Origin of the sequence: Flavobacterium succinicans LMG 10402, from assembly GCF_000611675.1 — a bacterium.
GTDB lineage: Bacteria > Bacteroidota > Bacteroidia > Flavobacteriales > Flavobacteriaceae > Flavobacterium > Flavobacterium succinicans.
Genome location: NZ_JATV01000009.1, coordinates 1 through 57,671, shown reverse-complemented (window position 1 = coordinate 57,671; position 57,671 = coordinate 1). Strand labels below are relative to the sequence as shown.

Annotated in this window: 39 protein-coding genes (1 of these 39 running past the window's edge); 10 read left to right on the top strand and 29 right to left on the bottom strand. The window is 35.3% G+C overall.

Features of this window, described 5'->3' with window-relative positions:
* The 3 genes from AO58_RS0110385 to AO58_RS0110375 form a co-directional block, all read left to right on the top strand.
* Positions 1 to 891: the 3' portion of a hypothetical protein gene (locus AO58_RS0110385; protein ID WP_024981646.1), read on the top strand. Its footprint begins 78 nt before the window's first position; only the last 891 of its 969 coding nucleotides appear in the window; its start codon lies off the left edge, out of view; the stop codon is at positions 889 to 891.
* A gap of 187 nt (positions 892 to 1,078) precedes the next feature.
* On the top strand, positions 1,079 to 1,486 hold the full coding sequence (locus AO58_RS0110380; RefSeq protein ID WP_035717655.1) for a hypothetical protein: 408 nt from the start codon (positions 1,079 to 1,081) through the stop codon (positions 1,484 to 1,486).
* A gap of 94 nt (positions 1,487 to 1,580) precedes the next feature.
* The gene (locus tag AO58_RS0110375; protein WP_024981644.1) at positions 1,581 to 2,387 is read left to right on the top strand and encodes an endonuclease/exonuclease/phosphatase family protein; all 807 of its coding nucleotides are present in this window, start codon (positions 1,581 to 1,583) and stop codon (positions 2,385 to 2,387) included.
* 171 nt (positions 2,388 to 2,558) lie between these two features.
* Here AO58_RS0110375 and AO58_RS0110370 read toward each other — a convergent pair whose 3' ends face one another.
* A complete protein-coding gene (locus AO58_RS0110370; RefSeq protein ID WP_024981643.1) occupies positions 2,559 to 3,257 on the bottom strand; it encodes a hypothetical protein in 699 nt (232 codons plus the stop codon).
* 267 nt (positions 3,258 to 3,524) lie between these two features.
* Positions 3,525 to 4,370 carry a universal stress protein gene (locus AO58_RS0110365; protein ID WP_024981642.1) on the bottom strand — a complete coding sequence of 282 codons (846 nt, stop codon included), beginning with the start codon at positions 4,368 to 4,370 and terminating at the stop codon, positions 3,525 to 3,527.
* Between the two features lie 212 nt (positions 4,371 to 4,582).
* On the opposite strand from AO58_RS0110365, the gene mnmE reads away from it, so the two are divergent.
* A complete protein-coding gene (gene mnmE, locus AO58_RS0110360) occupies positions 4,583 to 5,983 on the top strand; it encodes a tRNA uridine-5-carboxymethylaminomethyl(34) synthesis GTPase MnmE (protein ID WP_024981641.1) in 1,401 nt (466 codons plus the stop codon).
* A gap of 74 nt (positions 5,984 to 6,057) precedes the next feature.
* On the opposite strand, the gene AO58_RS0110355 is transcribed toward mnmE, so the two are convergent.
* The 4 genes from AO58_RS0110355 to AO58_RS0110335 all read right to left on the bottom strand — a co-directional run bounded on the left by AO58_RS0110355 (position 6,058) and on the right by AO58_RS0110335 (position 10,115).
* On the bottom strand, positions 6,058 to 6,315 hold the full coding sequence (locus AO58_RS0110355) for a hypothetical protein (protein WP_024981640.1): 258 nt from the start codon (positions 6,313 to 6,315) through the stop codon (positions 6,058 to 6,060).
* Positions 6,316 to 6,496: 181 nt separating this feature from the next.
* Complete coding sequence (locus tag AO58_RS17990) at positions 6,497 to 6,658, bottom strand: hypothetical protein (protein ID WP_155959414.1); 162 nt, start codon at positions 6,656 to 6,658, stop codon at positions 6,497 to 6,499.
* A 41-nt stretch (positions 6,659 to 6,699) separates the two neighbouring features.
* Entirely contained in the window at positions 6,700 to 8,706 is a 2,007-nt protein-coding gene (locus AO58_RS0110340) for an MGH1-like glycoside hydrolase domain-containing protein (protein ID WP_024981639.1), read from the bottom strand.
* A 113-nt stretch (positions 8,707 to 8,819) separates the two neighbouring features.
* Positions 8,820 to 10,115 (bottom strand): S28 family serine protease, encoded by a 1,296-nt coding sequence (locus AO58_RS0110335; RefSeq protein WP_035717681.1) that lies wholly within the window; start codon positions 10,113 to 10,115, stop codon positions 8,820 to 8,822.
* Positions 10,116 to 10,270: 155 nt separating this feature from the next.
* On the opposite strand from AO58_RS0110335, the gene lhpI reads away from it, so the two are divergent.
* Together lhpI and AO58_RS0110325 are read left to right on the top strand one after the other, a co-directional pair.
* Entirely contained in the window at positions 10,271 to 11,239 is a 969-nt protein-coding gene (lhpI, locus tag AO58_RS0110330) for a bifunctional Delta(1)-pyrroline-2-carboxylate/Delta(1)-piperideine-2-carboxylate reductase (RefSeq protein WP_024981637.1), read from the top strand.
* A 109-nt stretch (positions 11,240 to 11,348) separates the two neighbouring features.
* Positions 11,349 to 12,560, top strand: coding sequence for a M24 family metallopeptidase (locus AO58_RS0110325; RefSeq protein WP_024981636.1), 1,212 nt, complete (start codon positions 11,349 to 11,351; stop codon positions 12,558 to 12,560).
* A 99-nt stretch (positions 12,561 to 12,659) separates the two neighbouring features.
* On the opposite strand, the gene AO58_RS17625 is transcribed toward AO58_RS0110325, so the two are convergent.
* The 8 genes from AO58_RS17625 to AO58_RS0110285 form a co-directional block, all read right to left on the bottom strand.
* Positions 12,660 to 16,514, bottom strand: coding sequence for a M43 family zinc metalloprotease (locus AO58_RS17625; RefSeq protein ID WP_024981635.1), 3,855 nt, complete (start codon positions 16,512 to 16,514; stop codon positions 12,660 to 12,662).
* A 270-nt stretch (positions 16,515 to 16,784) separates the two neighbouring features.
* Entirely contained in the window at positions 16,785 to 18,242 is a 1,458-nt protein-coding gene (locus AO58_RS0110315) for a SusD/RagB family nutrient-binding outer membrane lipoprotein (RefSeq protein ID WP_024981634.1), read from the bottom strand.
* A gap of 11 nt (positions 18,243 to 18,253) precedes the next feature.
* Positions 18,254 to 21,448: a SusC/RagA family TonB-linked outer membrane protein gene (locus AO58_RS0110310; protein WP_024981633.1), complete on the bottom strand. Its 3,195-nt coding sequence runs from the start codon at positions 21,446 to 21,448 to the stop codon at positions 18,254 to 18,256.
* A gap of 380 nt (positions 21,449 to 21,828) precedes the next feature.
* On the bottom strand, positions 21,829 to 23,124 hold the full coding sequence (locus AO58_RS0110305) for an aminopeptidase P family protein (protein ID WP_024981632.1): 1,296 nt from the start codon (positions 23,122 to 23,124) through the stop codon (positions 21,829 to 21,831).
* A gap of 4 nt (positions 23,125 to 23,128) precedes the next feature.
* A complete protein-coding gene (locus tag AO58_RS0110300; RefSeq protein ID WP_024981631.1) occupies positions 23,129 to 24,364 on the bottom strand; it encodes an NAD(P)/FAD-dependent oxidoreductase in 1,236 nt (411 codons plus the stop codon).
* 78 nt (positions 24,365 to 24,442) lie between these two features.
* Positions 24,443 to 25,453 carry a 4-hydroxyproline epimerase gene (locus AO58_RS0110295; RefSeq protein ID WP_024981630.1) on the bottom strand — a complete coding sequence of 337 codons (1,011 nt, stop codon included), beginning with the start codon at positions 25,451 to 25,453 and terminating at the stop codon, positions 24,443 to 24,445.
* A gap of 3 nt (positions 25,454 to 25,456) precedes the next feature.
* On the bottom strand, positions 25,457 to 27,040 hold the full coding sequence (locus AO58_RS0110290; protein WP_024981629.1) for an aldehyde dehydrogenase (NADP(+)): 1,584 nt from the start codon (positions 27,038 to 27,040) through the stop codon (positions 25,457 to 25,459).
* Positions 27,041 to 27,138: 98 nt separating this feature from the next.
* Positions 27,139 to 28,059 carry a dihydrodipicolinate synthase family protein gene (locus AO58_RS0110285; protein WP_024981628.1) on the bottom strand — a complete coding sequence of 307 codons (921 nt, stop codon included), beginning with the start codon at positions 28,057 to 28,059 and terminating at the stop codon, positions 27,139 to 27,141.
* 164 nt (positions 28,060 to 28,223) lie between these two features.
* Here AO58_RS0110285 and AO58_RS0110280 point away from each other — a divergent pair, with 164 nt between their 5' ends.
* Positions 28,224 to 29,075: an AraC family transcriptional regulator gene (locus tag AO58_RS0110280; RefSeq protein ID WP_024981627.1), complete on the top strand. Its 852-nt coding sequence runs from the start codon at positions 28,224 to 28,226 to the stop codon at positions 29,073 to 29,075.
* Positions 29,076 to 29,473: 398 nt separating this feature from the next.
* Here the strand turns inward: AO58_RS0110280 and AO58_RS0110275 are convergent, their stop codons facing one another.
* The 7 genes from AO58_RS0110275 to AO58_RS0110245 all read right to left on the bottom strand — a co-directional run bounded on the left by AO58_RS0110275 (position 29,474) and on the right by AO58_RS0110245 (position 42,378).
* Complete coding sequence (locus AO58_RS0110275) at positions 29,474 to 31,513, bottom strand: kojibiose hydrolase (RefSeq protein WP_244530704.1); 2,040 nt, start codon at positions 31,511 to 31,513, stop codon at positions 29,474 to 29,476.
* A 72-nt stretch (positions 31,514 to 31,585) separates the two neighbouring features.
* Entirely contained in the window at positions 31,586 to 33,712 is a 2,127-nt protein-coding gene (locus AO58_RS0110270) for a glycoside hydrolase family 97 protein (RefSeq protein WP_024981625.1), read from the bottom strand.
* Positions 33,713 to 33,965: 253 nt separating this feature from the next.
* Positions 33,966 to 35,465 (bottom strand): SusD/RagB family nutrient-binding outer membrane lipoprotein, encoded by a 1,500-nt coding sequence (locus AO58_RS0110265; RefSeq protein WP_024981624.1) that lies wholly within the window; start codon positions 35,463 to 35,465, stop codon positions 33,966 to 33,968.
* A 2-nt stretch (positions 35,466 to 35,467) separates the two neighbouring features.
* The gene (locus AO58_RS0110260) at positions 35,468 to 39,013 is read right to left on the bottom strand and encodes a SusC/RagA family TonB-linked outer membrane protein (protein ID WP_162150402.1); all 3,546 of its coding nucleotides are present in this window, start codon (positions 39,011 to 39,013) and stop codon (positions 35,468 to 35,470) included.
* 382 nt (positions 39,014 to 39,395) lie between these two features.
* Entirely contained in the window at positions 39,396 to 40,568 is a 1,173-nt protein-coding gene (locus tag AO58_RS17180; RefSeq protein WP_074917697.1) for a FecR family protein, read from the bottom strand.
* Positions 40,569 to 40,782: 214 nt separating this feature from the next.
* A complete protein-coding gene (locus AO58_RS17175; protein ID WP_051536678.1) occupies positions 40,783 to 41,334 on the bottom strand; it encodes a sigma-70 family RNA polymerase sigma factor in 552 nt (183 codons plus the stop codon).
* Between the two features lie 282 nt (positions 41,335 to 41,616).
* The gene (locus AO58_RS0110245; protein WP_024981621.1) at positions 41,617 to 42,378 is read right to left on the bottom strand and encodes a S1/P1 nuclease; all 762 of its coding nucleotides are present in this window, start codon (positions 42,376 to 42,378) and stop codon (positions 41,617 to 41,619) included.
* Positions 42,379 to 42,538: 160 nt separating this feature from the next.
* On the opposite strand from AO58_RS0110245, the gene AO58_RS0110240 reads away from it, so the two are divergent.
* Positions 42,539 to 42,997, top strand: a complete 459-nt coding sequence (locus AO58_RS0110240; RefSeq protein WP_024981620.1) for an RNA methyltransferase — start codon at positions 42,539 to 42,541, stop codon at positions 42,995 to 42,997.
* Positions 42,998 to 43,497: 500 nt separating this feature from the next.
* On the opposite strand, the gene AO58_RS0110235 is transcribed toward AO58_RS0110240, so the two are convergent.
* The 8 genes from AO58_RS0110235 to AO58_RS0110200 all read right to left on the bottom strand — a co-directional run bounded on the left by AO58_RS0110235 (position 43,498) and on the right by AO58_RS0110200 (position 55,994).
* A complete protein-coding gene (locus tag AO58_RS0110235) occupies positions 43,498 to 44,769 on the bottom strand; it encodes an acyltransferase family protein (protein ID WP_024981619.1) in 1,272 nt (423 codons plus the stop codon).
* A gap of 69 nt (positions 44,770 to 44,838) precedes the next feature.
* Complete coding sequence (locus AO58_RS0110230; RefSeq protein WP_024981618.1) at positions 44,839 to 46,347, bottom strand: sodium:solute symporter; 1,509 nt, start codon at positions 46,345 to 46,347, stop codon at positions 44,839 to 44,841.
* Between the two features lie 26 nt (positions 46,348 to 46,373).
* Positions 46,374 to 47,192, bottom strand: coding sequence for an N-acetylmuramic acid 6-phosphate etherase (gene murQ, locus AO58_RS0110225; RefSeq protein ID WP_024981617.1), 819 nt, complete (start codon positions 47,190 to 47,192; stop codon positions 46,374 to 46,376).
* An 8-nt stretch (positions 47,193 to 47,200) separates the two neighbouring features.
* A complete protein-coding gene (locus tag AO58_RS0110220; RefSeq protein WP_035717650.1) occupies positions 47,201 to 48,400 on the bottom strand; it encodes an exo-beta-N-acetylmuramidase NamZ family protein in 1,200 nt (399 codons plus the stop codon).
* A gap of 12 nt (positions 48,401 to 48,412) precedes the next feature.
* A complete protein-coding gene (locus AO58_RS17620) occupies positions 48,413 to 50,233 on the bottom strand; it encodes a family 10 glycosylhydrolase (protein WP_024981615.1) in 1,821 nt (606 codons plus the stop codon).
* A gap of 139 nt (positions 50,234 to 50,372) precedes the next feature.
* Positions 50,373 to 51,293 carry a DUF4397 domain-containing protein gene (locus AO58_RS0110210; protein ID WP_024981614.1) on the bottom strand — a complete coding sequence of 307 codons (921 nt, stop codon included), beginning with the start codon at positions 51,291 to 51,293 and terminating at the stop codon, positions 50,373 to 50,375.
* 22 nt (positions 51,294 to 51,315) lie between these two features.
* Positions 51,316 to 52,911 (bottom strand): SusD/RagB family nutrient-binding outer membrane lipoprotein, encoded by a 1,596-nt coding sequence (locus AO58_RS0110205; RefSeq protein WP_024981613.1) that lies wholly within the window; start codon positions 52,909 to 52,911, stop codon positions 51,316 to 51,318.
* A gap of 11 nt (positions 52,912 to 52,922) precedes the next feature.
* A complete protein-coding gene (locus AO58_RS0110200; RefSeq protein ID WP_024981612.1) occupies positions 52,923 to 55,994 on the bottom strand; it encodes a SusC/RagA family TonB-linked outer membrane protein in 3,072 nt (1,023 codons plus the stop codon).
* Between the two features lie 218 nt (positions 55,995 to 56,212).
* Here AO58_RS0110200 and AO58_RS0110195 point away from each other — a divergent pair, with 218 nt between their 5' ends.
* Positions 56,213 to 56,962, top strand: a complete 750-nt coding sequence (locus AO58_RS0110195) for a DeoR/GlpR family DNA-binding transcription regulator (RefSeq protein ID WP_024981611.1) — start codon at positions 56,213 to 56,215, stop codon at positions 56,960 to 56,962.
* Between the two features lie 140 nt (positions 56,963 to 57,102).
* The coding region (locus AO58_RS17165; RefSeq protein ID WP_174382910.1) for a 6-phosphogluconolactonase at positions 57,103 to 57,671 on the top strand (569 nt) is incomplete at its 3' end.

Genomic DNA, 57,671 nt, shown 5'->3' with positions numbered 1-57,671 from the left:
TTAGAATTTCAAGAAGTGATAAAAAGTTTTACAGCTTTTCTGGATTCTAATAAAAAATTAAAAAAACTGAAAGATAAATTATTCTTGAAACAGAATGATATTTCTAATGACCAGTTGAATCAATATATTCAAACTGCGGTTGAGTTTACTGTTGTTAGGTATTTTGCTGATAATTACCCTGAAAACTTCAAATATGAACCAAATTTAATTGCAGAAAATAATACTGATGTTGAGTGTCAATTTAAAATAAATAACTTAACATTCAATATAGAAGTAAAAGCAACTTCTTATATTAATAATGATTGGGAAAATAATGACAATTTAAAACTTCAAACAATCGGTCGTTTAGAAAATTATACTGAATTGCATAATTTTTTTAAAACACTAATACCAAATATTGGATCAGAAAAAAGATATGACAATAATTTAAAATCTCATTTAACATCAGCTCAATCTAAATTACCAAAAAATAATAATAACCAATTTTGTAATGTGCTAATTATTTGTTGTAACGATTCAGATGACATTCAAAAACAATATCATTATTTATATGCAAAAAATGGTTTTTTTACAGAAAACCCAATCATTGAACATAATGAATTTGATTTAGTAGATATTGTTTTTTTTAGTAATTTATTTTTTAAACATAATCCTAAATTAGACAAACCTAAATTAAACAAGGAGTCTTGGCAGTTTGAGAAATCATTTATAGTTAGTTTTAGAAATCCATATAGAAAAGACCCTAAACTAGAACATTTGACCTTAATTGAGGTAATTATTCCTAATTACACCAAAAGTTTTATAGAATATAAAGGTGGTCCAGAATTTTATAGATTAAAGCATTTTATACACACAGAATTAGGTGAAAACAGGAAAATATATCATTACTAAAAAAAACAAACGCATAACAAACTATAAAAAGGAATAGCGTATCAAGTTCAATTTAATTTTTTTTTAAGTATATCAAATTTTTAAAATCTTTCCATTCAAACACCTTCTAAAAGGTGTTTTTTTATTCTCTTTACGGTTTCCCGTAAGGAACTCGACTACAAGGCTTCTACTTTTGAAATAAAAAGCTATGAGCCGATCCTTCCTTCTTTTGTTGCTTTTCCTTGGGTGTATGCTGTCCTGCAAAAAAGAGCCCACACAGCCTAAAGCCCAATCTTTCTATCAAGAGAAAATCACTCCAGATGACGTCAAAACCCTTATGCCAGAGGAAGCAAAAACATACCATCGGGACACGGTATATGACTACGAATACCGCACAGGAACTTCTGGGCATTATGAGTACCAATACCAAGTATACGGGCGTAATGAGGCCAAAGATTCCATCAACGGTTTGATCAACATCAAAGGAAAATATGGCGCTGGAATTCTTATCGACAACAACCAAGATACTCTTGCCGTGGTGGTAGAATGGGTAGCTTATGGCGTGCTAAAAGGGAAAGACCAACAAGGCCGTTATTATGAGTTGAGAGTCCATTAATGATTAGTAAAGAATTTTGGTCTTTCGCTCTGTGGCTGGGAAGACTGATGTTTCTTTTACAATCTTTATCTTTGGCGACCAAATTCCCCCATTCATGAACAAGACCTACAGCCTGTTTCTTTTCCTTTTATGTACTTCCTTTTATGCTCAAACTCGGCTTTTGTCTTGGAATATCGAAAACTTAGGCCGTTCTAAATCGAATCTTGAACTGGAGTTTATTGCCAATACCCTAAAGGACTACGATATCGTAGCGCTGCAAGAAGTCGTAGCTGGTGATGGAGGTGCGCAAACTGTGGCTAAATTAGCAGACGAATTGAACCGAAAAGGAGCGAAATGGGATTATGCTATCAGCAATCCCACCAGCAGCAGTGCCTACAAAACGGAGCGCTATGCTTATTTATGGAAAACGAATCGCGCTCGCCTGAAAGGAAAAGCGTGGTTGGAGTCGAAATTCCAACTCGAAATTGACCGTGAACCGTATTTGGCTACTTTTATCGTCAACCAAAAAGAAGTTACGCTCGTGAACTTTCACGCCATTACCAAAAGCAAACAACCCGAAAAGGAAATCAAATATTTTAAGTTGTTACCTGCTCAATACCCACAATTGAACCTCTTGTTTTTGGGTGATTTCAACTGTCCTCAATCGCATACTGTTTTTACTCCTTTGAAGAAAATGGGCTATGACTCCGCTTTGAAAGGACAAAAAACCTCCTTAAAGAGAAACAGTAAGAACGGAGCAGCATTGGCCTCTGAATTTGACAACCTATTTTACCATAAAAAAGTCAAAAAAATCGAAGGTGGAGTAATCCATTTTTATAAAGCGTTTAGTTCCTTACAAGAAGCCAGAAAAATTTCGGACCATATTCCGGTATGGATGGCATTTTCTCTAGATGAAAACTAAAATACCCATTCAAAACCTAGCAAAACTATTTCAAAATCAATCTTTATTCCCCTTGCTCAGAAAACTCGTGAGCTGTCCTATTTTGAATACTACTGAAAATAGAATTCGCATAAATAGAAACGAATCAATTACATTTTAAACAGTAATTTGGAATCTTAACACTCCTTTTGATCAACAAATCAACAACAAACGATATTCTCCATCATTTTCTTTTGGCGCTCTGTGAATGCAAGGCAGTACCTTTTGTTCAGGATGATCGACCGCTAGGCGCCAAAGATGACCAATCCCTAAATTAGTCGGCTCAGCATGAGGCTTGGCTTGATAATGCAAGTCAAAATAATTTTCTTTTAAAAAGTCATCAAATTCATTGGATGGCCCTTCGTGTAAAGCTTCAAGTTTGCTTCTTATTTCTGGAATTAGAATTTTTTGTTCCGCTTGTTCATTTGGAATAATATCACTAGCCGCTCCGTGATACGTACATAAAAAAGTATCTGTTGCAATGGGTGAACGATCTACATGATACGAATACACATCCGTAGAGATAAAATCAAATTCATCATCTCGGCCATAGCATTTCAATAAATTTAGAGAGGGAGAAGCCCCAAAATCAGTCAATAATCGTAAATCGTTTAAGATAATTTCTCTTGCCTTTTGTCCCTCTTCTGATAACTGAAGCGCTAATAAGTCCTCAGGGGAAATTTCTGTTATATCTTCTTTAAGTTGCAGTTGAGCTACAATTGCTGCAAAATCGCCTTCCAATGTTCTATGCCAGCACAAAGCATTCTTTTCGCCCTTAAAATCAGTGTGTATCAGCTCAGTAAAGTTGGACACTACTTGAATTTGAGTGCTAGAAGAAATTGTTGCTTTCATTGTGTTTTTATATTAAAATTCTGCTCCTAAAATAGGGTGCAAAATTATAAAATTGTACGACATCTTTTCTTTTAGTTACACACGCTTAGCATCTAAGTAATGGTAAAAATTTGATGTCGTGTTTTAAAGCTATAAATTTCTTTGCCACAGCTTTCATAGCTTAGCACAGATTAATTCGTGGCGTAGCAAAAACTCTTTTAAATAATTATGACAATATAAAGTTCTTGCTACTTAAACGAAAACTACTAGATTTTTTTTCTGACAATACTACTCTACAATAGTATCACTTTGAAGCGCTAAAATAGGTATTTCGGAATAATCTGAAAATTTTCGGGTCAGACTTGGGCTAAACAATTCGACAAAAAAGTTACGCTTGTAAGTGACCATCGCCAAAACATCAATGCTTTTTTGCGATACAAAATCTAGGATCGTGCCTTGTACATCTTCAAGTGGAAGAATGGTAAACTGAACCGGATATTGGGCAAAATGAGTTTCCCACTCTTTGATGGTTTCAGGTTTCACATTAGATTGGCTTGTTTTTACGTACAAACATTTCACTTGGGCTTTTGTTTTTTGGGCTACAGCACAAACCAATTCTAGGGCTTTTTTATCTTTTTCTTTAAACTTGGTGGTAAAACCAATGGTGTTAATTTTTTGATACTTAGCATTGATCGGAACGCTCAACACAGGAACAGTAACTGCAGAAAGTACGGAACCTGTATTGGTACCCACAAAGAAGGTTTCCCAGCCTGTAGCGCCCGCTGTTCCCATGACTACAAAATTGATGTTTTCTTCCTTGATCGCTTCACGAATGGTAGTTACCAAGTCACCATCCATTAATCGATGGGTAATTTTTATATGCTCCATCCTTTCTTTTTCGGCAATGGCTCTCAGTTTGGGAATTTCGTCTTTGAACGCATCAAATTCTGCCAATTGCAATGACTCATAAATCATATAATAATTGTCAGGCGTAAACTGACTGTCGATAATTGGAAGCTGAAACGTGTGCAATAAAATCAATTCCGCTTCAACAACATCGGCCAAATGTAAGGCATGCACAAAAGCATTCGTAGCAACATCTGAGAAATCGGTTGGAAATAAAATTCTTTTCATGATTAAAAAGTTTAAAGGATTGGTTTTAATGGTTCTTAAAATTAAGAAATGTTTCTTCTATGTTGACTGATAATTATCAGTTTACCATATTTTTAACTATAATATACTTGACTTTAAACTCTCCAACTTTTACTTAATAGCACAGCCCCTTGCTCTCAACAATTGCAAAGCCAATACTTTTACTTACTTTTGCATACAAATAGACATTCCACATGATTCCAAACGATTCTATAGTTGCTTTAGCCACCGCTTCGGGTGCTGGAGCCATTGCCATCATTCGTATTTCTGGTCAAGATGCCATTCAAATTGGTCATTCTGTTTTTCGTTCCATTAAAAACAAAGACTTGACTACCCAAAAAACGCATACTTTGCATTTGGGACATATCGTTGATGGTGAAAAAACCTTGGATCAGGTATTGGTTTCGATTTTTAAAGGTCCAAATTCTTATACTGGAGAAAATACAATTGAGATTTCCTGTCACGGTTCTACTTATATTCAACAACAAATTATTCAATTGTTGTTGCGTAAAGGCTGTAGAATGGCCGATGCTGGTGAATTTACGCTAAGAGCCTTTTTGAATGGAAAATTGGATTTATCCCAAGCTGAAGCTGTTGCTGATTTGATTTCGTCAGACAACGAAGCGAGTCACCAAATTGCCATGCAGCAAATGCGAGGTGGTTTTTCGAACGAGATTGCCAAACTACGTGAAGAACTCTTGAATTTTGCTTCCCTTATCGAACTTGAATTGGATTTTGCCGAAGAAGATGTCGAATTTGCCGATAGAACTCAATTTCACGAGTTGATTAACCGAATTGAGTTTGTATTAAAGCGTTTGATTGATTCTTTCGCAGTGGGCAATGTAATCAAAAACGGAATTCCAGTAGCTATTGTAGGCGAACCCAATGTGGGGAAATCCACCTTATTGAATGCTTTACTCAACGAAGAACGCGCTATCGTTTCGGAAATTGCGGGTACTACGCGTGATACGATTGAAGACGAATTGGTGATTGGCGGTATAGGTTTCCGATTTATTGATACCGCTGGTATCCGCGAGACCAAAGATTATGTAGAAAGCATTGGTATCCAAAAGACGTTTGAAAAAATTGAACAAGCGCAGGTCGTTATCTTTTTGTTTGATGGTTTAAAGTTCAAAGTTTCAGGTTTTGACTATATCACCGAAATTGAAAAAGTAAAAAACAAATATCCATTAAAACCAATTCTTGTTGTCGTAAATAAAATTGATTTGTTAGCTGAAAATGAAATGGTAAGTATCAACAACCAACTTGAAACTTTAAACCTTAAACTTTTAAAAATTTCCGCCAAAAACAAAGAAGGCATCGAGGATTTGAAGAATCAATTGCTTTCCTTCGTCAACACTGGCGCGCTTCGCAACAACGAAACGATTGTAACCAATACAAGACATTACGATTCTTTATTGAAAGCCCTAGAAGAAATTCAAAAAGTGAAGTTTGGACTAGAAACCAATCTGTCCAGTGATTTAATGGCATTAGATATTCGGGAAGCCTTGTACCAATTCGGATTGATTACAGGACAAGTTACGAATGACGAATTGTTGGGGAATATATTTGCTAATTTCTGTATCGGGAAGTAAAATCAAAATTCGTCAAATAGTGGTTTTGTACTTAAATCGTGTACCCAATCACTGATTTCATAGCTGAACCATGCTCAAAAAGCTTCGAAATCTCTTTTTTGTGGCCAATCCTGTTCGACTGTCCAAATGCCTTCGAGTTCTTCTTCAAAAATTTGCTTGAAATATTTTTTTATGTGTTTTTGGGCATCGTCAAAGTCAGGATTGGTGAGATAGGTGTGGGATTCTCCTATCACACTTATTTCCATTGGAAATTCTGAGGAAAGCGCATTCGCCCAATCAACAAAAGGTTGTTTGGGCGTAATGGTAATAGCACTTCTATTTAGTATTTCCATATTTTACATTTTATAATTTTCTCCATCCTCCGAAATCATCCCCAAAATAGCTTCGTTTTCTGGATACTTCTTCACTTTTTTAGATGCGACTTTTTTAGGTTTTACCCCACTGTTTTTCAACACCTGCATTTGTTGCAACAACTCTCGCGCATCCCCATCACTCTCGAACTGCTCTGTAAGCTCACCTTTTGAACGCTTTGTGCAACAAGGCTTGGGGTAAATTGTCTATTTTTTCCCTTACTGATTGGTATTTCTTCTCAATCACATCGGCTTTGGCAAACAAACTTTCTACGCGAGAAACGATTTCTTGTTGTTCTTCAATATTAACATTATGTAAGTTCAATTAATAAGTGTAGCAAATAAATTACTTTTTTCATTGATTCACTATTCATCTTCTAAAAGTAGCATTAAATAATGCGCTGCTGACCAGCTAAAATTATAGGCTTCCAAACCTTTTCCTGTAAGGGGCTGATAATTTTCTCTAATGGTTTTGCCTTTGTCTAAAACTCCTTCGGAGTTATGAATTAGTTTGTTTGTCAGTTGATTTGCTTCATTTTGGTATCCGTATTTTTCTAATCCGTTGATGCCAAAATAACTTTGATCAATCCATACCGGACCTCTCCAGTATCCATTATCGGGTTTGAATTTCGGATGATTTGCGGCCAGTGTTGGTAAAGGGACAAATGTGTTTAAGGACTTTGTGTCGAGCATATTTTCCTTTGCTGTTTTAGTTTGTTCAGCCGAAGCGGCTTCAGCCCAAATGGGTATATATCCTTCGCAACCCATTGCTTTTATGAGTGTTTTGCCATCTATCGTAGTATCATAAAACCAGCTTGTTGCAGCATCCCAAAATTGATTTTGAATAGTAACTTTTAATGCAACACTTTCTTCTTGCCATTTGGTGGCTTCTGTTGTAAGATTTAACACTTTTGCCATTTTAAATAGATAGTTTTTTTCGGCATATAAAAATGCATTCAAATCGACACTTTCTTGATCTAATGAATAGGCTTTTTCTCCATTTTTCAGGAGTTTACCATCATCAAATCGAACGGCATTGTCCATTCCGCTTTCCCATTTTGCGGCAAGTAAAGTTCCGTCTGTAGATCCATATTCGCATAAACCATCCTTATCATGGTCGCGTTCGTTGTACCACCAATTGTGATATAATTTTAGTTTTGGGTAAAATTCTTGTATAAAATTAATCTCTTTTGTTTTTTCATAAATTTTCCAAATTGCCCAAGCTGCTAGCGGTGCTTTGGTGTTTCGGTAATTGTTTTCTTCAATAAGATTATTTCTGTAAATACAATCGGGTATAAATCCATTGGGTTCCTGATAATCGAATAAAGCACGCATTTGATTTTTTGCCAATTCAGTGTCGTAATTGGCGATAGCTACAGCATGTTTCCAGCTGTCCCATGCCCAAAATCCATGAAACCATTCGTAGTTGTAACTAGGAAAAAGTCCCCCGTGTTTTAATCCTTCTGCTGGGATTCTCGTATTGTTTTGTAATGTAAGGACAAGTTTGGCAATCAGATTAGAATAAAGTATGTCGTTGTATATTTTCTTCTTTTTGGAAATCAAATGGGATAGTTGATTTTCTTTTTCTTTTTGTGTATTGTTGAGCAGCGTAGAAAATGCCGTTTTTGAGATTACTTCTTTTTCATTTTCCCAAGAATACTGCGGAAAAATATAAGTTTGAGAAACCACAATTTCTTTAGTTTCCTTTGGTTTTACAACCAATTTTGCTGTTTGAACTTGGTATCCCTGTTGGGTAATTTGAATTTCAGGAGTAGTGTTCAGAAATTGTATGTAACCTATAGCAGTACTTTTTGGAGAAACGATTTTTAGGATTTTATTTTCGTTGGATACTTGTACATCGGTTAAAAAAGTTGTCGAGCTATAAGAAGGAAAAAGTGTTATTGTTTTTGACGAGGTATTGGTAATGCTAGTTTTTTGCAATGCCGAATGCCCTGATAAAAAAACTAATTCTTGTTTGATCCTTATTTTTTCGCTTTTAAATTCTTGCTCTAAATGACTGTTGTAACTGTTTTGTTGCACCAATGCGCTTTTCCAGTGAATGACCTCTTGTTTGTTTTCATCCTGAAGTTGAAGGGCAACAAAAGAAGGGCTTAGCCAAACACCGTTTTGCTCTGTCATTAAAAATGGACCCGAAAATCCCGCTTGAATTCCGGAAGCGTCCAAGAATCCAAAGGCAAACCAAGCGCCTTTGTCCGAAAAAGCTAATGGTTTTCTATCCGTAGCATTTTTAGGGTTGCCTTTGTAATCGATATTGTTTTTGGCCGCTGCTAAATTGGGAAAGTGCTTTTGAGTCCATCCGTATTGGACTATACCAATAGATACAAGAATAAAAAGGATTTTCTTTTTGTTCATTTTATTTTGTTTTGAAAGTGTTTTTAGTTTTGAAATAAGATTGTAAGCATACCTTTTCCATCATTTGCAAAAGAATTAAAAAGATTCGCTTTATAGTTTACTATTTCAAAAAATTAATTTGCAAGCAGCCATTTTTTAAGAAGTTGTATTGCTTTTTCTTGTTCCTCTTTCGGAAAGTTTTTTATCCTCGTTGCGTGACTACCTTCTGGCAAGACCATTTTTAAGGCATCAAGATTTGATTTTGGAGTGGGAGAACAAGCTACCCATGTATCATAACCTCCGTAAATGTACAGTATTTTTGAGCCTTTATTCTCAACGTAAGCTCTAACGCTTTTGATGTAGTTTGGGTTATATTGTATTGCGACATCTTTTGGAGCAAATCGATTATTTGAAGTACTTTTTACTGTGGTTAACAAATCTTTTACAGGAGTAAAATCATAACCGTAATAGCCTAATTCACTCATGTGTTGATAAAATGAGGGTAAAAGGTCGTAGTAGCTTTGATCATTATAAGACCCAATGCCTACAATTTTATTCATATACTCAAAAAGTTCTTTTGAGGATGCTGTACTGTTTGGAATTTCTTCGCATTTGCCGCCCCATTGCCAAAAAGAAAAAGGAAATTCGAGAGCACTATACTCTAATGCTTCATCCAAAGAAACGGCTGTAAATGTCATTTTTTCCTTTTCCGCATACGCTTGAATTTCATTGATTAGACTTGCTCTGTTTTGCAGTAAGCTACGCTGAAAGGCTGTTATTTTTTTTCGGCATTCGGATGTTCCTATAGTGGCTAAATGCTGTTCAATTCGTGGATCTTCTTGGGTATTTATCAACGGAGCCACATAGGGAACGGCAACATCTATATCATTTGGATATTTCGATTTATAAATTAAGGTGGTTTCTCCACCTTTGCTAATTCCTGTTGAGACCCATTTTCCGGTATACAATTGTTTTAGTTTTGTGACAATAGTATGGTAATCGGCAATCGCTTGATCGTTTGTAAGATACTGCCATTGAATTGGGTTAGGTCTTGATTTTCCATAAAAACGATATTCAACAATAAGCTGATTGGCGTTTAACAAACTGCTTAATTCTGTTTTTCTATATCGAGCAGCATATCCTTCTGTTTCAATAATCATTGGCTTTTTGAAATCAAGATGCGATAAATAGATATAATGCTTAAAAGTTCCTTTTTTAGGATTCTTGTGATCCAAAGGTTCATTTAGAACTAATTCATAAGACTCTGAAAAATTCTCAAAGTCTTTGATTTTGTTAACTTCTGCGCCTGGAAACAATTGTATTAATTTAATTTCCAGACTACTCTTATTTGCAGTTTGCGTTTGTGCAAAACTGGTTAAAAATAGCAACGATGTGGTCAGGAGTATTACAAGGTGTTGTAATTTTTTCATTATTTTATAAATTGATTTTTTATAAAAATATGTCCTTACTGCATAATCAATTTGTACTATATTAACCTTAAATTGTTCTAAGTTATCTAATTTTTGATGAAATAGTGTTATCATAAATTAATCTTCTATTTTTATTGAAATTTCAAATACAACTTATGGAAGGTATTCAACTACTATCAGATAGTTTCATCGAAGCAAGCTGCAACTTCAATGAACTTATTGAAAGACTGCGCCAAGGATTTTCTACTTCGTCCATTCAAGTGCCTTTGCGCCATCATCATGATTATCCAAATCCTGAAGAAGACAAAGATTCAACCTTGTTATTAATGCCCGCTTTTGAATCGGGTAAAGATTTAGGTGTAAAAATTGTTACGGTTAGTCCTAACAATGGCAAGTACGATTTGCCTTCTATACAAGGAACTTATCTGTATCTCGATGGACATAAAGGAAACGTAAAAGCGATACTTGATGCAAAATCTTTAACTGGAAAAAGAACTGCGGCTACCTCTGCATTGGCTAGTAGTTACCTTTCGCGTACTAATGCTTCTTCGCTGTTAATGATAGGAACTGGAGCCCTTGCCGTAAATTTGATTGAAGCACACGCCAGCGTAAGACCTATAGAACGAGTCTATGTTTGGGGAAGAACACTAGAAAAAGCACAAGCGGTGTGTGACAAACTTCATCATGCGGCATATAGCTGTACAGCCGTTTCAAGCATAGAGGAGATTATAGGCGAAGTAGCTATTATTTCTTCAGCAACCTTGTCACCCGTCCCTCTTGTGTTTGGCAAATGGCTTAAACCAGGACAGCATTTAGATTTGGTTGGCGCTTACAAAAAAGATATGCGTGAGGCAGATGATGAAGCTGTATTAAAATCATCAGTGTTTTTAGATACTTATCAGGGTGGATTAAAAGAAAGTGGTGACATATTAATTCCGTTAACTAATGGAGTCCTTTCTAGAGACGATATTAAAGCAGATTTATTTGAGTTATGCAGTACTAAGAAAGCGGGAAGAACCTCTGATGAAGAAATCACCTTTTTTAAATCCGTTGGACATGCCATGGAAGATCTTATAGCGGCCGGATATTTTTATGAGGAGTTTACAAAGAAAAATAATCTTTAAAACGTATATTACCTCAGTCGGAATAACACTTTAGTACATAAATTCAAAAATCTTCTCAGGAAGATTGTATGAGTAGAAGATCATCGAATCAATTTAAAATAAAATAAAAATGACAATTGGAATAGGAGGCTCAACCGCTGCCATTGAGTTAGAAAAAATTAAGGATATGACCCTGGGTGTAAAACCAATTCAGCCAGAAGAATATGTAGAGCGATTAAAAAAGGCAACAGCTTTAATACAAGAAAGTAAGATCAAAGCCTTGTATATTAATGCAGGAACCAATCTTTATTATTTCACGGGTACCCAATGGAATCCATCTGAAAGAATGGTTGGAGCTTTATTGTATGATGATGGAAAGCTAGATTATATCGTACCTAAATTTGAAGAAGGCACTTTTATGAAGTACATGCAATTAAACGCAACAATTAATTGCTGGGAAGAACATGAATCTCCTTATGTTTTAATGGGAGAATTGCTAAAGAATAAAAATATTCTAAACGGAGAGATTGCGATTGATGAATCTGCTCCCTATTTTTTGGTAGATGGTGTCGCAAAAGCAAATCAGTTATATACGTTTGTAAATGGGCTTCCAATTAGCTCGGGTTGCCGTATGCAAAAATCAGTAAATGAAATCGCCATTATTCAAAAGGCCAAAGAAATTACAATGGTTGTTCAACGCGCAGCTGCAAAAATACTCAGACCCGGAATAACCGTTGCCGAAGTAACCTCATTTATACAGGAAGCACATATAAAAGCGGGTGTTGCTTCAGGTTCTTATTTTTGTATTGTTTTATTTGGGGATGACACCCAATACCCGCATGGTGTTTCAGTTCCTCAGGATTTAAAAGAAAACGAAGCGGTAATTATTGATACTGGTTGTAGACTAGAAGGTTATCTTTCTGACATTACGAGATCTTATACCTATGGAATACCATCCGAAGAGTATAAAAGAATTTGGAATCTTGAACAAGCCACTCAGTTTGCCGCTTTTGAAGCAGCGAAAATAGGAGCTACTTGTGGATCTGTTGATGATGCTGCTAGAAAAACACTAGCAAAAGCAGGTTTGAGTGCTGATTATGAACTACCCGGATTACCCCACAGAGTAGGACACGGCACGGGACTCGATATTCATGAGTATCCGTATTTGGTAAGAGGAAGCGAAATTGAACTTCGCGAAGGAATGGTTGTGAGTAATGAACCTATGATTTGTATTCCGGGGAAATTTGGTATTCGTCATGAGGATCATTTTTATATGACTGCCAATGGACCTAAATGGTTTACTACGCCAATGCAAAGTGTTGAAAATCCTTTTGGATATTGATATAGCATTAGAATTAATCCGTATCAATTCCTTTTATTAAATGATAAAACCGCTGAAAAGATTCTTCCAGCGGTTTTTTTTTAGGGATGCATTATTCTCTTATTTTATAAAAAGTTTTTTACTTTGTCTAAAAGTACCATCTGTAAGAATTACATGATAAAGTCCCATTGGTAAATTTTTGAAAGTATAAGTTGATGTATTGCGAACGGTATCGATTAGGTCTCCGCTATTGTTGTAGATTGTAATCACAGCATTTGCAACATTAACATTTTCAAAAGTAAAATTCACCAATGCTGTTGCTGGATTTGGATACATTGTAAATGATTTTTTACCTGTAAGGATATCATCGGCTTCAGGTCCAGCAAGTGCAGCTGTAAGGTTGATATCTAGATAATTACTCCAGTCGCTAGTTCCAGATGCGTTTACAGCTCTTACTCTAAATCTATAAGCGGTTTCAGTACCTTGTTTTGGAATCCATAAATAATAGGTGTTTGATGTGCCAGCTGTTGCCCACCCAGTTGCGGCTTTAAACAATTGAACTTCGTAACTTGTTGCATTGGCAACCTCTTTCCAAGAAGCATAAAATCCTGAGGAGTAAATTCCTGAATTGCCAATATTTGTTGGCGTTGCTAAAGTAACTGGATTTGGATTTGCGTTTCCAAAAGTTACGGTATAGTCTTCAACTTCACCATCGCCTATATTTCCACAAGCTGAGGCTGGATTTGCATTGTATTTCATAACAATACGCATTCTGGTTGTTCCCGTTGCATTCGCTACGGTAAAATTTGAGGAGACAGATCCACTAGAAGAAAGTCCGTTGATTACTTTTTCAGATGCTTCAAAAGTGCTGTTTTTGTTGTAATCAATCCAAATTCCCCATGATTGAGTATAACTAGAACTTGAGAATCCGGGAGTTAAGCTTACTGCTACATTTGCATTAGGTGTTAGTGTTATGTTTTTAGAAGTATAATTTCCATAACCAGTAGCATCAGCTCCAGAAGCATTGGTAAAAGTTCCGATGACAACATTTTTAATATGTTCATAAGAATTTGCTCCTTGCGCCGTACAATAAGCCGAAGTTGCAGTAAAAACAGCTGTTGCCACATTCGAATAGTCAGAAGAAACTGCGTTGGCAATGGCTTTTACTCTGTAAGTATAAGTGTTTCCAGCTGTTAATCCTGTGTTGGTAAAAGTAACTACATTGGCTCCTAAAGTTGCAATACTGCTGTAAACTCCATCTGCAGCAGCTCTTTCCACGGTATATCCGGTTTCATTAGTTGCATTGTCTGTCCATGTTAAAACAGCTTGAAGGTTAGCCGAATTTGCAGTGACTACTAAATTTGTTGGAGCCGCAACAGTTGTTCCGCTAGTTGCACCGGCAATAATTGCTTGATTAGGCTTTGTATTATAGGCAAATTCTAAGACAGAATATCCGTCTCCGTTGGCAGTTACTTTTACTTTAAACCAACCGTAACAAGTTCTGCCTCTGCTTGTATATTCAAAACCTACGTAAGCTGTTTGATTATCCCAAGCCGTGTAAGTTGGTGTACGCAAATCCAACTGATTAGGATAAGCTCCTGGTGCTGTAAAATTACTGCTAGCCCCAATTGAAGTTCCAGCTGCTATTTTGCTAATATTTCTTGTTCCGTTTTCTGTTACTAGCCGCTTGCCGTAGGTTTCAATTTTTAGAGCGTTAGCAGCATATTGCCAAGCACCATATTCTGTATTGTCACCAATAGCTAAATCAAAATATTGCCAAGTAGTTGCTGGCGATGCGGTATAATCAGGATTGTTTACATAAAAGATTCCGTATGGTGCATCAAAATTTATTGTTATCGTTTTTGCTGGATTATCTAGTGTTGCAATCCCACCTGTTATAGCAGCATCTTTAAAAGTTATAATTACTGTGGCATTGTTAGCTGGTAAATGAGAACTGGCTTTTCCTGTAAAAGTAAGTGCTACATTTGAACTATTTTGAAGCGTTAGAACAGCAGTTAAACCCGCAGGCACGCCAGTAATGGTGTAATCTGTATTTGGAGTAAATGTCCCGCTGCTTTTTGTAAAAGTGCCGTTATTGGTTGATAATGAAATTACTGAATTTGAAGTGACACTTCCATCATTGGCATCAGATTCATACAAGATATTGTTAGAAACTACTACAGCAGTTTTTGGAGACATTCCCGTATAAATAGGAGCTCCAGGTTGCGTGTTGTAAGCATACTCGGTAATACTAAAACTATCTCCATTTGCGTTAACCATTACTTTAAACCAGCCATAACAAGTAAGTCCATCAATAAGAAAATCAAAACCTACATAACCAGTTTTTCCATCCCAATTGGTATAAGATGCAGTACGTAAATCTAACTGATTTGGAAATGCTCCCGGAGCAGTAAAATTGCTTGAAGCATTTACTGGTGAGTTTATAGGAAGTAAGGAGATGTTTCTTGTTCCTGTTTCACAAACCAATTTTTTAGCGTAGGTTTCTATTTTTAAAGCATTCGCCGCATATCGCCAAGAACCAAAAGCGGGGTCATCTCCTTTTTCTATTTTAAAAGCTTTCCAAGTTGTCGTTGCGGAAGCTGTCGCGTCTGGCATATCTACAAAATAAATTCCGTAAGGATCAACAAATTTAAAATCAAAATTTAAACTCGTACAAGTGAGATTAGTAGTTCCTCCAGTAAAAGCTGCAGGCAAAAATGTAATGGTTCCTTTTGTATTGTTGGTTGTGAGGTGGCTTGTTGCTTTTCCTGTTAAGGTAATGGTTAACTGAGCATTTGAATTAACAGTCAGCACAGGAGTAATCCCAACCGGAAAAGTATGGCTGAAGTGTGTGCCAGAAACCATTGTTCCAGAAGTGAGTGCGAATGTTTTGTCGGTTAAAGTTACAATAGATGAGGTATCAAAAGCGCCATCATTTGAAACAGCTTCTTTGAAAAAACTAGAATTTACGGCCAGTAATCCTCCTGTTGTGTTTACGCCTGTAGCAATTAAATTAGCTGCTTGCCAAAGTGATTTTCTTGCAGGATGTTCAAGTGCCGCTAGCATTCGGTCAATTTGTCCTTGTGTGTACATTTTGTAACAACCCTGAGCACCATTGTATCCCATGTAATTTTCGTTGTTTACTCTATCACCGTTACAGTTGGTTCCTTGCGTACAGGCCAAAGTATGTTTTCCATCTTCGAAGGGAGTATCATCTACTTCGTCAGTACCAGTACAGCCTCCTTCAAAAGTGTGTATTAAATTCATGAAATGACCGAATTCATGAGTAAGTGTAGCTGAGAATTCTTTACTATAGGAGTTATCATATAAATATGCTCCATTAAAAACAACTCTGGCCGTATTGCTAGCGGTCATTCCTGAATCAGGATACCAAGCAACGCCAGAGTTGTTTAAAGTGCCATCAGCATATAAGTCGTTTTGAATGTAAACATTCATGTATTTTGTATTGTCCCAAGCATCGGCTGCAATTTGATCATCGTAACCGCCACCATTTCCGTAGCCATTTTTGGCAGGATGAAACACAACCCCTGAGGTACATCCGCCATTCTGATCGATTTTAGCCAATTTAAATTCTACTTTTAAAGTTCCTCTTCGAGCTTGAAAAAAGGGATCAACAGTTTGATAATCGGCATTCCGACCGTTAAAATCATCATTAAGTTGTTGAAGGTGGTTGACAATTTTTTGATAAGTGATGGTTTTCCCACTTTGAAGGTCGCCATAAATATGAAATACAACTGGAATAATATACGAGGTTTCGATAGCTTTTCCAGTTTTTAATTTTCTTGAGGCACTGAAGTTTTTACTAAATACATCAAAATCTTTCTTTTCTTTTAAAGCATGGGGATTTGCTTTATATATTTTTTCGTTCTCTTCGGTCGTCCGACAGGGAAGCCCCTGGGCACTCGCTTTTAAGACAAAGACGAATGCCAAAAATAAAAATAACTTTGTTTTCATAATTTTAGGTATTTGTTAGTTAAAACCAAAGGTATTTTTATATTGAATTAAAATATTGCACTATTTTACTCTATATTGATAGTAAGTTATCTTAAAATTAACTTTATAATTACATTATTTTCTTTTATTTTGATAATATTTTAATTTTTATACAAGTATTTATTATTTCAAAAACCAAAGAATACAATACTTTTCTTCTTTTAACAAAAAAAAGACAGACACCTTAAGAGTATCTGCCTAAATTCAATGAGCTATTAAAATGTTTACGGATTAAAATTTATCCCAAAATAATTTTGTTGTCATTTTATCACCACCAATTGCTGTTGCTGCAGCATTGTAATTGGCTTTGTTTAAAGTAGCATCAAATAATGAGTAAATATTTCTAACTGGAACTTTTCCTTCAGCCTCAGATACTGCAGTTACTGGAGCAACCAGAACTGGATAATCTAATCTTCTGTACTCTGTCCAACCTTCAAAACCACGGTTGTAATAAGCAATCCAAAGCTGATAAGCAATTTTTTGCTTGTTTGTCCCAGAGGCAGTTGCAAAAGCAACATCCGTCCTAGCCAAATAGGCTTCCGCATCTACACTTGAAACTCCCCAATAACTCATACTGGAACGAATACCTCCTTCATAATATCGAGCTGCTGTACCACCTACATTAAAACCTCTGTTAGCTGCATCTGCGAGTAAAAAACTGGTCTCTGAACAATCAAAGATTACCCCTGGATTTGTTCTATCTCTTAATTTCAATCCTATATTCGAAAAGTTTTTATAGGTAACCTGCTGCGCATAAGGCGCTCCTTTGTATTGGCCAGCAATTTTTGAAGCCGGATTAAAAAAGATATCACGTCTTGGATCTGATTTTCCGTTTAATTCATTAACAAAAAACTCTGTTGGCATAATCTGACTTTCATTAACTAAACTATTATATAATGGATTCTCATCTACCGTTGTTTTGTAATATTGAAATAAAGCATTATCACCGTTGTTAGCAATGATTCCTGAACTGAAAGCAGATTCAACTATTGCTTTTGCCTTAGCAGGATCAACATCAGCAAGATGCATTCCTAATTTTAGCTTCACACTATTGGCTAATTTTTTCCATTGCACTACATTTCCTTTATAGATCAGATCAGCCGATCCGAAACTAGCATAATTACCATCCATATTTGCAATGGCAGCATCCAAACGATTAGACAGATCCAGATAAACCGTCTTGGCATCATCATATTTTGGAGTCGGGTAATTTGCTATATCCAAAGCCTGCGAATAAACAATATCCCCAAAAAGATCCACTAATGTCTGGTAAGCCATTACAATCTGAACTTCCAAGACTGCTATTCTGTTTTTCTTTACAGCCGTTTCAACTGGCCCAAGCGCTTGTTCGTCAGTTATTTTCTTTTTTGCAATCACAAGATCTTCTAAAACATCTCTGTAAAGTATCACAGAGTGAGAGTTACCTAAATTTCGTCTAACCTGATTATAATTTACTTCATCTGTGTAAGTTGAAGTAGTCCAGTATTGAGCATAACCTCTGAAATTATTGTCATTAACCGATGCATTGGTCAAGAAATAGGCATAATTTACCTGAGAACTAGTCATTAAACTTCCCGGAAGAACGGTAGTATATGCTTTTGTGTTTTCGTTTAACTTGTCGATATCTTCACAGGAAACCACAGAAATTAATAATGTTGCGGCAAGGAGTATGGTTTTAAATTTTTTCATTTTATTTGTTTTTAGAATTGAACTTTGATGTTAAAGTTGTACTCTTTTGTTGTAGGCAATACTCCTGTCTGAAAACCCTGAAGATTACCTGATGATGATCCTGCTTCTGGATCAGCATATGGAAGGTTTTTACTAATAATCCACAAGTTACTTCCGTTTAATGTAAAAATCATACTGTTGATAAATGTGTTAGCTAAAAGTTTTGACGGAAATTTATAACTCAAACCTACTTCGCGCAGTTTTACATAGGACGCATCATACACATAAGCTTCTTGAGGCATTGAGTTGTACGTATTATAATCTGCAGGAATCACCTTAGTATTGCGTGTACCATCAGCTATTACTCCATCAAGAATAATTCCACCACCATCTGCAACTGAATTTCTTACCGGATTGCCTAAATGGTTTATTCCTACAGTGCTTTGATAAATACCTGTGGTTTTACCATATTGCTGGTCCAAAGAGTAAACATCACCTCCTTTTTTGATGTCAATTAAAAAATTAAACGATAAATCTTTGTAACGAAGAATGTTATTAATACCACCTGTCCAGTCCGGATTTACATCTCCAATTGTTGCTCCAGCTACCACTTCGTATCTTCCGTTACTTTTCACAACTCTTTCGCCTTCTAAATACTTATAACCTCTTCCAATAAGCTGACCAATTGGTTTTCCAACTTCGGCAATATACCCTACACCCTGAAATGACCCAATAGAAAGTCTCTCAGCACCATTAAGATCGATTACCTTATTTTTATTTGTTGCCCAGTTAATTTTGGCTTCCCATGAAAAATCTTGTGTTTTAATCGGAATAACACTTAAAACAACCTCGAATCCTTTGTTCTCTACATTTCCACCATTGATCCATGATCTGCTATAACCTGTTTGCACAGGAGTTTCGATTGATAAAATCTGGTTAGTAGTATTGCTTTTATAGTATGAGAAATCTAATCCTACTCTATTTTTTAGAAATTTAAGCTCAATACCCCCTTCTAAACCTCTTGTAAGTTCACTCTTTAAGTTCGAATTACTTTTGTTGTTTTCATTAGAAAAACGAATTCCATCAGGTCCAAAATTGCTGTTTTTAGCAAAAGTAGATTCGATTACCGCAAATTCTGCATCATTACCTGTTTCAGCATAATTTAAGCGTAGTTTACCAAATGACAGCCAATCGGCTTTTAGGTCATTGCTAAAAATGTAAGTTCCGGTAATTGACGGATAAGTATAGGTATTATTCTTTTTAGGAAGAGTAGAAGACTGATCTACTCTGTAAGAACCTTCAAGGAAAATCTTTTCTTTGTAATTCAAAGTCGCATTAGCATAAACACTGTTTGTACCTATAGTTTCAACATATTCCGAAGGATAGTTTATAGGTGATATCGTATTACTCAACATATATTTACCTGGCACGATTAAACCGCCATTTGTAACTGAATAGACTATGCTTTTATCAGAACGCCTAGTGTTCCCTCCAAGCAATCCGTAGAATTTTAAGTCTTCTGTAATATCGGTTTTAAAGTTCAGCATTATATCAAGATTGATTTCTCTGAATGTTTTATCATATCTTGAATATTGTCCTAACATATTGCCTGCTCTTTTTGAACCGACAGCGATTCGTTCTTCCTGTAATTGATTATAGTAATCTACTGATCCTTTTCCTATAATATTTAACCAGCTTGCTACATCTGTACTTAAAGCAAAATTTCCAAAGAAACGATCTCTGTTCAAAGAGTTGTAATTGTTGTAACGCTGAAAATATGGATTGTCATGAAACTGAACTGTTAAGTCTGTTGGTCCGCCAACGCTCCATGTAGTGTTCTTCTTGGTTAAATTATAAGCATCTTCCAAATCCTGAAAATCCGCACTCATACTATACCATTGTCTTATACTGCTCAGGTAGTTGTTTCCACCATCACCATATCCGGTTTCATTCATTCCTTTTGCGTATGCTTTCAGAAAATTTGCAGAAGCTGACACTTTTGTTTTTGGACTAAGTTTGTAACTGGCAGAAAAATTAAAATTATCTTTTTTGTTGTTGCTATTAGGAAGAATTCCCTGTTCCTGATTGTAATTGGTATAGCCTAATCTAAAATCTCCATTTTCATTTGATCCTGAAAAAGTAATATTACTGATGTACGTAAGGCTTTTTTGGTAGAAGCTGTTTGGATTCTTTTTTACTGGAGTCCAAGGTGTTGCAACACCGTATGAAGGCAATTCTGGATAGAATGAATTCCAGTTGTAAACCAGTATGTTGGGGTCGTATTTTGGTCCCCATGAAGCATCATCTGTAGCAGCATAAGGATACTCTCCGCTGCCTAAATTTACCGTGCCATAAAAATCGCCATAACCGCTTCCGTATTCATTTTGATATTGAGGTAAGGTATTTTTATCCACAACCCCAACACTTATGCCACTTGTAAAAGTAATACCTAGTCCGCCTTTAGATTTACTTCCTTTTTTAAGAGTAACCAAAATTACACCGTTTGCAGCTCTAGATCCATAAAGAGCAGATGCAGCTGCACCTTTCAAAACATTGATAGATTCGATATCATCCGGATTTATATCTGATGCGGCATTTCCGTAATCATATCCTCCAGTGTTACCACCGCTTTTTTGATCTGCTGTATTAGTATTGTCATTATTTAATGGCACTCCATCTACCACCCATAATGCCTGGTTGTTTCCCGTTAAAGATGACGATCCGCGTATGATCACATTCGTAGATCCTCCAATGTTATTATTTCTTCTAATATTAACACCCGCCACTTTACCTGAAATTGAGTTTGCGACATTCCCAGTATTCACCTTGGTTAGGTCCTCGCCTTTTACTTCTTGAGTAGCATAACCCAGAGATTTTTTCTCCCTTTTAAGACCTAATGCGGTTACAACAATTTCCTGAAGTGCAGTTGATCCAGCCGACATTTTAAGATGAAGTTTAGTAGAAGTAGCAGTCACTTCCTGAGGCTTCATACCTATATAACTAAGGATCAATAATTGATTAGGAGCTACGTTAATAGAGAAAGCTCCGCTAAAATCTGTTTGTGTTCCTGTTTTGGATCCTTTGATTAACACACTCACACCGGGCAACGGGATTCCTGCGTCGTCGGTAACAATTCCTGTAACTATTCTTTCCTGAGCAAAGATTAGTTGTGCTGCAAATACAAAAAAGAGTATTGCAAATTTTCTAAAATAAAGGTTAATTCTCATATTTTGGTTTTATGATTAAGAACTGCAAATATTTTGCATTTATATCCTTATTTATGCCAATATGTTATCATAAAATCAGATTATATTATCTTGTTTTGAATATTATTTATCATAGAAATTTAAATTTACAAGTATTTATTTGTCTTTATGATTTGTAGAATCGTAGAGCTTACTACTCCATGTGAAGAAGTAAATATAAATTGAGGTGTGAAAATGAAACAAAACTAACCTACTCTAAATCATGTTTTTGAATAAAAAAAAGTATTCCAATTTTATGACTTTGAATCTCTCTTTTTTAGATTTCTTACATAAAAAAAACAGCTACAAAAAATACTCTTGTAGCTGTTCGTTTTGATGATGAAATAAATCTTTATTCCAAGCTATTTATGCTGAATCCATTTTTCGATATCTTCTATCTTTATAGGTAGTGCTTCTGAAAGGTTTCTATTACCCTCTTCTGTAATGAGATAATCATTTTCCAGTCGGCAACCAATTCCTTCTTCGGGTATGTAAATTCCAGGTTCGCAGGTAAGAACCATTCCTTTTTCAAAAGTACGGGAATACAATCCTACATCGTGAACATCAAGTCCTAAATGATGGGCTGTACCATGCATAAAATATTTTTTATAGGCAGGAGCATCTGGATCCTGATGGGCAATTTCTTCAGGGGTCAATAGTTTTAATTTTAATAATTCCTGTTCGATAAGTCCAGCCATTTGTTTTTCGTAATCACTATGTCGTACACCAGGACGCAGCCACTTTGAACCTTCCTTTAAACAATGCAAAACAGACGCATATACTTCTCGCTGACGTTTAGAAAATCTGCCGCTTACAGGAACGCACCTTGTGGTGTCGGAATTGTAATTAGCGTAACAAACTCCAAAATCAACTAAAATCATTTCATTTTCCTTACAAATCGCGTCATTGCTGTTGTAATGTAAGGCACAAGCGTTTTTACCGGATGCTATAATTGGTCTGAAGGCATGACGTGAAGCTCCATTTTTTACAATTTCATAGATCAGTTCCGCTTCTAATTCAAACTCTTTTATGTTAGGTTTTACAGCTTTCAAAAGTCTTTCAAAACCTTTTACGCTTATGGCTATTGCTTTTTCTATCAAGGAAACTTCTTCCTCAGATTTTATCGGTCTTAAATCGCGTGTTATTTTGGCTGCTCTGTCGTATTTATGCAACGGATATTTCTCTTTACACCATTGAATCATTCGATCCTGACGCGTTATCATTTCATTGGTAACTCTTTTAATATGTTCGTTATGACCTAAGTAAAAGGTATCGGCTTCAAAAGCAAAAAGCTGTACTGTTTTTTCAAATTCGTGAGTCCATTTTATGTTTTTTATTCCCGAAATTGCTCTGGCTTCTTCTTTGGTTAAGAAATCTCCATCCCAAAGTTTTGTATGCGCATTTACTTCTTTGATAAATAATGTAATCTGATTTTCTTCTTTATAGGCATCTGGAAAAAGCACCAAAATGGTTTCATCTTGATTAATTCCTGACAAATAGAATAGATCATTATTCTGGGCAAATCCCATTATATCATCTGCATTATTAGGCATTACATCATTAGAAACTAAAATAGCTAGGCTGTTTGCATCCATTTTTGCCGAAAAACGTTTTCTATTTTCTATGAATAAAGAAGAAGGTATGGATTCGTATCTCATAAAGTTAAAATTGAAACATTTCGGTATTGACAGTGGTGGTTTTTTCGGCAATAATTTCTGAAACTAGCTTGCCCGTTGCTGGAGCTAAACTTAATCCCATCATGCCGTGTCCGGTTGCCAAAGTTAAGTTTTTTATTTTTTTGTCTCTGGCAATAATTGGCATTCCAGAGGGAGTGCAGGGTCTAAATCCAAACCAAGTTTCTTTTTCACTTGGCCTTTCTATTTTTAGGTCTGGATAAAAACTGTTAATGCTATTTACGATTCCTTGTACTCTGTTGGCGTTAATTTGAGTGTCGTTTGTATGGGTTATTTCCATGGTTCCTCCAAAACGAATATCGGTACTCATTGGAGTAACGGCTACTTTTCCTTCGCATAGAATGGAAGGAATAGTAGGTTTTTGTTTAACATCTTGTAGTGTGAAACTATAGCCTTTTCCGGGTAAAATTGAAATCGAGCAGTTTAGTTTTTTTGCTATAGCAGGACTCCATGATCCGGTTGCTAAGACTACTTCGTCAGTTTTGAAAGCCCCCGCATCGGTAATTATTTCGGTAATAAACTGACCATGTTTGACAAAATCCTGCACCAAAGTACGACTATGAATTTTTACCTTTAATCTGTTTAATTCTGCTTTGATAAATTCCATGAATTTTTGAGGATACAAATGCGCATCACTTTTATAATGCACACCGCCAATTACGTCAGCACGTGTTCCAGTTTCGAGTCTGGCAACTTCATCTTTTGACAAAAAATCGACTTCTAAACCAAATGATTCCGCTAGTTTTCCTTCGTGATGAATTTCTTCGGCAGTTTTGTCGGTTTTATAGAGCATTAAAAGTCCTTTCTTCTCATAAAAGAAAGAATTATTTTCCTTAACAAAATCCTGATACAATTCTTTGCTAAAAAGCGATAAGTTGCATAGTGCTGGCATAGCTTTTTCTACATGTTGCTTGTTGGCATGTTTGTAAAATTGCAAGCCCCATTGTACCAAATCAGCACTTAGTCTAGGTTTAATGTAAAATGGACTTTGACTGTCAAACATCCATTTTATTCCTTGTGCCATCATGCCGGGCTGAGCCAAAGGGATAATATGAGACGGAACGACCATTCCTGCATTGCCATAAGAACAGCCATCTGTCATATCTGATTTGTCGAAAACGGCTACTTCATAACCTTCTTTTGCCAAATAATATGCTGAACATAGTCCTATTATTCCTCCACCAATAATACTTACTTTTTTCATTATACTTATAAATTTTAAAATCACTGGCAAGAGTAAATTCCGTAAAAACAAGTGATTTATTTTGAGCTTCTGTTTTTGTTATATTACCTGAAAACCAAAGGCGTAAGGATCGTCATCTTCATCAATAATGATAGTGTTGTAGCCATATACTTTTGCCCAACCCTGAATGCTTGGCACAATGGCTTTGATGTTTCCGATAGTGGTTTCTTCTTCAACTTTCCCTATAAATTTGCTTCCAATAAAACTTTCGTGAATAAAATCTTCACCTTTTTTTAGTTTCCCTTTTGCATGTAGTTGCGCTAGTCGGGCAGAGGTTCCTGTTCCGCAAGGCGAGCGGTCAATCGCTTTGTCTCCATAAAAAACAGCATTTCGTCCAGATGATGCAGGGTCAAGCGGATCTCCTGTCCAAAGCATGTGACTCACATCTCTAATGGTGCTGTTTTCGGGGTGAATGAACATATCAGGATATTTTGCATTAATACGTTTGCGAACTTCTTGACTGTACTGAATAATTTTGGAAGCTGTAAAGTTTTGTATTCCCGAAAAGTTAGTTTGTGGGTCAACAATCGCATAATAATTTCCGCCATAAGCCACATCAAAAGTTATTTCTCCCAATTCGGGACATTCAACAGTAAGTCCTTCTGCTGCAAGATATGATTTGACATTAGTTAAACGAACCCAATCTACTTTTTTTCCTGTTTGTTGATATGCAATTTGAACCAGACCTGCGGGAGCTTCCATTCGTATTTTCCCAAGCACTTTTGGTTGTATGAGTCCTTCCTCAATAGCTATGGTTATGGTTCCAATAGTTCCATGACCGCACATAGGCAAGCAGCCTGAGGTTTCGATGAATAAAATACCAAAATCATTTTCAGGATCACTTGGCGGATAAAGAATACTACCACTCATCATATCGTGCCCTCTGGGTTCGAACATTAAGCCTTTACGAATCCAGTCATATTCTTTCAGAAAATGTTGGCGTTTTTCGCTCATATTGTTACCAACCAAATTGGGTCCTCCACCGGCCACCACCCTCACAGGATTACCACAAGTGTGTGCATCGACACAAAAAAAAGTTTTTCTTGGCATAAATTATATAGGTTTGTTAGTTAGTATATCATTAACGGTTCGATTAATGTTCAAAGGGTTTTTATTTTGAAGTGCTTCTGGTAATAACTCATCAGGCCAGTTTTGATAGCTAAATGGTCTTACCCAACGTTTTACTGCATGGATGCCAACAGCGGTAAATCTAGCATCGGATGAAGAAGGATAAGGACCACCATGCAGCATCGAAGCGCAAACCTCAACGCCTGTTGGAACTCCATTAAAGATAAGTCTTCCTACTCTGTTTTGTAAAGCATTAACCACTACATTATATTTTGAAATTTCATCCGTCTCGGCAAGTATAGTACCGGTAAGTTGTCCGTCTAATTTATCAATAATTGTGGTAATTTCTTCACTGTTTTCACACTGAACGACAATAGAAAAAGGACCGAATACTTCGTGACTAAGTGCTTTATTTTTTAAAAAAGTTTTACCTTCAACGCTTAGTATGGTTTGTGGTGCAAAGTTAGGAGCAGTTTCTCCCTTATACTCAGCAATCGTTGTCACACCGCTTTGAGCTCTTATTTTTTCTTTTCCTATGTTAAAGTCAGATTTAATCGATGGATGTAGCATACAAGAAGGGACTATTTTTTCGATTTCTTGAGTTAAATCATTTAAAAAAGCGTCTAGATGTTTTCCTTTTATGGCTAATAGCAATCCAGGATTAGTACAAAATTGTCCCGTTCCTAACGTGATTGAACTTGCATAAGCTGTTGCCCATTTTTTACCATTTTTTTCGATCGCTTCAGGCAGGATAACCACCGGATTAATACTTCCCATTTCGGCAAAAACCGGAATAGGCTCTGGACGCTGCGAGGCAAGATCAAATAAAGCACGTCCACCCGTAATACTTCCTGTAAATCCAACCGCTTTCACAAGCGGATGTTTTACCAAAGTAGCTCCAAGAGTTACACCGCCACCAATTAAATTGGAAAAAACACCTTCGGGCATGTTCTGTTTTTTGGCAGCATTTATTATAGCTGAGGCTACCATTTCACCAGTTCCAATGTGCATCGAATGGCTTTTTACAATCACAGGGCATCCAGCAGCCAAAGCTGATGCAGTATCTCCTCCCGCTGTAGAAAAAGCAAAAGGAAAGTTACTGGAACCAAAAACGACTACAGGCCCTAAAGGAACCAGCATTTTTCTCAAATCTTCTTTTGGGAGCGGTGATCGGTCAGGGATGGCGGTATCTATTGTGGCTTCGACCCAACTTCCTTCTAAAAGCATGTTGGCAAATGCGCGTAATTGAAGAACAGTACGACCTCTTTCTGATTCTGCACGGCCTCTTAAGAAACCAGATTCAGTACAGTAAATTTCCAATAAAGAATCGCCTAAAGCTAAAATTTCATCAGCAATACCATTTAAAAAAGCCGCTTTTCGTTCAGCAGGAAAGTCTTTATATGTTTTGAACGCGTTGTGAGCTAAATGGACTGCTTGTTCAATTTCTTCTGCTGAGGCTTCGGTAAATGTCCAGGGATTTTCGATATTCAATTGCGGATTAATAGTTCTGTAGGTTGTAGTCCCACTGGCCAAAAGTTGGCTTCCCACATAATTTTTTCCTGTAATCATTTTTTATATTTTAGAATTAGAGCTTACGAATTTTAAATGACTGTTTTGGTTGATGGATTATTGCTTGAATCCGCCAAAGCAAATTGATTATTGAGGGTTTAAAGTACTATCGATTTATAATCGGGTAGCGTTGGTCTAGTGCGAAGTCCTTCTGTAATAATAGCCAGAACTCTTTCTCTTTCTGCTCCTTGAAGCGGAAGCCTTGGAGCTCTTACATATTCGGTTCCTAAATTGGTTGCTGTTTCTGCCAATTTTATATTTTGTACTAACAATGAATTAATATCTAATTCTAAAAGCGGAAGGAACCATCTGTAAATAGCTAATGCTTCTTGAGTTCTTCCTGCTTTTGCTAGTTTATAGATTGCTACAGTTTCAGCAGGGAAAGCATCTACTAAGCCTGATACCCATCCGTCAGATCCCATAAAAAGGCTTTCTAAGGCTAGCGTATCAACACCTGATAATATTTTTAATCGGTCGTTGAAACGATTGATGATACGGGTTACATTAGAAATATCTCTTGTTGATTCTTTTACTGCTTGTATGTTATCGAATTTCAAAATTTCTTCAAACATATCTAAGGTTACTTCAATTTTATAATCGATTGGATTGTTATAGATCATAATAGGAAGTGAAGTGTTTTTGGCTACTTCAGAAAAATAAGTAACGGTTTCATGGCTTGTGGCATTGTAACGCATAGGAGGTAAAATCATTAGTCCTTTTGCTCCATTTTGCTCAGCTTCGTTAGCTGCCAGAATTGCGGCTCTTGTAGTCTGTTCGGCTATATTCATAATTACCGGAACTTGACCGTTAACCATTTTGACGGTTTGCTGAATTAATTCTTTTTTTTCCTCATGTAACAATGTGCTTGCTTCACCAAGTGTTCCTCCTAATATTATTCCTGAAACCCCAGCTTCTAACTGCGCATTTATGTTTACTTCAAACATATTGAAGTCTAATTTGTCATCGGCAGTAAACTTTGTAGTTACTGCTGGCATAACGCCTTTCCATTGAATACTCATAATTACTAATTTAATTTTTTCAAAAGTATTTATAACCCATTGATATGTAATTCGTGATATTATCACAAAAAGATACTATATTATCCTGTTTAGTCTTAATTACTAAAATAATCATGTAATATTTGTATATTTTTTTATATTTATAGCATATAATTGTGCAAATCATGAAAGTATTTCCATTTAAAATTCCAAAAACCAAAGAAGATTCCTTAATCTATCAGGAAGATATTGAGTTTGTATTTTATGATAAACTGCATCAACATGAAGAAATACAAATTAGTTATATCGAAAATGGTGAAGGAACCATTTTTGTAGGCGATACGATTACTCCTTACCAAAAAGGAGATATTATAGTAATAGGAAGTAATTTACCTCATGTATTTAGAAGTGAACGAAATACGGTTGAAATATCTGTTATGTTTACGCTTTTCTTTACGCCAAATTCGTTTGGTAAAGATTTTTTTTCATTGGCCGCTTTGAAAGAAATTCAACCTTTTTGGGAAAGCAGTAAAAATGGGTTTGTAGTGAATAATCCCTCCAAAAAGGTTATTAAATCATTTAAGAAAATAAAATCGGCTAATGAATTTAATCGCTTTATTCTTTTTCTTGAAATCATTAAAAAGCTATCTAAGGAAAAAAAGACCTTACTTTCAAGTTATATTTACGATAAAAAAATTACAGATAACGAAGGCAAAAGGATGCAGACCGTTTTTGAATATGTGATGACAAATTTTCAAAAGAATATTACACTCGATGAAATTGCAGCACTGTCCAATATGACTAAGAATGCCTTTTGTAAATATTTTAAAATTAGAACCAATAAGACTTTTTTTCAGTTTCTGATAGAAATTCGAATAGAAAGAGGCGCCAAACTCTTGTCTAAGTCACAAGAGCTTTCGGTTTTGGAAGTATCAGAATTATGTGGTTTTAATAATATTTCAAATTTCAATAGAAAATTTAAGGAGATAAAAGGAATGTCTCCTTTGGTTTACAGAAAATCTCAGAAACTGAAATGAAAATAGCGTTACTCGTTGTATTATCAAATTTTCACTTCCCTTTACCTAAGCTGATTAAATGCGTTATTGCTTTTCAACCGAAGGTAAATTGCTTCTACTTCTCTATCCCCTACCCTCACTCACTTGCTCTGCACCATCAATAAACAACATTTTATTGCAAGGTAAAACAGTTATATAATTTCATTATTTACAACGAGGCAGGCTCCCAAAAGTGTTCTTATATGAATAAAATAGTTGTAAAGGCTTTAGCCAAAATTAGCGGCTTTTATTTGACTAAAGCCAATACAATCCATCCCCTTAAATCCAGCTAAAGCCAATTGAAAGCAAGACAAGCTTCAGCTTAAGCAAAGTTGGGTAGTTAAGTTTGAATTTTAGACGATGAAGGGTAAGCATCAACTTTATTTTATTAGAATCGTTTTATTATCAGTACCAATACCAATTATTTTTAAAGATTTCCATTGTTTTGGTAGTAAACCTTTGTTGAATTTCAAACCCGAATCTGTTTGTTCAACGCCTCCAAATCCATAAATTACAGCCTGTAACATCGCCCCTGCTCCTGTTGCAAAATAAGGATTATTACTATTAGGCGACTCTGAAAACACGCCAAAGGGTGGGCGACTATTAGGTAAATACGATTTCACAAAATACTCGTACGCCTTCTCTCTATCGCCTAAACGAGAATACAGCACCGAAAATACACCATAAGTCATTGCAGGCCCATCTTTTTCGTCAATTCTTGTAGCATAATAATCCAAATCGGCTTTGATTTGATTTTTATCATTTACAACATGTAATGGATAGGCTAACAAGTTCACATCAGCCTGTTTAGTCAGTTGTCCTTTGTATCCTTTGTAATTTTGAGTAATTCCGTTTTCATTATGAATGATAAGTTTATTGGCAACATCAACCCAAGTTGGATTTATGGGTTCATTCAGAATACTAGCCGCTTTTATAGTATTTTTGAGCGCTTCGATGGCCGCGGCATTGGTGAACGCATTGTCGTCAACATTTAGAGCATATTCATCTGCTCCCACCACGTTCAAAATAGAATAACTTCCATCTTGATTTTTAGCTACTCGACTCACCCAAAAATCGGCAGTTTCTTTTAATACATTCCACTCTTTTCTTAACCAATTCTGATCTTGGGTTAAGGCAAAATAATTCCAAAAAGCGATAGCTACATCAGCCGTTATGTGTTGTTCAAAAATACCCATTGTGGCACTAGTTGGCGTTGCTTCCTCCCCAGTATCATCTGACTCCCAAGGATACATAGCGCCCTGATACCCATAAATAAACGCTTTTAATTTTGCTTTTTGCAATCGATCAGAACGATAGTCTAAACACGATTTTGCCATTTCGGGTTGTAAGGCTAAAAGGGTTGGATACATCCAAAGCTCAGTATCCCAAAAAATATGCCCGTTATATCCTTGAGACGATAATCCCATGGGCGAAATACTTTGTCTGCTTCCTTCTCTGATAAAAGAATACAGATTATACAAAGCAAATCGAACCCTTTGTTGTGCCTCTAAATCTCCTTCAATTTGAATATCGCCTGTTTCCCAAAGTCTAGCCCAAGCTTTTTTGTGTTTACTGAGCAAATTATCGATACCTTCTAAATAGGCAAAGATGGCTTGGCGTTCGGCTTCATTTGCGGGATCTGAAATATCCTTAGAATTACAAATACCACCTGCAATTACAAAGCGGTATTTTTTCCCTTTGCTTAATTTTTTGGTAAAACCAACCTCAGCGCCCTTTTGCGAAATCGCCTCAGCTGCACCATCGAAAAGGAAGGTAGTTGAAGCCGAGATATTCCATTTCCCTGTGTTGGTTTGGGCTGTAGTTTTGAAAAGAGGGATTTGATAATCCTTTTTCTTCATTATTCTAAACTCACTTTTGGTGATTTTTAATTCATCGGGAACGTTCATATAATTGAATGCTCCAATTTCAATATCTTGCAAAGGCAGAATTTCTACCACTACCATTCCTGAGTAAGGCAATACTCGATTCGCCAAAATCGTGTGCTTTATTTCTGCTAAATCTTTAAATTGAAACGAAGCGGTGCTGGTTCCTTCTTTCATAGCCACCTGTTGACTCCAGTGATCAATGTTTGAACCATCAATTACTTCATTATTGATAGACAGATGCACATTTAGAAATTCAATACCTCTTACTATTTTACTAATTCCATTTTTAGGATTGGGTTCATAGACGCCATTTAGGATGATATCTTTTGTTTTCAAAGGAGTGGCATCAGTCACAATTCCAATCTTTCCATTAGCCATAGCTACTCCAAAATAATTTTCTCTCGATGTCGCCTTCAAATTCCATTCATCTCCTTTTATTTGTGAAAAAACAATGCCATTCACAAACAATACTACTGCTATAAATTTTATTTTCATACCTCTATTCATGATTTGATTTATTGTAAACTTATTCATTTTTTTATCATTACTTTATTAATCTATCTTAAAAATTAGTTACATTTTCAAAACTCTAAAGCATTCAAAAAGTTATTTTTCAATTTCTATTATACTTATTGCATACCCTCCTCCTGCTGTGCTTAACTGAGAAAGTTTAGATGTATTTGTCACTGTTATTTTTCGAACCGTGTAAGCTTGCGGATTTGTTTTATAATGCGCTTCTTTTCCATCGGCATAAATGGTTGCGGTATATTTTTTTCCTTTTTCTAAAAAAGAAAAATTTAGGGTTGAAATTCTAGGCTCATAGCCGTTTACATTCCCAACAAACCAGTTATTTGTTCCTTTTGCTTTTCGGGCAACGGTCACGTATTGGCCAGGTTCGGCTTCCAGATAATGGCTTTCACTCCAATCCACTGCAACATCTTTAATAAACTGAAAAGCATCTGAAAATCTATTGTAATTTTCGGGTACATCGGCAGCCATTTGCAACGGACTATAAAGTGTTACATACAATGCCAGTTGATTGGCAATCGTACAGTTTGCATGTGATTTATTACGGGGATTCATTTTGCTGATGTCCATTTCGAAAATACCAGGCGTATAATCCATCGGGCCACCAAGTAAACGCGTAAACGGAAGAATGGTCACATGATTAGGATTTGACCCTCCGAAAGCCTCACATTCCCCACCCCTAGCCGATTCGTTTCCGATTAAATTAGGATAAGTTCTACAAATACCTGTGGGTCTAACCGCCTCATGTGCGTTAAGCATGATTTTATATTCGGCGGCTTTTTCTATGGCATATTGATAATGATTTACAATCCATTGGCTGTAATGATTTTCTCCTCTAGGAAGAATAGAACCGACATAACCACTTTTTACCGCATCATACCCGTTTTCTTTCATGAACTGATAGGCTTTGTCCATATGACGCTCATAGTTACGAACAGAGCCTGAGGTTTCGTGATGCATCATCATTTTTACATTTTTCGATTTTGCATAGTCTCGAATAGCTTTTACATCAAAATCGGGATAGGGCGTTACAAAATCAAAAACATAATCCTTGGAACGACCCAGCCAATCTTCCCAGCCTTCATTCCATCCTTCAACAAGCACAGCATCAAATCCGTGGGTTGCCGCAAAATCGATATATTTTTTTACATTTTCTGTTGTAGCGCCATGCCTTCCGTTTGGTTTAACTTTTGTATAATCCGTAACGCCTAATTGCACCGCTGGCACTTCATCAGTATACCTCCAAGTGCTTTTACCCGTAATCATTTCCCACCAAACACCAACATATTTGATAGGTTTGATCCATGAAGTATCTTCTATTTTGCAGGGTTCATTCAAATTCAAAGTCATCTTCGAAGCCAAAATTTCTCTGGCATCATCACTCACAATAATGGTACGCCAAGGCGAGTTTGCAGGAGCTTGCATGTATCCTTTATCTCCCTTTGCATCTGGCGTTAACCAAGATTCGAATATCATATTTTTATCATCCAAATTCAGATGCATACATGAATAATTAATCAATGCTGCTTCATGTAGGTTGAGATACAAACCTTCCTTTGTTTTTAACATAAGAGACGTTTGAACCCCTGTAAGAGAAAAAGGAGGCTGAGCTAAATTTCTGTTTTTTGCTTTTAGAAAAAGAGACCTAATTTCGGACAATTTGGAAGTTGTATAATCATATTCCTGCGTGTCATAATCTCCTGGCATCCAAAAAACGGTATGATCACCTGTCATGGCAAATTGTGTTCGCTCTTCTTTTATCACAAAATAAATTAGATTTTTTTGAGATGGAAATTCATAGCGAAATGCCAGTCCATCATCAAACAATCGAAACTTAATGATCAATTGCCTGTCGGTTTCTTTTTGAAGCAAAGTTACTGCTAACTCATTGTAGTGATTGCGAATTGAAGACTGTTCTCCCCAAACCGGTTTCCAAGTTTCGTCAAACGTAGACGTTTTGACGTCTAGCGTAGTAAAATCATCCAATAATGATTTCTTACTATTTTTATCTTCTTTGAGTTCGAGCCCTAATGTACTGGGCTTGACTACTATTTTTCCTTTATAAATTAAATGATAAGTTGGAGTTCCATCCTTTTGTAAAGCAAACTCCATGATGAAATTTCCATTAGGAGATTTCAACTGTTGCGCATGATAGCTTTGCATTCCTAAAAGAAAAAACAAAGCAGTTAAAAATATGTTTTTCATACTGTAAAAATGAAATTAGTACTATTAAAATTGAATCGTTTTACAACATATTATTTATGTTCTTGATTTGGGAAACTAACAATAAATCGTTGAACTAAACTGTAATAACTAGCTTGAAAAAAGAATAACCCCAATTACTTAAGCAAATGGGGTTATTTCAAACAAAACATAAACTTTTTTAGAAAGCTCTATAATTAAGTAGGTTTTGAATGTTTACTAATCAAGGTTATTCAACATCTAAAAACTAACTGAATTAAAATTTATCCCAAAATAGTTTAGTGTTCATCAAATCGCCTCCAATGGCACTTGCTGCTTTTTTGTAATTAGTTTCATTTTTAGTTTGTTCAGCACCAGGATAAAGGTAGCGCACTGGAACAGTAAGAATTCCTCTATTTACGGCTGCTGCTGGAGATTTTAAAATAGGATAATCTAAACGTCTGTAGGATGTCCATGCTTCAAATCCTCTGTTGTAAAGCGCAAACCAAGCTTGGATACCAATTTTTTCTTTATACGTTGCACCACTTTGAGAGTTGTTGTAGGCTACTTTAGGACTAGACAAATAAGTGGTGATTGCCGCGTTTGTAACACCCCAATCTAACATTGAAGCCGTAATACCTGCTTCATAATACGTTTTAGCTTTAGCAGTACCTCCTGGAATTAAGTTTTTCTCTGCCGCTTCGGCTAGCAAAAACTGTAGTTCTGAATAATCAAATAAAGTACCCGGAAACACTGGGTTGTTTAATGTTGCAGTTATATGAGAATACGTTGAAAAAACATTGGCTTCCCCATAAGTACCTCCAATAAAAGTTCTTCCTGCTGGCAAAACTGGCGCTGGAGCAGTTGCATTAACAAAGTATTTTGTCATCCTTGGGTCACCTCCAGGAACGATAGCATCCATGGCAGCAACAAAAGTTTCGGCTGGAATAAAATCATTTCTATTGCTCGTTACTAAGGTCGCAAATAATGGATTTTGGTTTCCTGTTGTTGTCAAATAAGTCAACTTTGTATTATCAGCATTACTCGCTAATGGACCAGCTGCAAGAGCTGTCTGAATAGTAGTAGCGGCAAAAGCAGGATCTACATCTGAAATATTTACTGCTAATTTGATGAGTAATGAGTTCGCAAACTTGGCCCATTTTGCGGTACTCGCAGCGTTTCCTCCATAGATAATATCTGCACTACCAAAATTAGGATTAGCCGAATTTGCTTTTAAAATCTTTGCATCTTCTGTTAACCTTGAGATGAGATCCATATAAATTGTTTTGGCATCATCATACGCTGGCAGAGGGTACTTTTTGATATCCAAAGCTTGAGAATAAGGAACATTACCAAAGGTATCTACCAACATGCTATAACAATAAACTTCTAATAGGTCAATAAGAGCAAGCTTATTTTGTTTAATGGCAATATCAGAAGCAGCCGTTGAAGTTGGAGTATTTTGAATCAAAGTTTTGGCTTCTAAAAGATCTCTAAGTACATCTCTGTAAAACACCGTAAAACGCGCATCTGGAATATCTGGAATAACATATTGACTGGTAGATGGAATAGTGGTTGATGCCCACTGTTGTGAAAACAATCTAAAAACTTGAGCAGTCGTAACTATTTGATCCACTAAAGCTTTTTGAGCACCGGTAAATAAATATTCAGGTTGTGTAGTAGTGGATTTTTTGGGATCAGTATTCATGTCCGTAATATCCGAACTACATGAAAAAGTGACACTTAAAATAGTTATTAATAAAAATATTTTTTTCATGATTAAAATTTTAAAGTTAGATTAAAACCAATGTTTCTTGTCGAAGGAAGTGAACCTCCTGAATAACCTGATGATAAGTTACCAGCACTAACCCCACTTTCTGGATCTGCATCCGGAAGATTTTTATCAATTATCCACAAATTCGACCCTATTAGAGATATTCTTAAATCTGTCAACTCCATTTTGGCTACAAACTTTGATGGAAATGCATAAGTAAGGTTTACCTCTCTTAGTTTAATATAACTGGCATCATATATATAGGCTTTTTCAGGATTGGCTTTATAGCCATAAATACTACCAGCGACTTCTGGACGTGGTGTTCTAGTGGTATTTGGTGTACCATCTTCATTTACACCAGGCAAAATTAAACCTCCACCATTCGCTAGTGTATTTCTCACTGGATTTCCTAATTCATTATACCCTGCAGTAGATTCGTATAAGCCTGTATGCTGTCCGTATGCTTGATCTAAAGAATAAATATCTCCACCATGTTGCACATCTATTAAGAAACCAAATGATACTTGTTTGTACGTAAATTTATTACGAAGTCCCCCGATCCAATCAGGAGTAATGTTTCCGATGACATTATTGGTAGTAGTGGTCATTACATAAAGTCCATTCTTGGTGATTTTTTGACCATCTGCAGCATAAACATAGTCTTTACCCACAATATCACCGTAAGGATTACCAACTTTTGCCACGATACCTATTCCTTGAAATCCACCTATAGAAAGAGTTTCAATTCCTGGCGCCAATGATACTAAGGTGTTTTTATTTTTAGACCAGTTGACAAAAACATCCCAGCTAAAATCTTTTGTTTGTATTGGAGTGATATTCAATTGTACTTCGACTCCTTTATTTTCAACCGAACCTGCGTTAACATATCTTGATGAGATACCTGTTGCTGTAGAATAATCTACTGGAAATATCTGATCTTTACTCAAACTTTTATAAATACTAACATCAAACCCAACTCGTTTGTTCAAAAACTGCATTTCTAATCCAAGCTCTTCTGAGACTGTTTTTACTGGTCGTAAATCAGGATTGCTGCTTCTATTGGGTTTAGAATAGATTTGATTGGAACCAAAAGGATTGTTTTTATCATAAACATCCGTCAACGAGTATAAATCAATACTTCCTTGAGGGTTTTCAGCATAACTTCCTCTTATTTTTCCAAAAGACAACCAATCTAAGTTAAGGTGTTTTGTAAAAACATAACTCGCAGAAGTAGAGAATGTATTTAAAGCATTATTCCCTTTTGGCAACGTAGAAAAGGCATCATTACGAACTGTTCCTTCTAAGTACAAGAAATCTTTATATCCTAAAGAAACCGAGGTATAAGCACTATTTACGGCCGAATTATTTTCTGTTTCTAACGGAAACGGAGAAGGACTTATGGAATTAGACAAGGCATAAATACCTGGAATAATAAGTCCTCCATCTGTTGAAGCAAGTGTTGAATTACTCTTGGTTCTTAATGTATTAGCCCCTGCCAAAGCATTAAGTGAAAGGTCTTCGCCAAATTTTTTCTTGAACGTTAAAATAAACTGATAGTTTTGTTCAGAGAATGTCCCAACATATTTTTGATATCCAGAAGGAACAGCTGCTCTACTGATCCCGAATGAGCCATTAATAGATCCTGTTGCTTTTCGTTCTTCACGTAATTCAGAATAACTATCAATACTTGCTTTTCCTGAAGCAGACAACCAATCGGTTATTTTATAATCCAGCTGTCCGTAACCAATAAAACGGTTTCTTCTATCCGATTGATAATTATTGTATCTGTTAAAATAAGGATTGTCCATCGTTTTAGGCGCTGTGTTTCCATTTGCTGGGTCTGCCATAAAAGAAGATATATTTTTACCTCCAGAATTTCTATAAACGTCTTTTAATGACTGAAGGTCAATATTAGTGGCCCACCATTGGCGAAACCAACCTGCTATATTATCTCCAGTATAACCAGAACTATTTCTACCAATTGTATTTTGCGTCATGAAGTTTGCAAAGACACTTGTTGAGAATTTATCAGTAAATTTATGGTTCAGCTTTATACTCGCGTTGTTTTTCTTCAATTCACTATTGGGTAAAATACCTGTTTCTTTATAATTATTATAATTCAAAACAAAATTCGATTTGTCATTAGCATCTTCCAAAGAAATGGAATTATTGAACGTAGTGGCCGTTTGGAAAAAACTAATCGGTCCATTTTTAGCGGCTTGCCAAGCTGATTTTTGGCCGTATTTCGAAGAATATGGAACATACGATTCCCAAGTAAAAACCGAAAGATTTGGATCAAATGCTACCCCATAAGAAGCATCATCAGTTGTGGTAACTACTTGATTTCCGTTTTTATCAATTGTAAAAAAGGCTCCCGTTGGACCTACTGGAATACCCTTCGGATTCCCAGCCGCATCATAACTAGGTCCATATCCTTGACCATATTTATTTTGATACACCGGGAAAGTGTTTTTATCAACAGAATTAACACTAAATTCACTCGATACGGTAACTCCAATACCTTTACCTGCTTTTCCTTTTTTAGTACTAATCATAATCACACCGTTACCAGCTTGCCAGCCATATAAAGCAGCAGCGGCAGCACCTTTTAATACGTTGATAGACTCAATATCATCAGGATTAATATCCATGGCGGCGTTACCATAATCATAGGTATTTCTAGAACCTTGACCTGCAGTACTTGAATTTACCGTTGAATTGTTAATTGGCATACCATCAATTACAATAAGCATTTGGTTGTTTCCAGTAAGATTCTTAATCCCTCTTGAAACGATATTGGTAGAACCTCCAAAATTGGTGTTTTTTCTAATGTACACCCCAGCTGCTTTTCCGGAAAGATCGTTAAGAAAGTTACCACTTGCAGCTCCAGCAGATAAGTCGGTTCCTTTTAATTCTTGTGAAGCATAACCTAAAGCTTTTTTCTCTCTTTTTATACCTAAGGCTGTTACCACAATATTATTAAGCTCTGTAGTAGTTACCTGTAAGCGCACATTCATAAATGTTGTACTAACTGGTAATTCTTGAGTAATCATTCCAATATAGCTAATGACTACTTTAGCCTCATTATTTGCTACTTCTATCGAAAATTTCCCATCAAAATCGGTATGCGTGCTATTTTTAGTTCCCTTTTCCGTTACATTAGCTCCTGGAATTGGGATTCCAGCAACATCGGTCACTTTTCCTGTTATCTTTATTTTTTGTAAAACAAGAGTGGTACTTTTGGGTTTTTCTTTAATAATAACCGTATTATTATGTCCAATACTAATATCAATATTGGCATTTACGAGACTTTGTTTTAAAAGGTCGTTTGTTTTAATACTGCCTTTTTTTAATTGTACCTTAGGAAGTCCTTCAAAAATACCTTCTTCATAAAAGAATTTATAATCTGTTTGATCCATAATTAAATCAAAAACTTCATCTATCGTCACTTTTTTGTTTTCTTTTATCTCAATTTTTGAATGTTGTGACAAAACATTTTCTGGGTTTAGGGCAAAAAGGGTGGTACAAAATAAGAATATGAATGTTCGCATAATATTCATTAATAGCCACTTTCTATAGCAAAAATGGGCATCCGTATAATTAATTTTCATAAATTTGTCATTATTGTTTAGTTAAACTTTTTAATTAAATAGTGATCTAATAAGGGGGTAGAGTTGATACTTTGGTCGGTTAAACTCTATCCTTCTTTTTTTATTTCATTTCATTTCATTTCATAGGCAATGATATTTTTTGGTATTAATTTGTTGGTATGTATTTATAAGTGATGTATTCATTTTTTATGCTATTTCAATTCAATTTGTTTTCACAGAAATAATAGGACAATTTTAAAGACAAGTACGATAAACATTGATTTTAGCTACTATATCGATTGAAATTTTTATTAAAAAAAACTGTGTTTTCTAAGGATTACTGCTATTTAATTATTATTGTCTTCTCTTTAATTTCATAGCCATCAATTGTAGTTGATTTCATGATTGAAAGTATTTCTTCTAGCGATTGCTTTTTATCAAGACTTCCTTTAAAATGAACTGTTTCGAGTTTTTTAGTTGCAAAAATTACATCAACATCATACCATCTTGAAATTACCTTCATAATTTCTTTTAGTGGTTTCCCTTTAAAACTAAAGACCCCATCTTTCCAGGATATTTCATTATAAGTATCCACGGTCTTAATGATTGAAGTGTTATTTTTAAGATCTAGATTGAGTTGTTGATTAGGGATTAAACTTACTTTCTTGCTTTGTGTTTCAACATTCACTTTTCCATTTACTAGCGTGGTATAAATATTGGACTCATCACGATACGCCTTGATATTGAACTCAGTTCCTACCACATCAATTTTCTGCTTTCGATTATAAACCTGAAAATGTGAGCCCTTATGAGAAGTACTAGGTGATACTTCAAAATAAGCTTCTCCATAAACCAATTCCACCTCTCTAGGTGCTCCTTCAATAAATGCTACAGGAAATTTTAATTGAGATTCAGAATTCAACCAAACTTTAGTGCCATCGGAGAGTTTTATAACAAATTGTCCCCCTCTTGGAATGGTAATATGATTATAAACTAGTTTAGATGATTTTTGCTTATTAGCCGCATAAATGATTTCTTCACCATTACTATTTGCATTTTGAGTTTGTAATGAACTCCCTTTTTTTAATTCAAATTCAGAACCATCTGCTAATGTTAAAGTTGCCTTATCCGTTCCATAATTACTTTTTTGAATGTTTTTTACAACAACTTCAGGCTTAGCCTCGGATGTATGGAATAGTGTATCTTTGAAACGTAAAGTTGTAATAAACAAACCAACCAATACAGCGGCAGCGACATAACGTAACCAAGGTTTTTTACTTATTGCAAAAACTGGTTTATTGTTTTTTTCATGATATTTAGCTTCTACTGCTTCCCATGCTTTTTCAGTATCCATAGCAGAATACTTATCCATTCGATCTACTATTTTTTTGATTTTAACCTCTTTTATAAAAGGCTTCTTTCTTCTAAAAGCTTTCAATTCCAATTCCTCAGAATGGGTTAAGACTTTTAGTTTTCTTTTGATAAGTAATCGGGAAATTTGAAAAATATCTATCATTCTATTGTTCATTTATTATAGAACAACTGACAGTTAAAAAGGTACTATCAAAAAATTATATTTTTTTTATAAATATTTTAAAACGAAAATTCATATATAATTATGGCGGAACTACCAAGCAGTATAAAGAAACCATAATCCCTTCACAATTAGGTAATTAAAAAGTAAATTCATTTTGATATTAAAAAATGAAGCGAAAAAAAAAAAAAAAAAATTAAACCAATAAAAAATAAATTATAGCCTCTAGATCTTGAAACTGCTCTCTTAATATTTTATAAGATTGGCTTTTTAACGTTTTAACTGTTTGAAGTTGTATTCCTAATTCTACAGCAATTTCAGTGTTTTTAAGACCTTTAAGACTTAGTTTTATAATTTCTTTTTTTCTATCAGGCAAACCTTCAATCGCTTTATAAAGCTGACTCACTATATCTTCTTCAAGTACATGCTTCAAAAACAAGTCATCATCTTCCAAAGATTGAATAGCCGTAGTTGCATATTTATTTTTTACCAAATTATGTTTGATAACATTATAACATTTGTTACGAACAGCTTTATACAGATACAATTTCAAATGGAGTTCGTCTGGGAATGTAGTTTGTTTTTCCCAAAGATTTATAAAAACATCCTGAACCAAATCTTCCCCTTCTTCAATACTAAGAAAACGATTTGAATATTGAACAAGTGACCTATAATGCTCATTGAACAGTTTCTTTATATAGATTTCACTACTATTATGTACATCTACATCCAATACCTTTTTTTTCAAAAATTAGTTTTTATCTCTGGCAAATTAAATAAATAAATTTCAATAATGACTCATTAAAAAAGGTGAAATACATAACTTAAACCCAATCTAAACTCCTACTGATTGCATTTACCTAAAGCTAGAATTCAAAAAAATAAAGAAATTTTAGCAAATGAGAACTAATTTGTTTTTTTGAGTGAAGCTAATCTAGACAATGATACATTAATTGATTCTCTTCCTTTACTTAAATTACAAAAAACACAGGCTAATTGCTGCTTATTGGTCAGGTTTCTTTGAATGTTTTTACGAACCAAATACTTCTGTTAGTACAGCAGAAAGTCGTAAACCAGCATGCAAAAGTTGTTTTTTTATGATGGGTGCTTGAGTGTCCACGTACGTTTCGCTTATGATATTATTTTTATAATCATAAATAGTAGGCATGTGGCTACGAGATTCTTTAGCCCATTTTACGGTATTGATTTTGCCTAAACGTTTGATTTGGTGTTTTGAATAAGTGTTAAGCGCCAAGCAATCACTTAGTGAAATGTTTCTAGCATTAATGATGCCGCTATCAAAAAAAGAATGCAAATTGGTGCCTTTTCCGTTGTAGTTAATTTGTTTGGTATTACCTCCCTTATCCGTGCCAAAACCTACATGTAAAGGTTGATGTAAATCGCCCACTAAGTGAAAAATAATACAGATTTTCATTTTTACCGCTTCATCAGAGAGGTTTTTGTAGTTTTTCAATTCCTGTATGGTTTGGGTCAATCGGAAAATGATATTGTCGCCTTCGTGGCTCACTACTTTTACACCTTGATCAAAATTTACGTAATGATACGGTTTTAAATAATCGTAGGAGTGATCGTCTCGAAGTTCATCCATCCAATTCGCTGCATCTTGTATGGAACGCCCGTCAAGGTATTTTGTTACTATCTTTTGTACAGCTGGATCCAAATAAGTAAAGGCAATTTCGGCCACTAAGGCATGTCCTTTTTTACCCCAGGCAAAGCTTTGAGAAGTGAAAACAAAAAGAGTGATAACAAGGAATAGAATTTGTTTTTTCATTAGAATTTATTTTAAAGCGGCAAAAATAGGGATAATCATTGAATTCAATTCTTTTTTTCTTTTTATAGAATTCGATTAGGCTAATAATGAAGCAGTGATAGGATAAATTTGCTCAAAGAAATTCTGGAATTGTTACGACTGAGTTTGTATTTTTGCAAGTATGAATGATAACTTTATAAATGAATATTTTGGGATTGGGATACAAAATGGTAAAACACCCGAAAATTTAGGGGTTTTATGGCGAACAGCACAAAACTTAGGCGCTACTTTTATATTTACAATTGGCAATCGATATGCCAAACAAGCTTGTGACACGCATGACGCTGTAAAAGCCATTCCTTATTTTCACTATGAAAATTTTGAAGATTTTTATGATAATTTACCTAAAGGTGCACGATTGGTAGGGGTGGAATTAGATGAAAATGCTTGTGATTTGGAAACTTTTGAGCATCCAAGACGTTGCGTGTATTTGCTAGGAGCCGAAGATCATGGTTTGTCTAAAAAAGCCATGCAGCAATGTCATCATTTAATAAAATTTAAATCACAAAAGAGTTTGAATGTCTCTGTGGCTGGAAGTATAGTGATGTACGACAGAAATTTACCAAAACCTAGATCTTAAATTTCTTGATTACCATGAGGGTTTAACCCATAATCCGCATTAGACTTCGTAGCGAAACTAAATTATTCAATAAAAGGAAGAGCTCACGGACTATTTTTGAAGAAGGAAACAACGTTCAGTGAATACCTATATAAAATATAAACCAATGAGCTAATACTTTTGTATTTTGAATTTAAAAATAGGAGTAAGTTCTTGGTTTTGAAGAAGAAATTCATTCACTGAACTCCGCTAAAAAATATAAATATGGTGAAGTAATTTAGTTGTAGTAGATTTCTAATGCGGAATCTGGGTTTAATGATATTTCAATTAGATGTATTGCAATTCTGTCAAGGATAGGAACGAAAAGCCCGTAAAGGCTGAAATCGTAGTACAACAACCCCCAAAAGAGCGACTAAAAGAAGCTCCTTTTGGGGGTATGTTGTATCGATTGAAGACTGCGGACTTGTAGTGGATAGCCTGCCCGGACAGCATCATTGTAATTTAAAAGGATATACTACTTATTAAACTTTAAAAATGAGTTTCTTTTTAAATAAAATCCATAGAATCACACACCAAAAAGCAGCGTAGCTCAAGGCATACCCTAATGAGGCATTCATGGGGTTTTCAAAGCTAGGGCTTATTATAAAATCGTACAGATAGGTTTGTACCGAAAGGGTTTCGGTGGGTAGGTTAGGGTTTTGAATTTGGATACCACTTAGGACTCTAGGAATAATTCCTGAAAAGAAAAATACAATCATAGGATTTACACCCCAAAACAAGAAAACCTTAGTCCATTTGGAGTAGTTGGCGACATCAATAATGTAATAGAGTGCAATTAAACATAAGGATGCAATTCCTGCAGTGTACAAGACATACGAGCTGGTCCAAAGCGATTTGTTTATAGGGAAGACACTATTCCAAACTAGTCCTAAAGCAAGTAAACCCAAACCATATAGCGCTACTCTTTTTACAATAGCCATTTTTGAAATGGGAAGATGAAAAAGTTGTCCAATCAACATACCTATTATACCTGTAGCAATGGCTGGAATGGTACTCAAAATACCTTCCGGATCCCATGTTTTTGAGGCTCCCCATAAATGACCATTGAGTAAGATGTTATCAAGCCATGCTGCTAAATTTGTGCCTTTGTCTAAATTAGCAGGACCTATTCCAGGAACAGGAATTAAAGTCATTATAGCCCAATATGCTACTAATAAAAGGCCAGCAATGATTAGCTGTAGTTTGTAATTTGATTTGATATACAAGATAGCCACAATAAAATAAATGATTCCTATACGTTGCAATACACCGGGAATACGAACCTCGCTATAGGCTTCAATGCCGCTAAAGGCCAAAATAAGCATCAAGCCCAAAAGTCCAAAAGCCAATCCCGCTTTTACATTGGTTGAAAAATTACCAAGCAAGGCATAAGCAACAAGTAAAGTAATTACAATTCGTGCTATCAAAACGGAAGTCCCTTCTAAACCGAAAACTTCAATGGTGCTGAAAAAATTTAAAAACAATCCCAAACAAAAAATACGTGCTGAGCGTATGGCTATTTTTTGTAAAACGGTAACGTTCCATATTTTTTCAGGTATTGCAAATGGTACCGCAGTTCCCATAATGAAGATAAAAAAAGGAAAAACTAAATCGGTTGGGGTGCAACCATGCCATTCCGCATGTGCTAATGGAGGATAAATCGCACTCCAACTCCCAGGATTGTTGACAATAGTCATCAATAAAATGGTAAATCCTCTAAATATATCAAGAGAAAGTAATCGTTCTTTGTTCATGGTAAGGTAATTTTGGGTTTGTGTTTTTTTTACAATTTCATCATGGTTACATTTGAAATTTTAGTTTATTTAAAATCGTATCGTTTCAGTTGTTCTTGTACTAATGGCATAAAGTCCAAGATAAGTCAATAATCCATTTACCACAATTAACTCATTATCAAAAACATAACCACCTAAAAGATAAAAACTATTTTCACTAATCAGATATGTAAATATAGGTGAAATTACACACAAATAGGGAACCCAACGGTCTTTTACAACTTTGTTTTTTTGAAAAAGACCAAAGGCATATAACCCCAATAAAGGTCCGTACGTATAGGAAGCAACTTTAAAAATCATTGCTACAACGGAACTATCATTGATAGCATTAAAAAATAAGATAAAAATGAAAATCAGTAATGAGAAACTTAGATGAACTATATGTCTTATTTTAATCGCCTTTTTTTGTTCGCCCTCTTCCTTTTTGTCCATTTCTAGAAAATCGATACAAAAAGAAGTAGTTAGTGCTGTTAAAGCCGAATCGGTTGTTGCGAAAGTAGCCGCTATAATTCCTAGCAAAAATACAATCGCAGGAATCGTTGATAGATGATTAAGGGCAATTTCTGGGAACAATAAATCTGTTCTAGGTTTTTGAGTAATGGCATCAAGAGGAACCGCTATTCCATATTTTTCGGCATACAAATAAAGCAAAGCACCTACACTTAAAAAGAAGATATTGATAATTACAAACAAGACTGTAAACGTATAAATATTTTTTTGTGCTTCTTTAATATTTTTACAACTCAAATTCTTTTGCATTAAATCCTGATCAAGCCCTGTCATTGCTATAGTTACAAACATACCACCAATAATTTGTTTGATGAAATGAAATTTGCCTCCTAAGAAATCATCAAAGAAAAATATTTTGGAATAATTGCTGTTTTTGACTTCATTAAAAGCTTGGATAGGACCAAAATCAAGACTGTCACAAATGAAATAAATGGTTAAAAAAACAGAGGTTACTAAGAAAAAAGTTTGAAGTGTATCAGTAATAATGATGGTTTTTAAACCACTTCGGTAGGTATAGGAAAAAATTAATAATAACGAAATCAAAACCGTAACGGCAAAGGGAATTTGATAAAAATCAAATACATAGCGCTGCAAAACGATGATTACTAAGTACAATCGAAAAGCAGAGCTGATTGTTCTACTAATTAAAAAAATGGAAGCGGCAGTTTTGTAGCTATAAAAGCCCATTCTTTGTTCAATATAGCTATAGATAGAAGTTAAGTTCATTCGATAGTACAAGGGCAATAGTATTTTAGCAATCACTAAAAAACCAAGCATATTACCCAATACAAATTGAAAATACTTAAATTGTTCTCCAGAAGGTGAGCCCACTTCGCCAGGCACAGAAATAAATGTAACCCCAGATAAAGCAGTACCTATCAATCCAAAAGCGACTAAGTACCATTTTGAATTTTTATTTGCCGAAAAAAATGCTGCATTACCATTGTCGTTTTTACTTACTCGATTTGAAATGATAAAAAGCGTGCCGAAATAGATGATTATTAAAAGGAGAATACCACTTGGTGTCATATCTTTTGTTTAAGGATTATGGCTATTTATTGATTTTTGTAGGCATGAAGGGCTGCTCTTACGCTTTTGTGTTTTAGTAGTAGCTCTTGGGCAAGTGCGTCATCAATGTCTAACTCTGAAACGATCATATCAATGCCTCTTTTTACTAATTTTTTATTTGAAAGTTGCATATCAATCATTTTATTTCCCTTAACTCTTCCTAATTGAATCATGATCGAAGTAGAAATCATATTTAAAACTAATTTTTGAGAGGTACCTGCTTTCATACGAGTGCTTCCTGTAAGGAACTCCGGTCCTACCACTAATTCAATGGGATAGTCTACGTTTTGAGAGATTAAATTATTTTTGGTACATGAAATACCTCCAGTAAGAATATTGTGTTCTTTGGCTTTTTTTAAACCACCAATTACATAAGGAGTATTACCCGAGGCGGCAATACCAATAACTACATCAGCAGGGCTAATATTGTGTTGTAATAGGTCGACCCAAGCTTGTTCACTATCATCTTCAGCGTTTTCTACCGCTTTTCGTATAGCGGTATCTCCACCTGCAATAATACCAATAATCATGTTTTGTGGCACTCCAAAAGTAGGAGGACATTCCGAAGCATCCAAAATACCAATACGCCCTGATGTTCCTGCACCTATATAAAATAAACGCCCGCCATCTCTCATTTTTAAAACAATTTGATCAATAAGTTTTTCTATTTTTGGTATTTGCTTCTCTACAATTTTTGCTATTTTTTTATCTTCATTATTAATGTTTGTGAGTAATTCTGAGGTACTCATCTTTTCTAAATTAGTATATAATGAATCTTGTTCAGTTTCCATGTTTAGAGTATTCATTTAAAGGATTAATATAATAAGTATTTTTGACGAATCTTTTGAAAATCATCCAAGCCATGTTTCCATGATTTACGAATTGTAGCAACAGATGCTCCTTTCTCAATTTGAAACTGTAATTGTGGTGTTCCAGCTAGTTTAGTGAAAAAATCATTGAAAAATTTACTTTTGTCCTTCGTTTTCTTATATGCTTTTAGTAACCATTTGAGTTCAATTCCTTTTGGTCTTGGCACCAAAGAAAGGTCTTCACCATAACAAAGAACACCGTTGTGCATTGGTGTTTTTGCACCAAAATTTGGTCTTGGCATGAAGCTAAATGACGTGGTCTTTAGAAATGGAGATCCGTATATTTGAAATTGTTTTTCAGTTCCTCTCCCTACGCTTACATTTGTTCCTTCGAACAAACATAAACTAGCATACAAATGTATCGCTTGTTGATTGGGTAAATTTGGAGAGGGTTTTACTGGTAATACATACTTCGCTTGGTGATTATAGTTAAGACAAGGTATTATTGTGAGTTGACATTGTATACCATTTTTCAACCATTTTTCACCATTAATCATTTGTGCGTATTCTCCGATGGTCATGCCGTGTAGCATGGGTATGGGATGCACTCCAACAAAACTGCTGTAGTTTTTCTCTAAAATAGGCCCATCGATTACACCACCGTTTGGGTTGGGACGATCTAAAACAACTAATGGAATCGATTGCTCAGCACAAGCCTCCATCAAATAATGCAAGGAAGAAATATAGGTATAAAAGCGAGCCCCCACATCTTGTAAATCAAAAACCATGATCTCAATCCCTTGAAGTTGTTCCTTTGAAGGTTTTACATTTTTTCCATACAAAGAAACAATTTGAATTCCAGTTTTGGCATCTTTCCCGTCTTTTACATGTTCTCCTGCATCTGCTGTCCCTCGAAAACCATGTTCGGGAGCAAAAATGGTGTGTATGGAAATGGCTTTTTCAAGTAAAAAATCTACCAAGTGTTTTTGGTTAGATAGGACGCCTGTCTGATTGGTAAGAAGTCCTATTTTTTTTCCCTTTAATAATGGAAGATATGCCATAGAATTATCAGCTCCCGTCTCTATGGATCGGGTATTGAAATGAGCTTGAGGCATTTTTTTGTTCACGATTGAATTAGAAAATCCAATATAGCTCATGGATAAGGCTAGGGCCAAATGTATATGTTTTATGAATAGAGCTTTCATGCGTTATTTTTATTAGTTTTTTAAGAGTATATGACTTTCACTTTTACCATTTTCGAAGATTATTTTGATGAAATGCATGCCGTTTGAAAAATATTTAGTATCGATTTCAATAGGTGAAACACTTTCATTTACAGTTTTAGTGATAATCTCTTGACCAAGAATAGTGTAAAAGATAACTTTTGCTATTGCAGATGCCGTAGTGCTATTTTCAATTGTTAGGGTATTTTGAAATGGATTAGGATAAATCTTTAATTCGGATACAAAATTTTGAGAAGAACTGGCTAATGTGGTGTTAAAATTGCCAGCTTCATTATTGTTTTTATCCAAAGCAGTTACTACAAAATGTTTAGTGTCAATTAGATTTTGTGTAAGCTGAATTTCATTTCCAACAATAATATCTAAAATTTTAGCACCATCGTCTTTATTGGTAATGGCTTCAGCAGAGGAATTAAAGGCATAGACCACATATTTTATCGGAAGATCTCCATCAGAGGCTACAGCTGGCGTATCCCATTTTAATTTTGTAGATTCAAATCTTAGGTTTAGAGGGGGATTAGGGCAGATTCCATCTTTTCCTACAATGGGAGGAGCAAAGGATTTGTATTTATATTGTGTTGCATTTAGGGCGGCATTTAAACTTTTTGGATCGGATTTTATATTCGTATAGTTATAAGCAATTTGCCCAAAAGTAGCTTCCATGGTTTGGACTCTATTTTGATTGATCTGATTTTGTATTTCTGTAGCACTCCAAGCGTTCGAATCATACATTTTGTAATAAGCTTGGCTAATGTATAGTTGTTTGTTTTTATTCTTTACTTGATCATTCCACCATTTGGAGAGTGCATTGTAGTCTTGACTTCCAATGATTTTCCAATACAATTGTGGTGCTAGATAATCCACTTTTTCTGCGTTTAGCCAAGCAATTGGGTCACAATACAAGGCGTCAAATGAAGAGTTTCCACTAATTCCTGTTGGTGTCCCTGCTTTCCATATACCAAAGGGACTTACTCCAAAAACGATATTTTTATTTTGAATGTTATTGATGGTTTGAATGGCATCATATACTTTGGCAATCATTTTGTTAACATTACTTCTTCGCCAATCCGCCAAAGATAATCCGTCTGGATTATTGGTTAAAAATGTTGCTGCGTCTTGATTGTTTGGTGCGGCTAACATGCCTCCATTAGGATAGAAATAATCGTCAAAATGAATACCATCAACATCGTATCGGCTAGCTATATCTTGAACAACAGTCGTAATGAAATTGGTAACGGCTGGAAGTCCTGGATCTAGAATTCGCAAATGGAGTTCACGGTCTACAGGGCTATAAACAGGGTCAATTATCCAAGAAGGATTGACATTCATGACATGATTGGATGCTTTTGGATAAGTAACAACGTCAGAAGTTTGAGCTCTATAAGGATTTAGCCATGCGTGTAAATCAAGCCCTCTTTTGTGCGCCTCCTCAACTGCAAAAGTAAGTGGATCCCAAATGGGTGAGGGAGCAACTCCCTGAGTTCCTGTTAACCATTGTGACCAAGGCTCTAGGTTAGAGTTATACAATGCATCACATTCAGATCGTACTTGGAAAAACACACTATTATAGCCGTTTGTTTTTAAATTATCCAGTAGTGTGATTAGCTCTGCTTTTTGTTCATCAGGAGTTGATTTTTTATTAGAAGGCCAGTTTAAGTTGTAAACTGAGGCAACAAAAACACCTCTAAGTTCTCGTTTGGGATTATTTTTATTGAATTCAGAATTAATGTAGCATTGAGCAATTAAAGAAAAATGGCAAACAAAACTTAGAGCAATTAATAAATATGTTTTTTTCATGATTTTTCATTGATTATTTTGAGTTTTTACCTCTACATGATTATTTTTTTGCATGAAAAATTTTCTTGCTTTCATTTAAGTAAGCAACTAGAAAAAAATATAACCACTTTAGATTTTACTAAAATGGTTATATTTTGAATTAAAAATTGGTGTAAAAAGAAATGGTAGGTATATTGGCTGTAGCAGTCGGAACACCTCCAAAATATCCTCTGCAAAAAATGGTATACATTCTTCCCGCTCTTGGAATAAAAATTCCAGTTCCAGAATTGGCTTGATTAGCAACTAGTGCAGGAGCTGCTAGTCCAGGAGTGTTTATTGCGGCTCCTGAAACGCGCAGTTGGATTTGATACCCTCGGTTGTCTATTGCCTCTTGTGGTTCAATAGCAATAAATGTCTCTTTTCCTCCTTTAAAAGTAATTCCTTTGTATGTGGTAACTTCTTTAGTAACTACTGGCGTCCCTCCTGGAATTGATGTAGTTTTAATTAATCCTAAATCATATCCAGCTACTGGTGAATTTGGAATTAGATTAATAAATCGGATATACGCTTTTGTTTTATCTAAATTTACAGTACTCAAATCATCATTGATTTTATGAGTAGTGTAAGTTACGGGAGCTACTTTTGGATCTGAACCAATGATGAAAATAGAATAATATTTTCCGCTTTCTGTTTTGAATGCCTCGGAAAAACGTTCCACTTCAGGTTTTTCGGGCAGCGTTGCGGTTGCGGCAATTTTTGGACTGATGCCTTTTAAAACTTGCTCACCTGAGGAGATATTAGAATAGTTTTCAATAGGGAAAGTACTTCCAAAACCAGTTCCTAATGGTAGTCCACTTGATATAATAAATCCTGAAACTTTTTCAGTTCCTAAAAAGAAATTTAATTGAGCATTTACACCTGCATCGCCAATGGCAGTATGAATGAATTTTACTTTAGCTTTATTTTCTATGTCAAAACTTTCATAAGGGTTAAAATCATTTTCTTCACCACAAGAAGTTACAAGTAATACGCCCAATAAGGGCAGAAAAGTACTTTTTATTTTTTTAAATATATTTTTCATAATAATTGGTTTAATGGGTTAATTAGGGTTTCATAAACCACATTTCAAAAGTGTGATAATCGAGTTTATCTGCGCCAATGCTTTGAATGGTCGCAAAATTCCACACATATTCAGAGTTGAAACGAGGTCTAACTCGGTATGGTAATTTTCCATTGTTGTCCAAAAACAAGGTGGTTGGAAAAGTCATGGTTTTGTAAATATTAGTATCGTATTTGTACTTACGCATATCGGTCCAAGCTTCTAATTGTCCAAAACCAAATAAAGAAATATACTTTTGAAGAATAATATGACTCATAGTCAAATTGGATTCTGATGGTACCACATTAGTGTTATTCATGAAAGCGGTAGCTTCAGCTGCAGTGATTAAAGAAGTTATAGGGTAAGTTGTACTCACAACAGTATTAGCATTTACAAAATCGATACTGGCTTGAATTCCTTTTTTGTAGGCGTCTAATGCTATTGTTTTGTTTCCTTTGATAAAAGCGGCTTCTGCTTTTATGAATTGAATTTCAGCATACGTCATTAATGGAAATTGAGCCTTATCTCTAAATAAGTATCGTCCAGGTGTTGTAACTGTTCCAGCTACAAATGTTCCGTATAAATTTGGAATTCTACTCGGTCCTGCAACCGAAGAAGCTGTAGTGTTTAGCGGGTTACCTACGAAGGTGTATTTTGAGGGATCCGGATTAGCTGGAGAAGCTGGTGCGGTTTCTGAATTTCCAATCGAGGGTGCCAAAACTCTTGACATACGCGGATCAATAGCTCCTGTAAAAACAGAACCGTTCATTAAACGTACCACAAAATCAGTTTGTCTAAAGTTTTGATAATTATTTCTCCCTGGACCGTTGAAGTTGGAGTCCGAGCTAATGGTTCCATTATAACTAATCAATGCATTATCTGCGTTAGAAGCTAGTGATTTATCACAAGCCTCAATTACTTTGTCAGGATTATAAGTTGACTTGTTAATTTGGTTGTTTAAGTTTCGAGCGACAACTCCCCATGCAAACTTAGTCCATTTGGATCGATCTCCTTTGTACATTTTATCCCCAACACCAGTATAGGCTGCAGAAACCACTCCATCTGTGCGTTGCAAATCAGCCACACCTGACTCGATGAGACGTAAAACTTCAGCATACACTTTATCTTGACCAACGTAATCATAGGATAGTCGTGGGGTAAAAACTTGATCAAAATCTATTAACTCTGAATGATAATCAGTGGCTACTTGCCAGGACCAAGCACGAATCACTTTTGAAATTCCAGTGATATCATGTCTTTGTTCAGCAGTGGCTTTTTTTTCTAGGTTGGTAACATTCAAGCCGAGAGAAAAGTAGGCCATTTTCCAAATTTCTCCTCCGGAATCACTATTTCTGGTGTACCCCATTAAGTCCCACTCATTACCTGCAGTAACATTACTAAAATTCTGTACATACCTTCCTAAAAAACGATTGTCAAATTGTAAACCCACTGCCATTTGCTGTTCAATAGGAGGAAGAAGAGCTTGAGTAGAAACATCTACCGGAAAACTCGGATTTACATTTAAATCTTGTAAATCATCACAAGATACGATGGCCGAAGTAATGGCGAGGGCAGCGATATATTTTTTTAAATTTTTCATAGTTTTTTTTTTTAAAATCCAACTTTCATTCCAATGTTAAATCCTCTAGGAGTGGATAGTACTCCAAAATCAAATCCTGCTCCACCAGCACCTCCAGTAGAGGCATTAAGACCATTAACTGCTGGGTCGGCTCCAGTATAATTGGTAATCATAAAAGCATCGGTAACAGTAAGAAATATTGAAAAGTTTTGAATAGGAGTGTTTTTTAAGGACTCTGCACTCATTCGATAGTTTAAAGTGATGTCACGCATTCTTAACCAATTGATATCTTTTTCAATAAAATCAGTCTCAATGGCGGCAGTTCTGTAATATTCATTTTGAAAGTACGGAGTGACTTGAATGGTATTTTTAGTAGGTGTGGCTGTGTTTTCTAAACCATCTCTAAGTACTCCCTCAATTACTCTTGGTTGTTCTCTATCTAAAGTGTTTTTTGATATTCCATTTTGGTACATAAACATTTCGGTGCCATTAAAAATATCACCACCTTTTCGAATATCTAATAGTAAGGATAGGGAGAAGTTTTTGTAATTAAATGTATTTTGGAAACCTACCACAAAATCAGGGTTTCTATCGCCAGTAATTTCAAAATTCGAATTTCGAATAGGGAATCCATTAGCATCTATTAAAACTTGTCCAGCATTATTTCTTAGGTAGCTATGAGAGGTTATGGAAGTAAGCGGCGAACCTACTTTTTGACCTGCTCTTGCATTGGCATACAACCAAGTGTCAGATACATAGTATTCTGTTACGCTTGGAGGTAAGTTAAGTAGCTCAGAATCGGTTTTGTTAAAGTTTACATTGAGATTCCAAGAAAAATCTTTGGTTTTTATGGGAGTCGCATTTAATGTAATTTCCAGTCCTTCATTTTTCAAATCCCCAAAGTTGGCAGATGTTACCACAAAGCCTGTACCATAGCTTAAACGCATGTTTCTTAGAATAGGGTCGATAGTTTTGGTACTGTAAACAGCTACATCAAGGCCTAATCTGTCTTGGAAAAACTTTAATTCAGTTCCAAATTCAAAAGACTTTCTAAATTCAGGTTTTAGGTTCGGATTTGCACCCGTTACACCGTACGCATATCCACCATCCGTTGTCAATTGAGGTTGGTATACAGCTACTGCAGAGTAAGGCGAGGGGATATTAGCGGCTTCTGCATACGAAGCTCTTAATTTACCATAAGAAAGCACTTTGTTTTCTTTTAAAAAGGGCAAGTTGCTAAACATGAAACTCGTAGCAACAGAAGGGTAGAAAAAGGGATCTGGCAATACAGAAGTCCAGTCTTTTCGACCAGTAAGTGTTAAAAATGCTATATTATCATAATCAAACGCCATCTCTGTAAAAAAACCAATTTGTCTACTTTGAACAATTCTTTCTTGAGATCGTTGAGTAGTGGCATCTGTATTGTTGATAGAATTGAAGTTAGGATCAAAAAATTTATTTCCGCTGGTAGAGAGTATACGGAAATAGTTATCATTAACCGCATTACCTAATAGTATTTTGGAATTGAATTTTCCAAAAGATTTTTTTACAGAGGCTAAAAAAGTAGTGTTTAAATTACTAGTAGAATTGTAGTAGGTTTCGATAAAACCCTGAGTGGTAATACCCGCTGCTGATTCTGGATGAATAGCTCTATATCCTTGTGCAGAGTTTACGTCCCATCCTATACGAGCTGTCAAATTCAACCAACTAGTTGGATCGTACACTAATCCTACGTTAGAAATAAAACGATTGTTGAAATCTTCGGCTACGTTTTTATTTACATCCCAAAATGGATTATCAGTTTCGGTATCCGAAATACCAGTTGAAATTTTTCTTCTAGATCCATCTGCATTCAAGTAGTTACGTACATCATCTGTTTGTGGCCAACCCAATAAGGTTAACACGTAGCCAGAGTTAGCTAATGCAGCTAGAGAACCTCCACCACCTTTTGAGGCTTTTTGATTGCTAGATTTTGTAAAACTAAAGGTTCCTTCGGATTTTAACTTTGGAGAAAGAATAGCAGAGCCATTTATAGCAACGTTTAAACGGTTAAATGCTGTATTAGGTGTTACTCCTTCTTGATCTAAATTACTCAATGAAACACGATAGGAACCTATTTCGCTTCCGGCTTCAAAAGAGATATTGTGTGTGGTAGATACTCCTGTTTTGAAGAAATTATCAATATTATTATAGAAATTTGTTCCCTCTGCAAATGGAGCTCCAAATTGTCTACGATAATCTATATTTGAGACTCCGTTGATACCTCTTTGATAGACTTGTTGAATCTCTGGAAATCGATACACCTGGTCAAAACGGGTGTTGTTCGAATAGGTGATTCTTCCTTTTCCTTTTCTTCCTTTTTTGGTTGTAATAACAATGGCCCCATTACCTGCTTGAATGCCATATAGAGCTGCTGCCTCTGGGCCTTTAAGTATCGTCAAAGACTCAATATCTTCAGGGTTGATGTCCGCTCCTCTGTTGGTGAAATCTTGATTTCTATTAGATTGATCAGATATTAATAACCCTTGACTAAGAGTTTCATTATTAATAGGTAAACCATCTACAATGTACAAGGGAGAATTGTTACCACTTAGGGAATTTACTCCTCTTAATTGGATAGCCGCAGAGGCTCCTGGAGCTCCAGAAGTAGAAGTAACAGTTAAACCGGCAACTCTTCCTTGTAATGCGTTAGCAAAGTTGGGTCTTTGTGTGTCTGCAAGTTCTTGTCCTTTTACTTCTTGAACGGAATAACCAAGTGCTTTTTTGTTTAGTTTTCGTCCAAGAGATCCAATTACAACGATTTCCTTTAGATTTTGTGAGGTTTCTGTAAGCAATACATCGAGTGTGCTGCTCAATACATTAAGACTCTTCGTGCCATAACCTATAAATGTAAATTCTAGCACGTCTCCTTTTGAAGCTTTTATTGCGTAAGTTCCATTTGGTTCTGTTGAAGTGTTTTTCTTGTTAGATTTATTAACAATATTGACTCCTGATAAAGGGGTTTTGTCAATATCTAAAACTTTACCTTTTACTGTAAATTCTTGAGAATAACTACTTAGTATTCCCCAAAAAAACAGCAATAAAATTAAATACTTTTTTTTCATGATGGTCAATTTTGGTTATACTACAAATATATTTAATTATTGCATATAAATGTAAATTTGAGTCAAATTTTATTTAAATAAATCATAAAAATGCACAATAATGCAATTTGTTATTTTTTTTTATTTATGTTTGTAGGGTGCGAAGAATGTATTTGTTTACACATTATCTTAATAGTTAGTGTATTTGTGAGTTATTTGTGATTTAAATTATAAAAGAGATGTTGAAAATTGAAAGACAAAAGTACATACTGGAAAAAATTGATAAAGAGCAAAAAGTACTGACTTTGGATCTTGCTTTGCTTTTGAATACTTCTGAGGATACTATAAGAAGGGATTTAAATGAATTGCACGCTAAAAAAAAACTAAACAAAGTCTACGGAGGTGCTGTTTTAATTACTGATGCTCCTGTTGATGTTTTTGATATTGTGATTACTTCTGAAGAGCAAAAGATAAAAATAGTAAGCAAGGCTTTATCTCTATTGCATGATGGCCAAGTAATAATAATGAGTGGGGGAAGCACTAATTTAGTTTTTGCTAGATTGATTCCTGCCGAGTTAAAGGCGACTATTTACACCTATAGTTTAAGAATTGCTATGCAACTTTCGCAACATCCAAATATTGATCTAATATTTATTGGCGGAAAAATGCAAAAAAATGCAATGGTAACTATTGGGATGGATGTGATACAGGTGTTATCAAGACTTAAAGCAGATATTTGTTTTATAGGTGCGTGCAGTGTTAATTTAGAACTAGGGTTGACAGAAGTAGATTACGAGGTGACCTTAGTTAAAAAAGCGATGATTGGAGCTTCAAAGCAAGTTGTTTCAATGTTTTCTTCTAATAAGCTGGATACTAAAATGCCTCATGTTGTGTGCGACTTAAATCATTTAAGCACTATAGTCACAGAATTAGATCCTGAAGATTATAGGTTATCAGAATACAAAAAAACAGGAATTAATATCTTATAACAGATATTTTTAGTATTATATTTAATGCATTATTATGCGTTATTTTTATTTTTATTAAAATTAAAATGCAAAATAACGTATTGTTTTTCTTTTTTTATTTAATTTTGTTACAACAACTACCATTAAATGATGAAGATAAAATGAAAACAACCTCAACAATTATTTATAATACCCCAGGAGCATTCGAAGAAACACGATTTGAAAAAATTCACAATGAAATTTTTAAAAATTCAGTGGAAGCTTCAAAAATAGTAGCTCAAGAAATAGCCGATTTGATTCGCTCAAAACAAGAAAGCAATGAGAATTGTGTGTTAGGATTGGCCACTGGATCATCGCCAATAAAAGTCTACGAAGAATTGGTTCGTATGCACAAAGAGGAAGGGTTAAGCTTTAAGAATGTAATCACTTTCAATTTGGATGAGTACTATCCGATGAATAAAGAAAACAAGCAAAGTTATCATTTCTTTATGCACCAACATTTATTCAATCATATTGATATTCATCCAGACAATGTTCACGTACCTGATGGAACGGTAGCCATTGAGGAGTTAAATCAATATTGTATTGATTACGAAATGAACATAAAAAACGCAGGTGGCCTTGATTTTCAATTGTTAGGAATTGGTCGTACGGGACACGTTGGTTTCAATGAGCCGGGCTCACATATCAATTCAGGAACTCGCATCATTACTTTGGATCATATCACTAG

Excerpts from the sequence above, each read along its gene's own strand:
- AO58_RS0110380 (WP_035717655.1), top strand. The coding sequence starts at position 1,079 with ATGAGCCGATCCTTCCTTCTTTTGTTGCTTTTCCTTGGGTGTATGCTG.
- AO58_RS0110375 (WP_024981644.1), top strand. The coding sequence starts at position 1,581 with ATGAACAAGACCTACAGCCTGTTTCTTTTCCTTTTATGTACTTCCTTT.
- AO58_RS0110370 (WP_024981643.1), bottom strand. The coding sequence starts at position 3,257 with ATGAAAGCAACAATTTCTTCTAGCACTCAAATTCAAGTAGTGTCCAAC.
- AO58_RS0110365 (WP_024981642.1), bottom strand. The coding sequence starts at position 4,370 with ATGAAAAGAATTTTATTTCCAACCGATTTCTCAGATGTTGCTACGAAT.
- mnmE (WP_024981641.1), top strand. The coding sequence starts at position 4,583 with ATGATTCCAAACGATTCTATAGTTGCTTTAGCCACCGCTTCGGGTGCT.
- AO58_RS0110355 (WP_024981640.1), bottom strand. The coding sequence starts at position 6,315 with ATGGAAATACTAAATAGAAGTGCTATTACCATTACGCCCAAACAACCT.
- AO58_RS0110340 (WP_024981639.1), bottom strand. The coding sequence starts at position 8,706 with ATGAACAAAAAGAAAATCCTTTTTATTCTTGTATCTATTGGTATAGTC.
- AO58_RS0110335 (WP_035717681.1), bottom strand. The coding sequence starts at position 10,115 with ATGAAAAAATTACAACACCTTGTAATACTCCTGACCACATCGTTGCTA.
- lhpI (WP_024981637.1), top strand. The coding sequence starts at position 10,271 with ATGGAAGGTATTCAACTACTATCAGATAGTTTCATCGAAGCAAGCTGC.
- AO58_RS0110325 (WP_024981636.1), top strand. The coding sequence starts at position 11,349 with ATGACAATTGGAATAGGAGGCTCAACCGCTGCCATTGAGTTAGAAAAA.
- AO58_RS17625 (WP_024981635.1), bottom strand. The coding sequence starts at position 16,514 with ATGAAAACAAAGTTATTTTTATTTTTGGCATTCGTCTTTGTCTTAAAA.
- AO58_RS0110315 (WP_024981634.1), bottom strand. The coding sequence starts at position 18,242 with ATGAAAAAATTTAAAACCATACTCCTTGCCGCAACATTATTAATTTCT.
- AO58_RS0110310 (WP_024981633.1), bottom strand. The coding sequence starts at position 21,448 with ATGAGAATTAACCTTTATTTTAGAAAATTTGCAATACTCTTTTTTGTA.
- AO58_RS0110305 (WP_024981632.1), bottom strand. The coding sequence starts at position 23,124 with ATGAGATACGAATCCATACCTTCTTCTTTATTCATAGAAAATAGAAAA.
- AO58_RS0110300 (WP_024981631.1), bottom strand. The coding sequence starts at position 24,364 with ATGAAAAAAGTAAGTATTATTGGTGGAGGAATAATAGGACTATGTTCA.
- AO58_RS0110295 (WP_024981630.1), bottom strand. The coding sequence starts at position 25,453 with ATGCCAAGAAAAACTTTTTTTTGTGTCGATGCACACACTTGTGGTAAT.
- AO58_RS0110290 (WP_024981629.1), bottom strand. The coding sequence starts at position 27,040 with ATGATTACAGGAAAAAATTATGTGGGAAGCCAACTTTTGGCCAGTGGG.
- AO58_RS0110285 (WP_024981628.1), bottom strand. The coding sequence starts at position 28,059 with ATGAGTATTCAATGGAAAGGCGTTATGCCAGCAGTAACTACAAAGTTT.
- AO58_RS0110280 (WP_024981627.1), top strand. The coding sequence starts at position 28,224 with ATGAAAGTATTTCCATTTAAAATTCCAAAAACCAAAGAAGATTCCTTA.
- AO58_RS0110275 (WP_244530704.1), bottom strand. The coding sequence starts at position 31,513 with ATGAATAAGTTTACAATAAATCAAATCATGAATAGAGGTATGAAAATA.
- AO58_RS0110270 (WP_024981625.1), bottom strand. The coding sequence starts at position 33,712 with ATGAAAAACATATTTTTAACTGCTTTGTTTTTTCTTTTAGGAATGCAA.
- AO58_RS0110265 (WP_024981624.1), bottom strand. The coding sequence starts at position 35,465 with ATGAAAAAAATATTTTTATTAATAACTATTTTAAGTGTCACTTTTTCA.
- AO58_RS0110260 (WP_162150402.1), bottom strand. The coding sequence starts at position 39,013 with ATGCGAACATTCATATTCTTATTTTGTACCACCCTTTTTGCCCTAAAC.
- AO58_RS17180 (WP_074917697.1), bottom strand. The coding sequence starts at position 40,568 with ATGATAGATATTTTTCAAATTTCCCGATTACTTATCAAAAGAAAACTA.
- AO58_RS0110245 (WP_024981621.1), bottom strand. The coding sequence starts at position 42,378 with ATGAAAAAACAAATTCTATTCCTTGTTATCACTCTTTTTGTTTTCACT.
- AO58_RS0110240 (WP_024981620.1), top strand. The coding sequence starts at position 42,539 with ATGAATGATAACTTTATAAATGAATATTTTGGGATTGGGATACAAAAT.
- AO58_RS0110235 (WP_024981619.1), bottom strand. The coding sequence starts at position 44,769 with ATGAACAAAGAACGATTACTTTCTCTTGATATATTTAGAGGATTTACC.
- AO58_RS0110230 (WP_024981618.1), bottom strand. The coding sequence starts at position 46,347 with ATGACACCAAGTGGTATTCTCCTTTTAATAATCATCTATTTCGGCACG.
- murQ (WP_024981617.1), bottom strand. The coding sequence starts at position 47,192 with ATGAATACTCTAAACATGGAAACTGAACAAGATTCATTATATACTAAT.
- AO58_RS0110220 (WP_035717650.1), bottom strand. The coding sequence starts at position 48,400 with ATGAAAGCTCTATTCATAAAACATATACATTTGGCCCTAGCCTTATCC.
- AO58_RS17620 (WP_024981615.1), bottom strand. The coding sequence starts at position 50,233 with ATGAAAAAAACATATTTATTAATTGCTCTAAGTTTTGTTTGCCATTTT.
- AO58_RS0110210 (WP_024981614.1), bottom strand. The coding sequence starts at position 51,293 with ATGAAAAATATATTTAAAAAAATAAAAAGTACTTTTCTGCCCTTATTG.
- AO58_RS0110205 (WP_024981613.1), bottom strand. The coding sequence starts at position 52,911 with ATGAAAAATTTAAAAAAATATATCGCTGCCCTCGCCATTACTTCGGCC.
- AO58_RS0110200 (WP_024981612.1), bottom strand. The coding sequence starts at position 55,994 with ATGAAAAAAAAGTATTTAATTTTATTGCTGTTTTTTTGGGGAATACTA.
- AO58_RS0110195 (WP_024981611.1), top strand. The coding sequence starts at position 56,213 with ATGTTGAAAATTGAAAGACAAAAGTACATACTGGAAAAAATTGATAAA.